Below are 47202 nucleotides of genomic sequence, written 5' to 3'. Positions count from 1 at the left end.
AACGTGATTAAGACCGTTGCCGCCGATATGCTGAGAAGGCATTTAGATAACAAACCGATGTTTGGTACTTATTCTTCGGTTAAGCGATTAAAAGACATGTTTATTCCAGCGGCTATCATTAAGTAGCTATGTAAGCTAACGATGTAAGCGAACTCGCTAAGTCTGTATTAAAAACGCTAGAAAAAACGAAATAAAAAGGCCCAACATCTAAATAGGTGTTGGGCCTTTTGTTTATCTAGCCTTCTAGATAACCAAACAAGCAGCGATGTTTACACGCAACTCATGTCTGTAAGAACTCGATTACAAACCGCTTGTCATATGTAGGCTGTAGAACAAACCACGGCCGATTAACTCTGAAGCCAAGAACAATACTAGTGCTAAGCCAAGGTTAACTGGGTTCACTTTTGCTTTGTTCAGCATAGGTAGAATCCAAATCAACAAGCTTGCCATTAGCAGTGCCACTTGAAGAATCACATAGCTACCTAAACCATCGACTAACTCAGACGCTTTTGCCGCTGAAGTTTGGATGTCTCCGATTAGGTTCAGTTTTCCTACTGTCACAAGCAAGCTGATAGCAACAGCGATAACAGCCAACATGGTGATGTTACGGTCAACCGTAAAGCGGCTGTCGTTTGCGAATACAATCACGAACTTAGATAACAGCAAGCCACCCACAACCATCGTCATGATGAAGCTCAGTGGTGTGTAGATGTTGTCCCACGTCGGTACTGTGTTGATCATGTATACGTTGATCATCGCGTACATGAAGATAACACCCAGTACCATCGCGCCAACCATCAGTGCTTTCTGGATAGCAACGCCACCTTTCTTGACTACCGACAGTAACCATTGCAGGCCACCGACAGCGAAGAATGCCGCACCGAAGAACACTTCGTTAGACAACCAAGCCGAACCTAGCTGATTAAAAGCGTTAAACGCGCGCAGTGGAGAGCCAAGGTGCGTTGTCGAGAACATGAAGCCAAGACCCATCAGTACCCATAGGATAAACATTGGAACCTTGTAGCTGTTCAGCTTCTCTTCGTCATGACCAAGTACCAGTGCACGTGCGCCAATCAGTAAGTAACCACCAACCGCAGTTTGCGCCAGCACCGTAAAGAAGATTAAAGACCACTCATGAAAAATCATCTTACACCTCCTTCGGGTTTGCTAGGTGACCGCTGGTATCGCCAGTCGGCTTCGCGTTTTTGTTCAGCTTAATCACGATGTTTGGTAGCGTTTCTGTTGAAGATGGCAGTGGAGCCACATCCGCACCAGAGCCGTACTTCTCACGAAGTGTATTGATTTCACCAAACTCCAATGCACGAAGTGGGCAAGACTCAACACAGATAGGCTGTTTGCCTTCAGAAACACGTTGGTAACAACCATCGCATTTCGTCATATGACCTTTCTTAGCATTGTATTGTGGTGCGCCGTAAGGACACGCATTGCTACAGTGCTGACAACCAATACATACGCTCTCATCAACCACAACCAAACCGTCTTCATCACGTTTGTGCATTGCGCCCGAAGGACACACTTTCACACACGCTGGGTTAGTACAGTGGTTACAAGCGATAGATAGGTAGTAAGAAAAGACATCTTTCTGAACCCAGGTATCACCATCTTGAGTGAAGCCACCACCGGCATATTCGTATACGCGACGGTAGTTCGTTTTGATGTCTAGATCGTTATAATCTTTACAAGCAAGCTGACAGGTTTTACAACCCGTGCATTTACTTGAATCAATGTAAAAGCCGTATTGTTTCATTCCAACCTACCTTATGCTTTCTTTAGCGCTTTGATTTGAACTAGGTTTGTATGCTGAGGGTTACCCTTAGCAAGTGGGCTCGGGCGCTGAGTCGTCAGCACGTTGATAGAGCCTGCATGGTCGATCTTCTGACCATCTGGTGCGTACCATGCACCTTCGCCTAGTGCGACAACTCGAGGAAGAATCCTAGGTGTCACTTTCGCTGGAATATGTACTTCGCCACGGTCGTTGAAAATACTCACCATGTCGCCGCTTTCAATACCACGTTCTTTTGCATCGATTGGGTTGATCCACAACTCTTGCGGTGCTGCTGCTTTGATTTCTGCAACGTTGCCGTAAGTCGAGTGAGTACGAGCCTTGTAGTGGAAACCGGTTAGCTGAAGTGGGTACTTCTCTGCTAGTGGGTCGTTATGACCTTCGAAAGAGTCCGCGTAAATCGGAAGTGGGTGAATCACTTCGTCTTCTTTCAGCTTCCAAGTCTTCGCGATATCAGCCAGTTGCTCTGAGTAGATCTCGATCTTGCCACTTGGTGTGGTCAGTGGGTTCGCTTCAGGATCTTTACGGAAATCTTCATAAGCGATGTAGTGGTGGTCGTAGCTACGTTTGTAGATACCCAGCTCTTTCATCTCTTCGAAGGTTGGCAGTGTTGGATCGTTCTTACGAGTTTCTGCGTAAAGGTGCTCAATCCATTGCTCTTGAGTACGGCCTTCGGTGAACTCTTTTTCTACGCCCATTCGTTTCGCAAGCTGAGTACACATCTCGTAGATAGATTTTGCTTCAAACTGAGGCTCAATCGCTTTCTGCGCGTAGATGAAGTAAGGCATGTTCGCCGCTTTACCGTCCATACACCAGTCGTCTTGCTCAGACGTTGTTAAGTCTGGCAGGATGATATCGGCGTACTTCGCTGAAGACGTCATATGGTTATCAACCACGACAATCATTTCACACGCACTTTCATCTTGAAGAATCGCGTGAGTCTTGTTGATGTCTGAGTGTTGGTTAATGATGCAGTTACCTGCGTAGTTCCAGATCATCTTGATTGGGTTCTTAAGGCGCTCTGCACCGCGAACACCATCAGTGATGTCGGTCATTTCATGGTGACGGTAAATCGCGTCTGTCCACATGAACATTGAAATAGACGTTTCAACTGGGTTTGGCACAGTAGGGAAGCGCACAAATGGAATGTTGATGTCGCTTTCACGAGCGCCTGTTGAACCGCCTGATACGCCCACAGAACCAGTGAGCAGTGACAGCATCGCGATTGCACGACACGCTAGTTCACCGTTCGCAGTGCGTTGTAAGCCCCAACCTTGGTGAATCGCACATGGTTTCGCTGTGCCCATTTCACGGCCAAGCTTAACGATGGTGTCAACTGGAATACCCGTGATCTTAGAAGCCCATTCTGGTGTCTTCTCTACGCCATCTTCACCTAAACCTAGGATGTAAGATTTGTAGTCGCTGTTTTTAGGCGCTGATGCAGGAAGGGTCTTCTCATCGTAACCGACACAGTATTTGTCTAGGAACGGTTGGTCGACAAGGTCTTCAGTGATCATCACGTGTGCAAGACCCGCTACCAATGCCGCATCTGTAGAAGGACGAATTGGGATCCATTGATCTTCACGGCCACCGGCAGTATCGGTGTAGCGAGGGTCGATGATGATCGTTCTTGCGTTTGATTTGTTTTTGCTTTCAACGTAGTGGTGGATCTGGCCGCCACCAGACATACGCGTCTCAGCAGGGTTGTTACCAAACTGAATGTTAAGTTTAGTGTTCTCTAAATCAGAGAAAGAGTTGTTGTTTGCCCAACCGCCGTAGGTGTAGCTCAAGCCTTTCGTGATTTGCGCTGTTGAGTAGTCACCGTAATGGTTTAAGTAACCACCACTTAGGTTCATTAGACGAGCAATCAGCGTTTGAGCTGGTGGCCAAGATTTAGTAACCGTGCCGCCCAGCGTACCTGTACCGTAGTTTAGGTAGATAGTGTCGTTACCGTAGTCTTTGATAAGGCGTTGCATGGTGCCAGCGACTTCATCATAAGCCTCTTCCCAGCTAATACGCTTAAACTTACCTTCACCACGTTTACCCACACGTTTCATTGGGTACTTTAGGCGATCTGGGTTATAAACACGGCGGCGCATCGAGCGACCACGCAGACACGCACGAACTTGGTGATGACCGTATTCGTCAGTGCCTGTGTTGTCTGTTTCTACGTATTTGATTTCACCGTTTTGTACATGCATACGCAGTGGGCAGCGAGAGCCACAGTTTACTGTACATGCACTCCATACGATTTTCTCATCCACATTTTCAGCAACTGCAGCCGCTACTGGTTTGGATTTGAAAGGTAATGCAATACCGCCCGCAAGTGCAGCTGCACTACCTACTGCAGAGGAAGCTTTCATGAAGCCTCTTCGAGTAAGATTCATTACCCCAGATTCTTTCTTATTCGTCATTCTAAGATGCCTTTTACTATTGATAGCTAGCACTTTATAGGTAGTTTGTTCTTTATGTATTTATTTCGAATTATTGATTGATTGGCATCAAATAAGTGTGGAATTTAAAGTTTATGAATTGAATGTATAAAATAGATCAAAGAATGAAATGAGTTAATTAATATAATTATCTTTAAACCTATAACGGTATAAATGATAATGATTATCGATACGCATAAATTGTTGGGTTCGCTATTTTATCAAGCGACAAGTAAAGAACAGTTAATCACCATTGTCGAAGCTTTGGTTGAGAGCGAAGTACTCTCTGAAGAATGCTTGCAGGCATTAAGAAGCGAAGACGAAGATGCGCTCGCAGCAGAGTTCAGCCGCCTGTTTGAAGGCGTTGGAGACATGCCAGCTCCGCCTTGGGGTTCTGTGTACCTAGATAAAGACCGCGTTGTGTTTGGTGCTTCTACGGTTGAGTATCGCCAGTTTTTAGAATTGAATCAGATTGAATTAGACACTGGGTTAAGAGAGCCGGAAGATCAATTTGGTTTAATGTTATTCGCTCATGCGTATTTGTTAGAAAATAATAATATTAATTCAGCTGGTGAATTACTTGAGGGTCACTTATTAACTTGGTCTTCTGTTTATTTAGAAAAACTAAATAAAGCATCAGAGTTATCTTTTTATAAAAAGCTATCGGTTGATGTAATCGATTGGTTTAAGTACTTAATATCTGAATATAATTTAAACGTTGCTACTAAAAAGTTATATATCGACTAATGTCTGAACAAATAAATTCAAATAGACGCGGTTTCTTAACTCGACTTTCTAAACCGGTTAAAGCAGCCGCGAATTATGAAGAGATATCACAGCGCTTGCATGCAAGACCGCCAAGAGCGGTCGATGAGGTGCTGTTTGAGCGTCTTTGCGACGGTTGTGGATTGTGTGAACAATCGTGTCCAAATAGCGTTATTGAGATGCTAGAGGGCAGTGCGCTGCTGAATTTGGATTACAACAGTTGTTCTATGTGTAACAAATGCACTGAAGTGTGTCCGACCGGCGCACTTCATCCAACGGTCACGCCTTATATCGACCTCAAGCCGAGCTTTGCGGATAGCTGCAATAATTACATGCAAATGGACTGTTCAGCATGCCAAACGGCGTGTTCAGCTGGTGCAATACACATCGAAGTAGGAGAGTTGCCTACAGTGGACAAAGATAAGTGTAACGGCTGTGGAGAGTGCCGAAGCGCTTGTTATATTGGCTCCGTGACTCTTAACCTGACTCAGCAATAAACGTTTGGCTTTGTATGACACAAGCCAACAGGAAGATTTGGTTGAGTGATAGACGAGTCGCTTTAGATACCTAAAGACATAAATAGAAAAGGGTCCGCATTCCTAAAGGAAGCGGACCCTTTTTTGATTCTTATTGACGATATTCGAACAAAGTGACCTAAAGCCAGCTGGCTTATGCGCGTTTTTGCTTGTTTCTATGAATAACGTTACTCAGCGATAGCTCAGTCTTTGCTTTACAGATACAAGGCAATATCTCATTACCTTGCGTGTAAGCCATAGCAAAACCAACGTACTCGACCTCACCAGAATCCAACGTGCAGCGGCAAGCGCCACAGTGACCATCTCGGCAGTTGTATTCTGGCTCTAACCCAGCTTGTTCCATTGTTTCCAATAGAGTGTTTGAAGGGTTAGATTCAATCGAAGTCAGTTTGTTGATTTTGATTGTTGGCATTACAGCTCAAATCCTTCAAAGTCGTCAGCTTTTACTTCGTTGTCGATTTGGCCAACTAGGTAAGAACTGATTTCTGCTTCTTGTGGAGCAACTTGAACGTTATCTGAAGACAACCAAGCGTTGATCCATGGAATTGGGTTCGACGTTGCTGCTGGGTAAGCCGTACCTAGGCCAACAGCCTGCATACGGATGTTGGTAATGTACTCAACGTATTGGCAAAGAATGTCTTTGTTCAGACCAATCATAGAGCCATCTTTGAATAGGTATTCTGCCCACTCTTTCTCTTGCTCAGCCGCTTCTTTGAATAGGTCGAAACACTCTTGCTTACACTCTTCAGCGATCTGCATGAATTCAAAATCATCTTGACCATTGCGTAGCAAGTTGATCATGTGCTGTGTACCAGTAAGGTGAAGGGCTTCATCACGAGCGATTAGCTTGATGATCTTCGCGTTACCTTCCATTAGCTCACGCTCAGCGAATGCAAATGAACATGCGAAACTTACGTAGAAACGAATCGCTTCTAGTGCGTTTACAGACATTAGACATAGGTAAAGTTTCTTCTTCAGGTCGTGAAGTGAAATCTTGACGTCTTCGCCGTTGATGCTGTGGTTGCCTTCACCGTAGCGGTGGTAGTCAGCCGTTAGCTTGATTAGGTCGTCGTAGTAGAAAGCGATGTCTTTAGCACGCTTCAGAATCTCTTCATTTTCAACGATGTCGTCGAATACTACGCCTGGATCATTCACGATGTTACGGATGATGTGCGTGTAAGAACGAGAGTGAATCGTTTCAGAGAAAGACCAAGTTTCAATCCAAGTTTCAACTTCTGGTAGAGATACCAATGGAAGTAGGGCAACGTTAGGGCTGCGGCCTTGGATTGAATCTAGAAGCGTTTGGTACTTCAAGTTAGAGATGAAGATGTGCTTTTCATGCTCAGGAAGCTTGTTGTAGTCGATACGGTCGCTAGACACGTCTACTTCTTCTGGACGCCAGAAGAAAGAAAGCTGCTTCTCGATAAGCTTTTCGAAGATTTCGAATTTTTGTTGGTCGTAACGTGCAACGTTTACCGACTGACCCAAGAACATTGGTTCTTTTAGTTGGTCATTTTTTTGCTGAGAAAAAGTACTGTAAGCCATAAATGCCTCAAATCCTTTAAAGACCCGTAATAAAACGGACCCTGTTAATGCTTTAAACCCAGAGAAGATAACTCTTCTCTGGGGTCTTAATGTTTATTGCGGTTTAGATCTTACAACCGCCGCCTTCACAATCTTCTTCCGGCACTTGAACTGCATCGCCTTGATCGTCTTTAGCACCATCACGAGTGTTATGGTAGTAAAGCGTCTTAACACCGTACTTGTACGCTGTTAGTAGGTCTTGAAGCAGCTTCTTCATTGGTACTTTACCGCTGTCGTAAACACTTGGGTCATAGTTAGTGTTTGCAGAGATAGCTTGGTCAACGAATTTTTGCATGATACCCACTAGGTGTAGGTAACCGTCGTTAGAACCAATGTTCCAAAGTAGCTCGTAGTTCTCTTTAAGATTTAGGAAATCTGGAACCACTTGCTTAAGGATGCCGTCTTTCGATGCTTTCACTGATACGTAACCACGTGGTGGCTCGATACCGTTAGTCGCGTTCGAGATTTGAGACGATGTCTCAGAAGGCATAAGCGCTGTTAGCGTAGAGTTACGCAGACCGTGCTCCATGATCTCTTCACGTAGAGAATCCCAATCGTAGTGCAGTGGCTCTTCACATACTAAGTCGATATCTTTTTTGTAAGTATCGATTGGCAGTAGGCCTTTCGCGTAGTTGGTCTCGTGGAAAGATGGGCAACAGCCTTGCTCTTTCGCTAGTTCAACAGATGCTTTTAGCAAGTGGTATTGAATTGCTTCAAAAGTACGGTGAGTCAGGCCATTCGCGCTGCCATCAGAGTACTTAACACCATTCTTCGCTAGGTAGTATGCGTAGTTGATTACACCTACACCTAAAGTACGACGGTTCATTGTCGACTTGTATGCAGCTGGAAGCGGGTAGTCTTGGTAATCAAGCAGTGCATCTAGAGCACGAACAACCAGCTCAGAAAGCTCTGCTAGGTCGTCCAGTTCATTGATTGCGCCAAGGTTGAATGCTGAAAGCGTACATAGTGCAATTTCGCCTTCGTCATCTTCTACGTTAGAAAGTGGCTTAGTAGGAAGCGCGATTTCTAGACATAGGTTCGATTGACGAACAGGTGCTACTTCAGAATCAAACGGGCTGTGTGTATTACAGTGGTCAACGTTCTGAATGTAGATACGACCAGTAGAAGCACGCTCTTGCATTAGCAGAGAGAAAAGCTCAACGGCTTTAACCGTTTCACGCTTCACTGAAGGATCGTTTTCGTACTTAACGTATAGCTCTTCAAAACGGTCTTGGTTTTCGAAGAACGCATCGTAAAGGCCAGGTACGTCTGAAGGTGAGAACAGGCTGATGTTGCCACCCTGAACTAGGCGAGAGTACATAAGCTTGTTCAGCTGTACGCCGTAATCCATGTGACGAACTCGGTTCTCTTCAACGCCGCGGTTGTTTTTCAGTACTAATAGAGACTGAACTTCACCGTGCCATAGTGGGTAGAATACCGTTGCTGCACCGCCACGAACACCACCTTGAGAACAACATTTTACTGCTGTTTGGAAGTATTTGTAGAAAGGGATACAGCCTGTGTGGAACGCTTCACCATTACGGATTTCAGAACCAAGCGCACGGATACGACCTGCGTTGATACCAATACCAGCACGTTGAGATACGTAACGAACAATTGAGCTTGCTGTCGCGTTGATTGAATCAAGGCTGTCACCACACTCGATCAGTACACAAGAACTGAATTGACGAGTAGGCGTACGTACACCAGACATGATCGGTGTAGGTAGAGAAATCTTAAACGTAGACGATGCGTCGTAAAAACGTTTGATGTAGTCAAGACGAGTCGATTTCGGGTATTTAGCGAATAGACACGCAGCAACTAAAATGTAAAGGAACTGAGCACTCTCGTAGATTTCTTTCGTTACACGGTTTTGCACGAAGTATTTACCTTCGAGCTGCTTAACCGCTGCGTAAGAGAAGTCTAAGTCACGTTTGTGGTCGATGTACTCGTCAAGCTCTTCGAATTCAGCTTTCGTGTAATCTTCCATAAGGTGGCTATCGTATTTACCCATATCAACCAGTTTTGCAACGTGGTCATACAGTGCAGGCGGCTCGTATTCGCCGTACGCTTTTTTACGTAGGTGGAATACAGACAGACGTGCTGCTAGATATTGGTAATCAGGAGTCTCTTCAGAGATTAAATCCGCTGCTGACTTGATGATAGTTTCATGAATGTCAGTAGTGGTGATGCCATCGTAAAACTGAATGTGAGCTTTCAATTCTACTTGTGATACAGAAACATTGTGCAAGCCTTCAGCTGCCCATGTAATCACGCGATGGATCTTCTCTAGATCGATCGTTTCTTTGCGCCCGTTACGCTTGGTAACAGTAAGTTGTTGGTTCATTCTGCTTAATTTCCCTAACAAAACTGAACAAGGCCGTGTTTTTGTGTATTTCTGTGTAATTTTTGTAAATTACGTTTCGGCTTTGTGATCTTGGTCTACCCATACATTGTAGTTCAAACACAACATATAGGGGTCATTTGTTTGTTGGGTTACAAGATAGTGCTACAACTGATATTTTTCAAGGTAAAGAAATGGGGTTGCTTGTGGATAAGTGGTGGATTGAAAAAAAACTGTAAGTGACCACTAACTGATGAGGTTATATGTGACTTGATTGTATAAAAGTCGGCTTTTAATGATGCTTTATTTTTGCACGCCCATAAAAAAAAATTCCTTGATCTTTGGCCAAAATGGGCGATTGATTTTAGGCGATTAAATTTAAATCGAGGTGGTCAAAATGGAAGCTAGCGCACGAAATTTAGACTGAAAAAAGTCGCAAAGTTATGGTAATTGCAACTCTTTTCATTCGTCTTTTTTACAAAAGGTTTTACGGTAGGGCTACCGATATTTTTTAGCCAAAGTTTTGCGTGTGGACGATGTAGTTTACGTCTACATTTGTGCCTAAACGATAAGTGTCCGTAAGAGGATTGTAGTGCAGCCCTGTAATCCCTAGTTCTTGCAGCGGAGTGTTATCGACCATCTTGATAAGTTCAGCAGGGCGAATGAACTTCTCGTGTTCATGAGTGCCTTCTGGAACGATCCTCAATAGCTTCTCTGCACCAACAATCGCAAACAAGTAAGATTTGAAATTACGGTTTAATGTAGAAAAGAACACGTGGCCGCCCGGTTTCACCAATTTCGAACAGGCAGTGATAACAGATTGTGGGTCAGGAACGTGTTCAAGCATTTCCATGCACGTTACCACATCGTACGTCTGTGGGTTCTGTTCTGCGTGGTCTTCGATAGTGCTCTGGATGTAATCGAGCTTGGTGCCCGTTTCTAATGCGTGAAGGCGCGCGACTTCTAGCGGTTCTTTACCCATGTCTAGGCCTGTCACTATCGCACCTTCAACCGCCATGCTTTCTGCAAGAATACCGCCGCCGCAGCCAACATCGAGGACTTTCTTACCAAATAGGCCTTCAGTCTTCTCTAATACGTAATTTAGTCGCAGTGGGTTGATTTGATGTAGTGGCTTAAATTCGCCTTCTAGATCCCACCAGCGTGACGCCATGTCTTCGAATTTCTTGATTTCTGCTGGGTCTACGTTCTGTGATTTAGTCATAATCGGCATTTCCAAGTTAAATAATGCATCCATGAAATTGCAGGCATTATAACTTGCCTTTTCGCACTGACCAGAAGATCTACAATTTTGCTAGTTTATTGGATGTAAAGTGACCATGTTTCAGCAAGATATGATGCGGAGGTGCAATTTCTCATCAATTGATTGGCTACAAGGGTCACAAGATGGTAAAAGGAGAGGGAAAGTGATGCCTCCGTAGGTAAATTTGTGTTATATTTTTCGGTCTTATACGTATTCAAAAATACGATCTGACTATAGAGGGAAAATGGCTCTATGAGCGATCTAGCGAAAGAGATCACGCCCGTAAATATTGAAGATGAGCTTAGAGGTTCATACCTAGACTACGCGATGTCCGTCATCGTTGGTCGTGCCCTTCCAGATGTGCGTGATGGCCTAAAACCTGTACACCGCCGCGTTTTGTTCGCGATGAATGTACTAGGTAATGATTGGAACAAACCATATAAAAAGTCTGCTCGTGTAGTAGGTGATGTAATCGGTAAATACCACCCACATGGTGATAGTGCTGTATACGATACTATTGTTCGTATGGCGCAACCGTTCTCACTGCGTTACATGCTAGTTGATGGCCAAGGTAACTTTGGTTCTATCGATGGCGACTCCGCGGCTGCAATGCGTTATACCGAAGTTCGTATGGCGAAAATTGCTCACGAGCTCCTGGCTGACCTTGATAAGGAAACTGTGGATTACGTACCGAACTACGATGGTACAGAACAAATTCCAGCAGTACTTCCTACAAAAATTCCTAACCTATTGGTAAACGGTGCTTCTGGTATCGCAGTAGGTATGGCTACCAACATCCCACCACATAACCTTGGTGAAGTTGTTGATGGCTGTTTAGCATTTATCAATAATGAAGATATCACTATTGATGAGCTAATGGACTATATCCCTGGTCCTGACTTCCCAACAGCAGCACTTATCAGTGGTCGTAAAGGCATCGTAGATGCTTACAAGACTGGCCGCGGTAAGGTTTACATGCGTTCAAAAGCGGATATCGAAGTAGAGAAGAATGGTAAAGAAACCATTATCGTTACTGAGATCCCTTACCAAGTAAACAAAGCTCGTTTGATCGAGAAGATTGCTGAACTGGTTAAAGATAAGAAAGTAGAAGGCATCAGTGCACTGCGTGACGAGTCTGATAAAGACGGTATGCGTATTGTTATTGAATGTAAGCGTGATGCAGTAGGCGAAGTGGTTCTTAACAACCTATACGCTCAAACTCAACTGCAAACGACTTTCGGTATCAACATGGTTGCGTTGAATAACGGTCAACCACAGTTGTTCAACATCAAAGACATGCTTAAGTGCTTCGTAGACCACCGTCGCGAAGTTGTGACTCGTCGTACTATCTTCGAATTGAAGAAAGCACGCGACCGTGCACACATCCTTGAAGCATTGTCTCTAGCACTTGCTAACATTGATGAAATCATTGAACTGATCAAGAGCGCGCCAACACCAGCAGAAGCTAAAGTTGGTTTAGTGTCTCGTGGTTGGGATCTTGGTAACGTTGCTTCAATGCTTGAGCGTGCAGGTACTGACGCAGCTCGTCCTGATTGGTTAGAAGACCAATACGGCATCCGCGATGGTCAATACTTCCTAACGGAAACACAAGCACAAGCAATTCTAGAACTTCGTCTTCACCGCCTAACAGGCCTTGAGCACGAGAAGATTCTAGACGAGTACAAAGCCCTTCTAGAAGAAATCGCTGAGCTAATGCACATTCTTGCAAGCACTGAGCGTTTGATGGAAGTTATCCGTGAAGAACTTGAAGCAGTACGTGAAATCTATGGCGACGAGCGTCGTACAGAAATCACAGCGGCAGTTCATGACATCGACATGGAAGAGCTGATTGCTCAAGAAGACGTTGTAGTAACGCTTTCTAACGCAGGTTACGTTAAGTACCAAATCCTAAGCGACTACGAAGCTCAGCGTCGTGGTGGTAAAGGTAAGAGTGCAACTAAGATGAAAGATGAGGATTACATTGAGCGTCTGCTTGTTGCTAATACTCACGATAACATCCTATGTTTCTCTACTCGTGGTAAGACATACCGTCTGAAAGTTTACCAACTGCCATTAGCAAGTCGTACTGCTCGTGGTAAGCCTATCGTGAACATTCTTCCTCTAGAAGAAGGTGAACGTATTACGGCTATCCTGCCAGTTTCTGAGTTCTCTAACGAGAAATTCATCTTCATGGCAACGGGTGACGGTACAGTTAAGAAGACATCACTGGATCAATTCGCAAACGTACGTGCTAACGGCCTAATTGCAGTTAACCTACGTGACGATGATTCACTGATTGGCGTTGACATCACTAACGGTGATAGCGACATCATGCTGTTCTCTAAATCGGGCAAAGTTGTTCGCTTTAACGAGGACAAAGTACGTGCAATGGGCCGTACTGCCTCTGGTGTTCGTGGTATGAAGCTTCCAGAAGACGATCAAGTAGTATCGTTGATTGTTCCTTCTAACGAAGGCGATATCCTAACTGTGACTCAAAACGGTTACGGTAAGCGTACTGAACTAGCTGAATACCCAACGAAAGGCCGTGCAACGCAAGGTGTGGTTTCTATCAAAGTCTCTGAACGTAATGGCCCAGTTGTTGGCGCTGTTCAAGTTGAAGAAGGCGACGAAATGATGATGATCACCGACGCAGGTACGCTAGTACGTACTCGCGTTGCGGAAGTGAGCCAAGTTGGTCGTAACACTCAAGGTGTAACACTGATTCGTACTTCTGACGACGAGAACGTTGTAGGTCTACAACGTATCGACGAAGTAGAAGAAGCTGAGGTTGTTGAAGGCGAAGCTGAAGTAGCAAACGCTGAAGCAGCAGTCGTTTCTGAATCAAGTGAAGAGCAAGCATCAGACGCTTCTGATAGCGAGCAAGACACTGAGTAATCTTTCACTTCTATAAATAGAAGTTGAGACAAAAAGCCGAGCCATTGTGCTCGGTTTTTTATTACCTAGAATTTGGCTGTGACTTGTTTAAAAGCCAATAGCTAAACCTCGATCAATATTGTTTTAGTGAGAAAAAGGTACAGTAAAGCGTCAATGAAAGGAGAATGGAATGGATATCTGGTTACTGATTGCTTTGCTGCTAATGAGCCTATTTCTAGTGGCAATCGTGATCGCATCAAACAGAAAAACCAGTCATCTTAAAGGCAACCTCCTTATTTCATGTGTGGCGATATTAGCCAGCATTCTGGTTTGGTCTCAGATGAAACAAGAAGCCCCTCAACTTACTTCAAGTGACGACAGCAGCTATACAGCAACAGATTTCCAAAATGAACTTCAGCAGAGCCTGGAGCAAGACCCTAATCAATCAGACCTTTGGTTTAAGCTTGGTGGTGTTTATATGCAGAAAGGGGAGTTTGATGCGGCGTTTACCTGTTACGACTACGCGATTCGCTTAGACCCTCAAGCGCCTTCAGGCTTGTATGCCGCTAAAGCTACCGCACTTTATTATCTCAGTTCACAAGCGATGAGTGATGACGTCAACAAACTGCTAGAGCAATCTATGGATCTTGATCCGAACGATCGAACGGCCTTGATGTTAATCGCGACCGATCACTTCATCAGTATGCGCTATCAACAAGCGATCGATGCTTGGACTCAAATTCTCGACTCTAATCAGAAGGGGATTGATCGTGTTTCTATTATCCACTCGATCAACCAAGCCAAACAGATGATCCGTTAAGCTTGGCCCAATCGCTAGTCGTTAATCGTTAATCGTTAGCCTTTGGCTATTTACTTTCCTGCATTTCAATCAGGCCACCTGCGTTGTGGATTTGAGTAAACCCTTGAGCTTGTAAGAATTGATAGGCTTGTCCTGAGCGGTTACCACTGCGGCAATACAAAACGATAGGTTGAGCTTTGTCTATGCTGGCAAAGTGCGTAGCGACTTCAGAAAGAGGGTAGTTAATCGCATTGTCCAGATGACCTTGCTTGAACTCTCCTGGTGTCCTGACATCAACGACCAGCGCACCTTCCTCAATCATTTCCCACCCTGTTTCTGCTCGTTCTGAGGCGTGAAGTCCTGAACTTGTTAATGCGATGCATAATGCCGAAAGCGAAAGTAAGTGCTTCATTCTTTGTTCCTTGAATTAGCTAAAAGGTAATGTGAAATTGGGACGGTTGAGTGCGCCCAAATCTAAAAAACCAGCCACACCTTTACAGTGTGACTGGTTTTATCTTATTGGTCTATTTGAAGGAACTAGTATTCGTAGTTAGCTTCACGCTTTTCAGCTTGCTCTTCCCACTTAGGAACCACGGTGTCTAAGAAGTGTTGCTTCTCAGCATTCATCTTATCCATGTCCATTCCTAGCGCTTTCTGAGCGGCTTCTTTGGTTGAGATATCTGGAATCTCGATTGGATCGGTAATGCCTTTCTTCGCAAGTAGACGAACAATCTTAGTTCGCGCGTCTGCTGCGCGGTCAACCGCCGTTCCAAGAACCTCTAGGGCTACTTCAGGCGCGTGCATGTGAACACCATGAGATGCGATAGCGTAGTCCCAACGCCATTGCGCATGACGAATATCTTGTAAGATAGGTGCCATCTCTTGTTCTGTTGCGCCTGCTTCCCATGCTGCGCCTGCTTCAAAGTGAGCGGCTACGATTTGTTTCTCAGCGGTCAGCTTCATGTTTAGTACTTGAGCTTTGCGGCTTGAAACGATGTTACGCATGGTCTCTTTAGATTGAGTATGGCAGTTAGCACAAGTGTCTTCGAAGCGGTCAAACGGGTTACCTACTTTATGGTCGGTGTAAACGGTACCGTCTTCTTTCGTCACTTTAGGCATGTGGCAGTCAACACAAGCGACGTTGTTCTTACCGTGAATACCTTCACGCCAAGTTTCGTAACCTGGGTGCTGAGCCTTTAGCATTGGTGCTTTAGAGACTTTATGTGTCCAATCTTTAAAACCAATCTGATCGTAGTACTCTTCCATCTGTTCAACACGCGTCCCTTTATCCCAAGGGAATTTCACACCTTTTGTTGGACCCGTGAAGTAGTATTCCACGTGACACTGAGCACACACAGAGGCTTGCTGATCAAAGCGACCTTGCTCTTCGAAGTTCTTCCCAATCGCATCGAACGCACGTTCAACATAAGGACGAGTGATCTTTAGTGCAGGTTCGCCATTTTTAAAGCCTTCACTTTGAGTATCGTGACAGTCGGCACAACCAATTGGATTGACTATCTCGCTGCCAAGACGAGCCCATTTACCTTCAAAGTAGCCGTCTTCACCACGCTCTTCAATAACGCGTGCTACGTCTGGGCTTTTACAGCTCCAGCACGCCATTGGCATTGGGCCTGAATTTTCGTCGGTTGGTCCGCCAGTACGCAGGGTTTGTCTTACATCATCAACCGCATAAAAGTGGCCGCGGGCTTTGTTGTAGTCTTTCGCGAAACCGTAGCCCGCCCATAGAATAACCATGTTTGGATCTTCTTTTAGTGCGTCTTCAATGGCTTCGCTCTCTGACGTTTGTCTCCATGAATGGTATTGATCTGGGTGGTTTTGCTCGAACTGGTCGTTACGAGGATCACCAATTTCTTTTTGTTCAGACGCAGCAAAACTGGTCGCGCTTACTAGTGATGCGCTAACCATTAATAATGCTGTGACGGAATTACGTATCCAATGCTTTTTCACAGTGATATCTCCAATATACTGATTTTTATACCAAGCGTTGTGAGTTTGCTATTCAAATTAAGAACTGGAGAATTGCTGTTTATATTAATTCATAAATAAACACATTTTGTTACGTGTCGGATGTTTGCTTGTTTTAGATCAATTAATGACAGTGACTTCAATCACGTTGAAGTTTATATAGCCCTAAAGGGGTATGTGGACGTCAAGTTAGACTGGTCTTATTGAGAATTATTATCATATATAACAAATAATTACCCGACATGCCCTCACTATAAATAGGGTGATTGTGTTCACATATTACCCTTTGTATATTTCGCTTTACCTAATTAGGGGTATATTCTAAATATAGAAAGCGTTGTGGCTTATCCAAAATAAGAATTGATATCATTTAAGCGGTAATAATATCGTTTAAGGGTACTTTTGTTTAACCGGAATATTATTTAGTTGAGAGTTAAATAATGCCGGTATAAGGAAAGGATAAAATGGGCAATATTAAATTGGCCATAGTCATAATGCTTAAATCCCTTCTAGCATTCTGCCTCTATGGTTATTCCATTCATGCTGTTGCAGAGCCTGCTGTTACGCCAGTAGGAGAGTCAACAAGACATGAAGTCGAATTAATACGTGACAAAGATTACAAGTGTGTCCAATGCCATAAAGATTCTAAAGAAACGGTATTTGGTTCACATGGTGAGAGTGCGCACGCTTTGCTTGGCCGTGAAGTGAATTGCACAGATTGTCATAGTTCTATTGGCCCCGATCACCGTGATGGTGCACCTGAGGTGGTGAAGTATCGCGCGGCTCAATCACAACCCGGAACCGAAAAGGTTTTCCTCGATCCTAGCTTAATCCTAGATGCCAACAGCCAATGTATAGATTGTCATAAGCCTGATGATCTGCGCGAAGCGAGTTGGACTCATGACGTACACGCACAAAACTTAACGTGTTCAAACTGTCACGATGTGCATGCGAGTGAAGCGAAGGTGCTTGGCTTAGATAAAAAGCAAACCATCAAGCTGTGTGTGGATTGCCATTCAGACTTCAACCAGAAGAAAGAAGGGGAGTAATCTATGAGCTGCTCAAGAAGAAACTTTTTAGCTGGCGCGGGTGCCGTTATTTTCACAACTGGTGTTGCAGGTACTGCAGCGGTTACAAGCCGCAAAACGCTGGCTAATGTTCAGGAAGATGGCACCAAGCGTTACGGAATGGTTCATGACGAAACCGCTTGTATTGGCTGTACTGCTTGTACTGAGGCGTGTCGTGAAGTAAACAAAGTGCCTGAAGGCGTATCGCGCTTAGAAATCATAAAGAGCGAACCTCAAGGTGAATATCCAAATGTTGATTACCGTTTCACTCGTAACTCTTGTCAACATTGTGATAATGCACCTTGTGTGATGGTTTGCCCAACAGGCGCCGCCTATAAAGATGAGAAGACAGGAATTGTTGATGTACATAAAGAGAAGTGTGTCGGCTGTGGTTATTGCCTGCTAGCTTGTCCATATCAAGTGCGCTTCTTCCATCCTAAGAATAAGTCGGCCGACAAATGTAACTTCTGCCGCGATACCAATCTTGCGCAAGGTAAATTACCTGCTTGTGTTGAATCTTGCCCTACCAATGCGCTGATATTTGGCGACTTAAATGACCCTAAGAGCGAGATAAACCAGGTACTTAAATCTGAAGTGGTTTACAGAGATAAGGCTTATCTAGGTACTCAGCCAAAACTCTATAAAGTGCCACACCAAAAAGGGGAGATTTGATTATGAGTGCATGGGATACAGCGTTTCAATCAGGTACCGTGGTTTGGGACTGGATCATTGCTATCTATCTGTTTTTGGCGGGTATGTCAGCGGGTGCAGTGATGATCTCGATTTACCTTAAGAGAAAGGTGATTGAGGACGATCCAGCGAATAATGGTGTATTAAAGGCAACGGCTTTTCTAGCACCATTCGGGATCATCTCAGGTTTATTGATCTTGGTTTTCCACCTGACGAAACCACTATCATTTTGGAAGATCATGATCTTTTATAATCCGACGTCAGTGATGTCGATGGGTGTGATCTTATTCCAAGTGTATATGGTGATCCTATTTGTTTGGATCGGCATTATATTCCGAAATCAGATTGCCGTATTCTTGAGTGATCAAGCATGGTTAAAAGGGCGACTCGATTTTGTCAGTAACTGGATTGGCAAATTAGAATCTTTTGAGAATGTTTTTGAAATATTCTTAGCTGTGCTTGCGCTATTACTTGCGGCTTACACTGGCTTCTTACTCTCTGCGCTAAATACCTTCCCAATGCTGAATAACCCAGTGTTGCCGATATTGTTCTTATTCTCGAGTTTATCCTCGGGAGCGGCGGCATGTATTTTATTTGGTGTGTTGGTCTTTAAGGAATCACCTCATAGCCCGAGTATTTCATGGATCCATGGGTTCGAACGTCCGGTCGTGATGTTTGAGTTGTTTGTTCTGATTACTTTCTTTACTGGGCTTATCTTCGCTGGTGGTCAAAGTGAGCAAGCCGTATGGAACGCCATCGGCAGTGGTTTCTGGGCGAGTTGGTTCTGGTATGGAGTTATCGGTGTTGGCATGGTTTTACCGTTGTTGCTGAATGCCGTTACACCAACCTCGATCCGCCATAGCTCGGTGTATATTTTCTCGGTGACTTCACTAAGCCTAATGGGCGTATTAATGCTGCGAACTTTTGTCCTTTATGCAGGGCAGTTAACGATAGCTTAATTTCGCTCAAGTTTATTAGTGAGCAGATGTTGGATACTAAATATCTGCTTATTAATGAACATGTTCTTAATAAACATGAGATGGGTGTTCAGATCGGCTCTGCTCAAGCGGAGCCTTATTGAGGTGATATGGTCGGTTCTTTGGGGCTGTTTAGTTTGGTGTTGGTTGCTGTACTCAGCAGCATTATTGGTGTGCATTCGTTTTACCAAATGCTAAATAAACGGACGCAAAATCTAGGTTTAATCCGCAGTTTCTCTCTTTCAAGCGCGCTGTTTTCTCTCACTTCTGTCGCGTTGCTTGGCTATGCCTTTATCAGTGATGACTTCTCTATCTTATATGTAGCTGAGCATTCAAATACTCAATTACCCTCATTTTTTAAGCTTGCGGCCGTATGGGCAGGACATGAAGGTTCCTTGTTGTTTTGGGTACTGACGATCAGCGTCTGGTCTGGCGTGATCGCCTTACAAAAACACTATTCGAATGAATACCAAAGCCGAGTGCTGTGGGTGATGAACCTACTGCTCGCGATATTTGCTTGGTTCACGTTATTCGCATCAAATCCGTTTGAAATGAATTCGATCTTGCCGCTAGAAGGGCGTGACCTTAACCCAATGTTGCAAGATGTCGGTCTGATTTTTCACCCGCCATTGCTTTACCTTGGCTATGTCGGCTTTTCTGTGGTGCTGGCATTTGCTGTGGCCGCTTTGCTGGTGGATCCGATTGAGTTCGATTGGGTCGCTCATTGTCGCAGTTGTTGTTTGGTCGCTTGGATCTTTTTAACCGCAGGGATCATTCTTGGTTCTTGGTGGGCATACTACGAGTTAGGGTGGGGTGGTTGGTGGTTCTGGGACCCGGTAGAAAATGCCAGCCTATTACCTTGGCTAACATCAACCGCTCTATTGCACAGTTTGGGTGTTGCTAAAGGCAAGCAACAGTTGCTGAAGTGGTCACTTAGCCTTGCTTTCATTACGTTTTGTTTAAGTATCCTCGGTACTTTTATTGTTCGATCTGGCGTCCTCACTTCCGTTCATGCTTTTGCTGTTGACCCAACCAAAGGTATCGCGCTGTTGCTGATACTGGTTTTGGTGTTAGTGAGTTCGTTTTCTCTTCTTATTGTTCGTGGTGAATCTTTCGAGTCGAATCCAATCACTAGCTTTGCGAGTAAAAGTTTTTTGAGTTTAGTGGCGGTACTTATATTTGTACTGGGTACGGCGGTGGTGGTGTTTGGTACCTTCTACCCAATGGTTTTTGAATTACTTGGCCTTGGAAATATCTCTGTGGGCGCACCTTACTTTAATCTTCTTATTGCGCCATTGGCTCTGCTTGCGATGGGAGTGATAGGGTTAGCGCCATTGCTCAGTATCAAACCTCAAGCGTCGAAAGGTGTGATTGGAATTATTGCCTTATTGTCTCTCTGTCTTGGCTTTGTAACTTATGTTTTGCAAGTTGAAGCGATCCAAGTGATGGTGCTAATGACATGGTCACTTGCGTTTTGGGTAGCCCTGACTCATGTTTACGGCTTAGCGGTAACGCGCAACTCTAAGTTTCAACGCAAAGTATGGGTGATGACGTTGGCGCATGTGGGTGTCGCAGTATTAGCGATAGGTGCCGCGATGAATAGCTACCACTCGTTTGAGCGCAGCTATAAGTTAAGCCCGGGTGTAGAAGTCGAATTCATGGATTGGACGCTTTCTCATCGTGATACGGAGTTGTATGTCGCTTCAAACTTTACTGCAGAAAAAGCGATACTCAGCCTAGAGTCTGGCGAGCAGTGCTTTCCTATTTCGCCAGAAAGAAGACACTACCAAGTTCGTGTTATGAACATGAGTGAGCCTGCAATGAAGTGGTTCTGGCATGGCGATGTTTATATCACCATGGGCGAGAAAGTCGATTCCACCGCTTACGCATTTCGTGTTCAGTATAAGGCGTATGCGCGCTGGACCTGGTTTGGTGGGCTGTTCTCCATTATCGGCGCTTTGCTCTCATTGACTCATCGTAAAAAGAAAACCGTTAAGGCGTCACAGTATGCATACCAGCGTTCGTAACAAGCTAATTACTCTAATTGCCTTAGCATTGATTGTGGTGCTGGGATTTGTCTTTGCACTTGATAATAAGCAGCAGTCGACCATTGTGTCTGAACAACAAAGGGCATTTCCAGAATTTACATCGACTGCGTTAGTGAATAGTGAAGGCGTCAATGGTCAGCAGAAAATTACGCTTACTGATGTCACGCAGCACCCTTATCAACTGGTTAATGTATGGGCATCTTGGTGCGGGATATGTAAAACCGAACATTCATTTTTGCTTCAACTTCACGATAAAGGCATTCCCATCGTTGGGCTTAATTATCGAGATAACTCTGGGGCTGCGATTAACGTGTTATCGAACGATGGCAACCCGTACTTAACCGTGATCAGTGACCCTCAAGGCAAGTTAGCGTTAGAGTTGGGCGTAATCGGCACACCTGAAACGTATTTGGTTGATGCCAATGGCCAGATCATTAAAAAGCTATTGGGCGTGATTAATGAAATGGTATGGAAAGATGAGCTTGCGATGTATTTTGATGGTGTGAATGGATGATGAAGTCTCTAATACAAACCTTGTTTATGCTGTCAGCTCTTTTAGTGATTAGCCTTTCAACCATGGCTGAAGATCTGTTTACTGCCAGTAATACAGAGACGAGTATTCAAGTTGAACTGTTTGAGTTTGAAAACCCAGAACAACAGCAACGTGCTATTAGCTTGGCGAAAACGTTACGCTGCCCACAATGTCAAAATCAAAATCTGATTGAATCCAACTCACCAATAGCAAAAGACTTACGCCTTGTTGTGTTCAATATGGTGAAAGCAGGGAAGAGTAATAATGAGATTACTCGATATATGACGGAAAGATTTGGTGAATTTGTACTTTATAAGCCGGCGATGAAGGTTTCAAATCTATTACTTTGGTTGCTACCGAGCCTATTATTTCTCTTATTTATATATTTATCAGTAAAAAGTGTTAGGAAGAGCTCATAAAAATTGTGTATTACTGTTTACCAATTGACCTGTATTTTGTAACATTGACCGATTATAAAGGCTAAGCACTGCTATATAAGGATGTATCTGTGGATAACGTAATCTCAAATTTAAAGAAAGAGTTCCATACTCATGTCCGATCTGATAAATGGGCAGAAAAATACAGTGCAAAGTCGAGCATTTCTACGCTTACTCAAGAAGAGCTAACCGAATTAGAGAATGCTTGGGTGCAACTTGTCATCTGGAAGCAAACTCAAGTAAGTTGAGCGTTCTGTAAAAAAGTGTAGTTTTAGCCGCAACTGTTTAATTTATAACCCCATGTTGGTCATCCCAATGTGGGGTTTTTTCTTACTTGAAAAATAATTGTTATATTATAACAATTTGTACAAGGTCGACCTTGAAAAAAATTGTTAACAGCCTCATAGTGTCTATCATTAGATAGTTAGCTACAAAATATTGCCTAGACATATAATGTAGCGTCGTTAAATACATCGAATTTTCAAGTGAGTATAGCTATGGCGGAAGTGCGTGCCAGAATAGATTTCAAAGTAGGGGTAACAAGCAGTATAGATGCTGAACTTCTGTCTTTTCATGGATTGAAAACAGATAAAGAGCATGTTGCTGTGATATTTAAATCAGCAGACAAGACACAAGACATACCTCTTGTTCGTATGCACTCTGAGTGCCTGACTGGTGATGTTTTCCATTCTTCTCGCTGTGACTGTGGCGAGCAGTTAGACGAAACCATTAGAATTATGGGTGAGACGGGTGGGGTGATCCTTTATCTTCGCCAAGAAGGTCGTGGTATTGGCTTGTACAACAAAATCGATGCGTACCGTCTGCAAAGCGAAGGCATGAACACCTATGAAGCCAACAACCACCTAGGTTTTGGCGATGACCTACGCGATTTTACTGAAGCTGCTGAAATGCTACGCGCCTTAGGTACTACAAAAATCCGCTTAGTCACCAACAACCCTAAGAAGATCAATGAGCTAAAATCTTTTGGTATTGAGATTGAAGAAGTGGTGAATACCTCTGCTCATATCAAATCGGGTAATGAAAGCTACCTGAAGGCAAAAGTCTCACACGGTAAGCATAATCTGGATATCTGATTAGCCTCTTTGTTACGCTTAACATAAAAATGTTTAAAGACCTCACATATGTGAGGTTTTTTTGTATTTATCTTGCAATAAAATTGTAAGTTTGTATTATTTCAATCCGTAGTGCAAATGATAATGGTTTGCACTATTACTACGAATAATAATTTAAAGCTCAACAAGGATGCTTCATGACCATTAAATCTTTAGTGACAAAAGCCGTAACTTCGTCACTCATTTTTGCCTCTGCTTCTTCTTTCGCAGCAGTAACTCAAGATCAAGTTGTAGAACATTACGCAGATATTGCGCATGCAGTGTTTGCAGATTCAGTAATTACAGCAAAAGCGTTGAACTCTTCTATTGATACCTTCTTAGCTTCTCCTACTGCTGGCAACTTCGAACAAGTAAAACAAGCTTGGCTTGAGTCTCGCGTACCATACCAACAGTCAGAAGTTTTCCGCTTCGGCAACGCTGTTGTTGATGATTGGGAAGGCCAACTGAACGCATGGCCACTTGATGAAGGCCTGATTGATTATGTTTCGACTGATTACCAATATGAACTTGGTAACGAAGGCGCTAGCGCAAACATCGTGGCTAACAAGACTTTCCAAATTGGTCAGACTACCGTTGATGCAACCAACATCACCCCTGAGCTAATCGCAGACTTGAACGAGATCGGTGGTTCTGAAGCGAACGTAGCGTCTGGCTACCACGCAATTGAATTCCTACTTTGGGGCCAAGATTTAAACGGTACAAACAGCGGTGCAGGTGAGCGTGCTTACACTGATTTCGTTGTTGGCGCTGAGTGTACTAACGGCAACTGTGACCGTCGTGGCGCATACCTAAAAGCATCTGCTGAGCTACTTATCCAAGACCTAGAGTGGATGGAAAAGCAGTGGGCTGAAGGCGAGAAAGGTAACTACCGTCAAGAACTGCTTTCTGAATCTAGCGAAAACGGCCTACGTAAAATGTTATTCGGCATGGGTTCACTGTCTCTTGGTGAGCTTGCTGGTGAGCGTATGAAGGTGGCTTTAGAAGCTAACTCTACTGAAGATGAGCACGACTGTTTCTCTGATAACACGCACAACTCTCACTACTACAACGAGCAAGGTATCTACAACGTTTATACGGGTCTATACAAGCGTGAAGACGGTACTCTGCTTTCAGGTCCTAGCCTGTTTGACCTAGTAGAGCAAAAAGATGAGCAAGCTGCGAAAGAGATTCAAAAGCAGTTTGACCTAGCACGTGCACAAGTAGGCCAACTGGTAACGTCTGCTGAGAAAAACAACCAGCACTTTGACCAGCTAATTGCTGCTGACAACGCTGCAGGTAACGCACTAGTAAATAAAACAATTGTTGCTCTAGTATCTCAAACAGCTGCAATTGAGCGTGCTGCTGGTGTGATTGGTATTGATAGCCTAAACCCAGACACGGCTGATCACGAGTTCTAAGAACCTGAGTCAAACACCAATGTAAGGGCTCTGATTGAGCCCTTAATTGTTTGCTAAGAAAAAAGCCACTTCCTTATAAAAACTAAAATCAAAAATTCAGCAAGGCACTGTATGAAGTCGTATCTATCAGCCTCACTCTTAACTGCACTGTTTTTCGTATCTCCATTACACGCTCATGAAACCTACTCTGGCGGCAAAACGACCGTGAAGAAAGAAGGAGCGAACGCTTTTTCCCTTCCCGCAGCCAATCTACCAATGAGTAAGCGCTTGGATTTCAGCGTAGGTAATAGCTTCTTTAGAAACCCTTGGGTTCCTGCACCGTCATCAACCGATGCTCGTGATGGGTTAGGACCACTATTTAATACTAACGGCTGTCAAAACTGCCACATCAAAGATGGTCGTGGTCACGCGCCAGAAGAAGGAGATGAGAACGCAGTATCCATGTTGGTTCGTTTAAGCATTCCGGCTGAAACGCCTGAGCAGCGACAAGCCTTCATTCGAGATGGTGGAATTCCAGAGCCGACGTACGGCGGTCAGCTACAAGATTTTGCGCTTCAAGGTGTAAAACCAGAGGGCAAAGTGAACATTAGCTACACGGATGTTCCTGTTGAATTCAAAGACGGCACCGTCGTTACTCTGCGTAAACCCACTTTAAATATTACTGAACTTGCTTTCGGCGAGATGCATCCTAAGACCGAGTTTTCAGCTCGAGTGGCGCCGCCAATGATTGGTCTTGGTCTGCTTGAAAGTATCCCACAAGAAACGATTATAGGATTTGCAGAGCAGCAATTTGCTGACAAGCAAGGTGTGTCGGGTAAAGCTAACTATGTTCTTGATGTTCAAACCAATGAAATGGCGCTAGGTCGTTTTGGTTGGAAAGCCGGGCAGCCAAACTTAATGCAGCAAAACGCGGCGGCATTTAACGGTGACTTAGGCCTGACAAGCCGCTTATTTCCGAATGAAAACTGCACATCAGCGCAATCAACCTGTGATGATTTTCCAAATGGTGGCGAGCCAGAAGTCAGTGACAATATCTTAGATTTTGTTGAGTTCTATTCGCAGCATCTCGCAGTACCTATTCGTCGTAATGTCGATAGCCCAGCTGTCGTACAAGGTAAAAAGCTGTTTAAAGACGCTGGTTGTCAAAGTTGTCACCAAGCTGAATTCCGCACGGCTGAGCGTGAAGGCTTGCCTGCATTGTCTAATCAGTTTATTAGCCCATATACCGACATGTTGCTACACGACATGGGTGAAGGTTTAGCAGATCACCGTCCTGAGTATCTTGCCAATGGCCAAGAATGGCGTACAACACCTTTATGGGGATTAGGCTATACCAAAGAAGTGAATGGTCACACCTTCTTACTTCATGATGGTCGTGCGAGAAATGTTATGGAAGCTGTGCTTTGGCATGGTGGTGAAGCAGAAATGGCGAAACAAAACGTTTTAGCTCTTAGTAGCAGCGAGCGTGAAGCGCTATTGGCGTTCTTAAACTCGTTATAGGCTGAGTTGAATTCAGTTTAGTTAACGGCTAGTGACTTAAGAAAGCCGCTATCAAACCACTTAGCACCGCTGAACTTGTAGGAATACGAGGCCAGCGGTCGTTTCATATTTATTGAACTCATATAATTAAAAGAAAAACTAGGAAGTAAGGTAACAGCATGGCACATAAATTTTTGTTAATGCCCTTGTCGGTATTAATCATGGCAGGCTGCCAGTCATCGGGTGAGCAAACGGCTTCATCTGAGGTTAACGGTGTCTCTTATCAAGCAGACACGACTGCTCATATCAGCCGTAGCGTGTATCAACAAGAGTTTGATTCAGCCGTGCTATTCGCTAAGCAAGCCGGTGAGCTGGAAGTCTTGATGCAGGGTTACTGTGAAACCAACAATATTGAGCTGGATGCGTTGGAAAATCAGTGGCAGCTCACCATGAACAGCTGGATGGCACTGCAAGGACAAGAAAGAGGCCCAACAGCGGCATTGGAACAGAGCTGGAATGTTCAGTTTTGGCCAGACAAAAAGAACACCACAGGTCTAAAAATGCGTCAACTGACTCAGCAAGATAAAGCTTGGTCACAAGATGAAATCGCACAGCAGAGTGTGACTGTTCAAGGGCTTGGCGCCTTGGAGTGGTCTCTGTACGACGAGCAATCTCCATTGCTTCAAGACAAAGCTTCAGGTTGTCTATCTTCACAAGCTATCGCACAAAACCTGGCGATGAAATCGGCCTCTATTGCTGAAGCTTGGCAGGTTAACCCGTGGTTAGCACTGGACGAGATGCGTTGGGAATCGGAGTACATCGCTTTGTTGACCAACCAACTTGATTACAGCATGAAAAAGCTGAGTCGCCCGATGGCGAAAATTGGTCATCCGCGTCCTTACTTCTCAGAATCATGGCGTGCACAAACCTCGATGACTCAACTAAAAGCCAATGTAGCAGCACTTCAGAATTTGTACCTTGCCGGTGGCAATGGCCTAGACGGCTTGTTGAGAGAGAAGGGCTTAAACGACCTAGCTGATCGCGTTGCTGACCAGTTCACATTGACGCTAGATACTTGGCCTACAGACTCAAGCTTGTTTGAGTTATTGCAGAGCAAAGAGGGCTACCGAGAGGTGCTGACTCAATACAACAAACTAGAACGTTTGAAGTACCTGATTCATGAAGAAGTAGCGATAGAGCTTGGCGTGGTAATAGGATTTAATGCTACCGATGGTGACTGATAATACGAGAAGATCGTTACTCAAGGCTGCACTGGGTTGTGCAGCTGTTCCATTGCTTCCGTTTGGGTGTGCGACTCGAAAGGATGGGGTGAGTGCGTCGAACGATCCCCAACTGATTGGCTGTGCGCTTAATGGTCGTGGTCAATATTCTGCAGTTGTGGCTGACGAATTTGGCATGCCACTGAGCCAACTTCCCATCCCCAATCGTGGCCATGGCGCCGCGATTTGCCCAACCTCATCGCATGCGGTGGTTTTTGCTCGTCGTCCTGGTGACTATTTTATGGTGTTTGACTATAAAAACGGTCAGCAGATCAAAATGGTCGTCAAAGGTAACAACCGCCACTTCTATGGTCATGGGGTTTACTCATTAGATGGCAAGTTACTGTATGCCACCGAAGGGAAAACGGACACCAGCCAAGGCGTGATTGGCGTTTACGATGTCGCGCAAGGCTATCGTAAGGTCGAAGAGTTCAGCGGTTTTGGTATTGGGCCTCATGAAGTGATCATCATGCCGGATGGTAATCTCGCGATCGGCGTTGGTGGCGTTCATACTGATGGTAGAACACCGAAAAACCTCGATTCGATGCAGCCGAGCTTGAGTTATGTTTCTCCTGAAGGTGTGTTACTTGATCAGGTTGAATTGTTGGATAAGAAGCTGAGCATTCGACACTTAGCCCATGATGGTGCTGAATCCGTGCTTTGTGGCCAGCAATATCGTGGTGAACCAGATGAGTATCCTTCGCTATTGGCGATGCATACTAAAGGCGGAAAGTTTGAATCACTGAACGCAGAGCCTGAGCAATGGGCAAGGTTCAATCACTATATCGCCAGTATTGCGGCGTCAGATGATTGGATTATTGCGACTTCGCCAAGAGGCAACTGCTACGGTATTTGGTCTAAAGAAACCAAAGAGTTAGTAGAACTCTCTGCATTATCTGATGCTTCTGGCGCTGTGCTGCTTGATGGTGAGTTTCGATTAAGCTCTGGGGCGGGAAGTGTGGTAAGCCAGAGCAAGCCTTATGAGAAATCAACTCAACAATCATCGGTCCAGTGGGATAACCATTGGAGTTCAATCTGATTTATAAAGCCTCTTAAAAATAACATGCTTACTCCGATTTCTTTGCCATACTTATGAGATGGTTGGTGATGGAGTTAAGCATGTTCGCAAAATACTTCTGTGGATTATTAGTTCTAGTTTCTGTGCACGCATGGAGCTATACGAGTTCTGACGAGAGCCGATTTATTCCGGCTGATTCGGAGCTCTCTTTTATGCTGATTTATCCAGAGCTCACACAGAGTATCTATCAAGACACTTCTCTGCCTATCCTTTGGGATTCTCCTGAGCTGGTTAAAGCGTTTGAGTTCCAATTGTCGCTTCTTGAACAAGCGCAAATGGCACCACTCTTCGAGCGACAACTCAAGCAAATCCGTCACTATCAATCCCATGCTCAATGGCAAGAGTTGGACATATTACTTACCGATACTTTTATCTACTACCTGAGCTACGTTGAAAATGCGCCGCTTGCCGGTAAAGATTGGTACTTCTCGGGCAAGTTGCATTCCAAATTACCTGCGCCTTCTCCGCATATTCTGATGAGCTTAAAAAGCAGCGTTGCCAATGATTACTTATTGGAGATGGTGTTGTCTTACGCGCCGCCTGTTGGGGATTTTGACCAATTCAAAGCAACCTATTCGGTGTTAGAAACCGCCTCTGAACTCAATATTGAACGATATAGACAGAAAGGTTTGAAGCGCTTGGGTGACGAGCTTTCAGACAAAACGGTTCTTGTTGAGCGCATTGCCTTGGTTGGTGTTGATACCTCGATGATCGCGGTCGATTTTCCCGAGTTCGATCGAGATCTGCAAACGGCGATTAAATCTTTTCAGCGCATGCACGGCCTTACAGACGATGGGATCGTCGGGCCAGATACGATCAAATGGATCAACATGAGCTTTGATGATCGATTGACTTCATTGGCTCTGAATGCGGAACGCGTGCGTTTGTGGCCACGAGACAGAGACTCACTCATCGTCGTTAACGTACCTAGCTTTGATATGAAGTATTGGGAAGATGGCGAAGAGGTCTTTGAGTCCAAAGTCGTGGTGGGCAGAAAGTCGCGAAAAACACCGCTTTTAGAGATAAACCTCGATTCGGTCATCCTAAACCCGACTTGGAATGTGCCATGGAAAATCATGGTCAAAGACATCTTGCCTAAAGTAAAAGCCGACGAGAGTTATCTTGAAACACACAATTTTCAAGTGATCGATGGTTGGCGTTCGATGGAAACTGTCGATACTACCGAGATAGATTGGCAAACGATTAACTTTAACTCTTTTCCTTATCGAATGCGCCAGCAAGCAGGCTCTAGTAACGCATTGGGTTTGTATAAGTTCAATACGCCCAACAAGCGAGCCATCTATCTCCATGACACCCCAAGTAAAAGCTTGTTTAACGATGACTTCCGCGCCTATAGCTCTGGTTGTATTCGTGTTGAGCATGCCGAGGAACTCGCGGAGTTGTTATTTGCGACTAAGGTAAAGAAAGTGCCGAATCAGGATGATGAACTTGCGCCCAATACTAAGGTTCGTCTCAAGAAGCGAATTCCAGTGCATATCATTTATCAAACCGTGTTGTTTGAAGAAGGAGGCATACAATACCGCGGTGATATCTACCAATATGATAAAGAGGGCGGTTGATTGAAATATGGTCAAGAAAGGTGATCTTGACTGAAAAATGACAACCAAGCTTCTATTGATAAAATTATAATGAGTATCAATAACTAACCGTGCAAAGGTTACAAATACTAACGTTTTGCACGGTTTTTGTACGTTGACGCAGCAAATTCCATTATGTATCGTGCATTTTTTCGTTCGATCTAATTGGTTTTTTTGCTGTATGTCTCAAAGTTTATTTTCACGCCGTCAGTTTCTGACTTACGCTGGTGGTACCGCTGTTGTCGCCTCAATTACTCCTTCTATCGCTTTTGCTTCATACCCTGATCAACCAAGAACGATTAGCATGAACAATCTTCACACTGGTGAACGATTAGAGACCTGTTATTTCGATGGCACTAACTATGTTGGTGACGAGATGGCACGCCTCAGCAAATTATGTCGCGATTTCCGCCGTAATGAAATTCACCCAATGGATAAGAACCTGTTTGATCAGATCACTCAGATTCAAAATGTCTTAGGTATTCAAAAAGAAGTTCAAATTATCTCTGGTTACCGTTCTCCTGCGACCAATGAAGCATTGCGCTCTAAGTCGAGTGGCGTAGCTAAGAAGAGCTACCACATGTTGGGTAAAGCGATTGATTTCCGTATTGATGGCGTCAACCTAAAAGAATTAAGAGACGTAGCTAAAAGCCTGAATGCGGGTGGTGTCGGTTATTATGCACGTAGCAACTTTATCCATATCGATACTGGCCCAGTTCGCAGCTGGTAGCGCTAGGCTTAGATTGCGAGCGAAACGGTAGGGACTTGTCAAAGTAGACATCCAATGTCATAGTTTGCCCAAATTTCAGTTTGTTCTAATAATTCGGTTTATTGCTGCTCAGTTTGTTGCTGTTTAGTTTGTTATTGTTGGGTTTGTTGCCAATAACATAGCGATATTCGAGTTGTTCACCAGATTCGCTCTTTAAGGTTTGTATATGTCTCTTAAGTATCAAGTTGTACCTGTTACCTCTTTTTCTCAGAACTGCTCGATTGTGTGGTGTGATGAAACCATGGAAGGCATCGTTGTCGATCCGGGCGGTGATGTTCAACAACTCGCGGCTATCATTGAAGAACTCGGTGTTAAGGTTGTGAACTTGGTACTGACGCACGGTCACTTAGATCATGTTGGCGGTACGGTACCACTTGCTGAGATCTTGAAGGTTGAAATTGTGGGCCCGCATAAGGCAGACAACTTCTGGCTACAAGGTCTAGAGAATCAAAGTCAGATGTTTGGTTTCCCACTGTGTAAAGCTTTTGAACCAAACACTTGGTTAGAAGAGGGCGACAAAGTCACTTTTGGTAATCAAGTGATTGATGTGATTCACACGCCGGGCCACACGCCAGGTCACGTTGTACTGTTCAGTGAGCAAGCTCGTTTAGCGTTTGTGGGTGATGTGTTGTTTAACGGCGCAATTGGCCGTACTGACTTCCCACAAGGTGACTTCAATACGCTTATCGCTTCAATCAAGACTAAGCTTTGGCCACTAGGCAGTGACGTAACATTCGTTCCGGGCCATGGTCCTGAATCGACATTCGGTCGCGAGCGTGCATCAAACCCGTTCGTCGCAGATGAAATGCCTCTGTACTAATTAAATCTTTGATTTTCCAACCGATTATTTGTGTCGATTGATTGAAAATGAAGCTTAGCTTTTGTCCTGAAAGCTAAGCTTTTTTATTGTGTGTGAACTTACTGGTAAACCTTAATCAGAAAGACGTTCAGCGGCAGCCAAGTAGCGTCGAGCCAGCCCCACAAACTCTTCTCCACTCATATTCAAATCATGGGTTGATATGAAAATGTCATAACCGTGGAAGCCCCTTTGATATTTCATTCTGTTGGCAAGCATCGCCTGCAATCCAGAATAGTTTTTAATCACCGCGTTTGGACTGTTTGTCTCATTCGGTGAATCAAGGTTGTCCTGTGATTGGTTATCGTTGAAATTTACGTTGTCGGTATTCTGCGACTCTTTGTATTGGCTTAGTTCGACACAGCCACTTTCAGTACAACGCGCATGGTAATGCGATGAGTCGAGAACCATATCCTCAAAGTTGGACTCTTTGCCTGCTTGTTTGGCTCCTAAGTACAAAAGTGCTCGTTGGCTGAGCAATAATTCACAAGTTATTTTAGGGCAAATCGAATCGAGGTAGGGCGAGTAATCTTTTACTTTAATTCCGACCCAGGGCAGAGGTTGATGCCAACCATCTTGTTCATAAGTGCAAAGACCAATTTTTTGGATGTTACTCCATTTTAAAACCCAACCCCCTTTGTAAAAGTGCTGCTGAAAATGAGTCGGGGTAAGTGTGAACATCACTCGGCTGCGCAGCATCAAATAGTAGCCAGTTCCCAGAAGCGCAATACTGCAAAAAGCACCCACGATCAGTAACTTTGGATTGTCACTGTAGAGCGAAACGATCAAGCAAATGAAGCCTAAAATAATGGCGAGGATACGGTACGAGCGAGTGAATGAAGGCAAAGAGAAATTACTAAGGTGACGAGTGTCCATAGGTAACACCAAGTTTTCATATTTTTGTCTGGATGGATAACCAGTGTATATGACCCTGAATTGATAAGTCGATGTTTAAATAATAGACGCTAGTAGACAATATCGGTATTTTTCGTCGACTTTCGACGCTTCACTCTACAAATAGCTCCTGTTTTTTGGTATAAATCGCGCTTCAAATTTTCACCACTGCGAAAAGAGCAGTGAACTGGAGAAATATTCAATGAGACTTGCTCATAAGCGTAAGGTGCAGGCTAAACTGCAGAAACGCACTAAAGCGGCTGTAGTTAAAGCAGTGGCAACGCCGAAAAAAGCGAAGCCTGTCGCAGAGAAAGTTGTAGCAGAAAAAACTGTAGCAGCAAAACCAGCGGTAGAGAAAGCAGTAGCAGCAACTAAAGAAGTTGCAGTAGCACTGACTCCTAAGCAACAACAAGTTCTAGACATCGTTGTTAGCAATGCTGAAGGCATTAACCCTAAAGGTATCGGCCTAGAAGCTGGTCAAGAAGACGCGAAAGCAGCTTCATGGGCAACAGGCGCATTGAAAAAACTTCTTGAAGAAAACCTAGTAGCGAAAGAGCAGCTAGCAGGTAACAAGGTTATCTACAAAGCTATCTAATCCTGTGGGATTACATTCGCTTCGTTAAGTTTTTAAGCCTCGATTTTCGAGGCTTTTTTGTATCTGGCACATTATGCCAAGTCCGAGCCCAAATCCAAGCCTAAACCTAGGCTCTATAATCTCAATTCCAATTCGATATACGGCTTAACTGATTAGTGTTGTCTCGTGTCAGAGCTTCGAATCAGCAAGCACTAAATTAGGGCGTTAGCTAGGTAGATCAAGAGAGCAAAGCCTTGATTTTTTTCCCTAAAATACAGCAATGAATAGAGCTTCATCACGAAATGGCAATCAATTGTTAAGAGTATTTAATTATTAATACTTAGGTATTTATCAATACGCATTGCCTTGGTGAATATCCAAACTCCTTTGAAATCGACACTATTCAATCATCTCCTACGTAGTTCTACTTAATCCTTTGGTCTAATACGTAACTTTGTTAACGCCATGCGTGCGTGCTCTCCCTGATATCTTGTTGCCTCATCACGGTGCACTCTTATGTTGAATCATAAAAAATGCTCATAGAAAGAGTGTTAACCCAACAAAGGACGTGAACATGAGTCTCATTTCTAACTCCCTCACACGAGTTTTTAAAAACGTTGCAGTAACTGCTGCGGCTTGTTTAGCTTTGGTCGCTACTGGTGCTACAGCCGCTGATAAGGTTTACCGTTTAAAACTTGCGGAAACTTGGGGACCAAACTTCCCAGTTTTCGGTGATGCAACCAAAAACATGGCGGCGATGGCTGAGAAGATGTCGAATGGTCGACTGCAAATCAGAATCGATTCAGCAAACAAACACAAAGCACCTCTTGGCGTTTTTGACATGGTTAAGTCTGGTCAATACGACATGGGTCACTCAGGCTCTTACTACTGGAAAGGTAAAGTTCCAAACACTCTTTACTTCACTTCTATGCCTTTCGGTATGACGCCCGCAGAACAATACGCGTGGTTCTATCACGGTGGTGGTATGGAGTTAATGGAGCAGGTTTACTCTCCACATAACTTGATGTCTTTCCCTGGTGGTAACACGGATATCCAGATGGGGGGGTGGTTTCAAAAAGAGATCAACAGCGTTGAAGATCTACAAGGTCTGAAAATGCGAATCCCGGGCTTTGCAGGCGAGATTCTTGCTGAGCTAGGTGCTAAACCGACGAACATTGCCCCAGGTGAACTTTACACGTCTCTAGAGCGTCGCACGATTGATGCACTAGAGTGGGTAGGTCCATCGCTGGATTTACGAATGGGCTTCCACAAAATCGCGCCTTACTACTACACAGGTTGGCACGAGCCGGGTTCAGAGCTTCAATTCCTAGTGAACAAGCGTACATGGAACAAGCTGCCTGAAGACCTACAAGAAATCTTACGTGTTGCAATGCGTACTGCGGCTTACGACATGTACACACAAGCAACGCACGAAAGTGGTAAGAACTGGGTTTCAATGAAGACAGAATACCCAGATGTACAAGTGAAAGATTTCCCACCAGAGGTTATGTCTGCTCTGAAAGAAGCGAACGATCGCCTACTGGCTGCACATGCTGAGAAAGATGAGCTAGCAAAAGAGATTCAAGCTTCACAAGCAAGCTACCTAGAGCAAGTACGTTCATGGACGGATATTTCACATAGAGCTTATCTAAATAGCCAAGCGAAATAATCGACAGTTGTTGAACTGAATCTAAATGAACCCGAAGCTTTTCTTATTGAGTATTTAAGAGTGAATAAGCCGAGGGTTCATTTAAAACATAATAACTAAGCAGGATAAATCCTGTATTACGCTCAAGAACCTTTTCTACGTCCTACAGCTCGTTACCTCAGCTGCGCGATGTCTTTTCAAATTCCATGGAGTCGGGAATGCGAAGTCTAATTTATATTGAACGCCTGTTTAATCGTATCGGTGACGCACTGGGATGGCTTTCCAGTATGTTGTTTATTTTACTTATCGCCAACGTCGTGTATGACGTTGTCATGAGATATGCCTTCAACGATGTCTCTATCGCCTTCCAAGAGATGGAGTGGCACCTCTTCTCAGCCGTTTTCCTATTAGGTGTTCCTTATGCCATCAAGGCTGGTGGTCATGTGCGAGTGGATGTGTTCTACGAGCAACTGAGCTTTAAAGCACAAGCGATTATTGACCTGCTTGGCACGCTTATCTTTCTACTTCCGTTTTGCCTGCTGGTGGCTTGGTTTGGTATCGATGTTGCCAAAGAGAGTTATGAACTGGGTGAAACCTCAGGCGATCCCGGTGGCCTGCCGTATCGCTGGATCATCAAAGCTATGATCCCGCTGTCATTCTTTTTGATGGCACTCAGTGGCGTAGGTTTGATCCTGCATTCACTGAATAAGATTTTTAATCCGCATCTTATCCATGCAAACAATATTCATACAAAAAACAAGTAGAGGCTGAACATGATTGGAATAGTAATGTTTTTCGTAGCCTTGTTTGCGCTTTTACTTGGCTTCCCAGTGGCGTTTACCTTTGGTGGTATCGCGTTAATCTTTGGTGTTTGGGCTGAGGGCATTGAAATGTTTGCCTTCATGCCATATCGAATTCAATCCATTATGGAAAACACGGTTCTGATGGCCGTTCCATTGTTTGTTTTTATGGGGCTCGTTCTACAAAAGACCAAGCTTGCTGAGCAGTTGCTTGAGTCTATGGGGCGACTGTTTGGCGGCGTTCGTGGTGGTATCGCGATTTCAACCGTATTAGTAGGTTCACTACTTGCGGCTTCTACTGGCGTGGTTGGTGCTTCTGTTGTTGCTATGGGACTTATCTCCCTACCTGTAATGCTCAAGTACAATTACGACAAAGGCTTAGCCTGCGGCACTATTTGTGCGTCTGGTACGCTAGGGCAGATCATTCCACCCTCCATCGTATTGATTCTATTGGGTGATGTTCTAGGTGTTCCTGTAGGCGACTTGTTCCAAGCGGCGATTTGGCCAGGCGTGATGCTGGTCGGCGCGTACATCGTTTATATCTTGATATACGCAAAGCTACACCCTGAAGCGGCTCAACCTATTGAACGTGATGACTCCATCAGCCGTAAGCAGGAAGTGTTTAATGCACTGAAAGCGATTCTTCCGCCTCTAGCGTTAATCATTGTTGTACTGGGCTCTATCTTCGCAGGTGTTGCTACGCCAACAGAGTCAGCCGCATTAGGTGGCGCGGGTGCGATGATACTTGCACTGCTTTACGGTCAATTTAGTTGGTTGATGGTGTACGAGGCGTCGAAAGAGACGGTGAAAGTAACGGCGATGGTATTTGCTATCTTGTTGGGTGCAACGGCATTCTCAATGGCGTTTACCTACACTGGTGGCGACTATCTGGTTGAAGAGTGGATGCTACAACTGCCAGGTGAAAAATGGGGCTTCCTGATCATTACCATGCTGGTGATTCTGATTCTGGGTTTCTTCATCGACTTCGTAGAGATCTGTTTCATCATCGTGCCGATCATTGCGCCAGTTGCTGAACTGATGGGCATCAACATGACATGGTTCGCTATCCTTATTGCGATGAACCTACAAACTTCCTTCTTAACGCCGCCATTTGGTTTTAGTTTGTTCTATTTAAAAGGCGTAGCACCGAAAGGCGTGACGACTAAGGACATCTACCGAGGTGTGATGCCGTTCATTCTGATTCAAATCCTCGTACTTGGATCACTTCTCGCTTTCCCATCTTTCTATGGAATGTGAGTGAAGCCAAGAATGTGAATGATATGTTTCGACGGCTATCTATAAATTGCTAAAGTAAAACGGCTTATTGATGTTCAGTAAGCCGTTTTTTGTGAGGGAAAGGAATGCCTCTAAAAGCCAAGCTGATTTTGCTGACGTTGCTCCCGTTGCTGCTGGTAACGGCGAGTATTAGTTGGATCTCGCTGCACCAGACTAAGACGTTAGGCGCTAAAGAAGTCGAGATCTTTAGAGACAGCCTAATCAAGTCGCGTGAAAACGCCCTCAAAGACACGGTTGATCTCGCGTTCGACGCCATAGAACACGTCTATAACGATCCAAATATCCAAGAAGCCCAAGCCAAAAAAAAAGTTCGAACCATATTGTCTAAACTTAGATATGGCTCTGATGGGTACTTCTTCGCATACGATCGCCTCGGGACCAACTTGGTTCATCCAATTCAGCCAGAATTGATAGGCCAAAACCTACTCCAACTGCAAGATGAAGATGGCGATTTTCTGATAGAGGCTCTGTTAAGAGAAGCGCAAACCGGAGGCGGGTTTCACCAGTATTTGTGGCAAAAACCGTCGACGGGTGAGGTGGTGTCTAAGCTGAGCTACGCCGCTTGGTTAGAGCGTTGGGACTGGATGATTGGCACCGGCTTGTATATTGAAGACGTACACCAAGAAGTGGCTTCGATGCAGGCTGCGATAAATAAGAATATTGAAACCACGTTCTTTTCGATTGTGGTGATTTTGAGCGTAACGGTCGCGGTCATCATCGTGCTGACCTTGGCTATTAACATGCATGAACATCGGATTGCTGATAACAACTTAAAGGAGCTGGCGCATAAGACGGTGATGTTCCAAGAAGACGAGAAGAAGCATCTAGCGCGTGAGTTGCATGATGGTATTAACCAATTATTAGTGTCGAGTCGTTGCCATTTGGAACTGCTCGGTAATAAGCTACAAAATGAAGACCTTAAAGCACATTTGAATAAGTCGCAGCATTCACTGATGCGAGCGATCGAAGAAGTGAGGCACATCTCGCATCAACTTCGTCCAAGTTCATTGGATGACATAGGCTTAGAAGCGGCATTGTCTTCATTACTGTTAGATTTTCAGGCGCACTCGGGCATAGAAGTCGAGACCATGTTTGCTACTCAACCTGGTAAGTTAAAATCAGAGGCGGCGACGACCCTATATCGAGTCGTGCAAGAGTCGCTGAATAATATAGAAAAACATGCACAAGCGACCAAAGTAACGGTTATCGCTCAGCAAATTGGTAATGTGTTGCAACTACTGATTCAAGATAACGGTGTCGGTTTCAACACCTATAAAGCGATGGAAAAACGAGGGATCGGGCTGCGTAACATGAGAGAGCGAGTGGAGTTCATCGGTGGTGACTTTGAATTGATGAGTGAGATTGGCCTCGGAACGGAAATTACAGTGTTACTGACACTAGAGGGATTAATGAATGAGTGAAGTTATTCGAGTTGTGATTGCTGATGATCACCAAGTGGTACTGGATGGCTTTATGGCGAGATTGGAACTCGAGCCAGATATTAGCGTGATAGGTACGGCCAGCAATGGACTAGAAGCGGTAGAGGTCGTTAAGTCTCTGCGCCCTGATGTGGTGTTGATGGATATCAGCATGCCTATCATGAATGGCATTGATGCCACCCATCTGATTAAAGAAGAAGACCCAGAAGCCAAGGTCCTGATGCTGACCATGCATAACAACCGTGAATACATCATGAAGGTGATGCAGTCGGGTGCTGTCGGTTACATGTTGAAAGAGATTTCGGCTGAAAAAATGGTACAGGCAATCAAAACGGTCAATCAAGGATCGACCTATTTCTGTGAAAAAGTCACGCAGAATTTGTTTACTCAGCCGATTACTCCCACGCCATCTGTCAAGAATCCATTGAGCAGACGTGAAGAGGCTGTGCTGAAATTAGTCGCAAAAGGGGAGAGCAGTAAAGAGGTCGCAAAGGCGCTGAATATCAGCTATCGAACGGTAGAAACCCATAGGCAAAATATTAAGCATAAGCTCGATATTCACTCTACGGCAGAGCTTGCTAAATATGCGGTCAGCTCCGGGCTTGTGGACTGATCTTACGCTAAATAACGTTAAATGTGTAATTTACGCCTCCTTTATGGAGGTTTTTTTAGTATTTTTGCGACAGGTTGATATTCTTCTTTTCGAAATTTAAGCGCCGAATGCAATGTTGCAAACTGTGCGCTGCAAATTAGAGAGGAAGCATGGAGCCTGTAAAAGATAGGTATAGTATTGAAAATACCGATTATACAGTAGGACAAGATAACGTTCAGAAATGGGGTTTTGATGTTCACAACCCAGTATTTGGAATCAGTGCAGGGGCGATCATTATCTTCCTGTTGGCACTTCTAGTCGCAGACCCTGAAACCGCAAAAGCGGCGCTTGATGGAATCAAATGGAAAGTCATTGGTAACTTCGATGGTTTCTTCATGTGGGCAGCAAACATCTTCGTAATTTTCTGTTTTGCCCTCATTGTCTCCCCGTATGGCAAGATACGTATTGGTGGCAATGATGCCAAAGCAGAGCACTCAAACCTATCTTGGATGTCGATGTTATTCGCCGCAGGAATGGGTATTGGCTTAATGTTCTGGGGTGTTGCTGAGCCAGTAGCTTACTTCACTGGCTGGTATGAAACACCACTAGGTGTTGAAGCTTACTCTCCTGAAGCGGCGAAGTTGGCTCTTGGTGCAACCATCTACAACTGGGGTCTGCACGGTTGGGCGATTTACGCGGTTGTTGCTCTAGCGCTTGCCTTCTTCACCTTCAATAAAGGTTTACCTCTATCAATCCGCTCTATTTTCTACCCTATCTTGGGTGATAGAACTTGGGGTTGGTTTGGTCATATTGTTGATATCGTCGCTGTGCTTGCAACGCTATTTGGCCTTGCAACTTCATTGGGCTTAGGTGCTCAACAAGCGACCAGTGGTATTAACCATGTATTTGGTACCGATGGCGGTATTGGCATGCAGCTGATTGTTATCGCTGTGGTTACTTTCTTAGCGACAATGTCCGTGGTTCGTGGCATCAACGGTGGTGTAAAGCTTCTGAGTAATGTGAACATGCTGGTTGCTTTGGGCTTACTTATCTTCGTTACCATCGCTGGTGGCATGGCGGGTATTAAAGCAATCCCAACCGCGCTAATGGGCTACATTGAAAACTTCATTCCCTTAAGCAATCCTCACGGTCGTGATGACGAAACGTGGATGCAAGGTTGGACGGTATTCTACTGGGCATGGTGGATGTCTTGGTCACCATTCGTAGGCATGTTCATCGCTCGTATCTCTAAAGGTCGAACGATTCGTGAATTCATCGTTGCTGTATTGTTCATCCCAACGACAGTAATCATCATCTGGATGGCTATTTTCGGTGGCATCGCGATTGATCAAGTGGCGAACAAGGTGGGCGAGATTGGTGTGAATGGTCTGCAAGATATTACACTTTCTCTTTTCCATACTTACGATGCTCTGCCAATGAGCTCTGTGCTTTCAGTGGTATCGATTGGTTTGATTATGGTGTTCTTTATCACCTCTTCTGATTCAGGCTCATTGGTTATCGATAGCATTACCTCTGGCGGTAAAGTGGATGCACCGGTTCCACAACGTGTATTTTGGGCGTTGATGGGCGGCGCGATTGCAGCGGTTCTACTATGGGTTGGTGGTACGGAATCTATTCAAGCACTGCAAGCTGGAACGGTATCGATGGCGCTACCATTTGCCTTCATATTATTGCTTATGTGCCTAAGCTTATTGCTAGGTTTACGAACTGAAAATCAATTGGTTAAGCACCAAAATGCTTTGAGTTAAAAGTATTTTTGATAAAAAGGTCGACAGGGTCGACCTTTTTTTCGTCATAAACTTGAGTAATTACGTGAATATTGTTTGAAATTCCATCGAACCGATTCTAGTTTACTGAAAACAACAAGTTAACCTGCTAAACTTCAGACATCCAAGTATTTGAATTATTGTGACAACAGCTTGTACTACTTGGATCGTAGGTTCGAGTTTGTAATTAAGTCGCAGGTAAGTAAGGAATACGAGGTCAATAGACCCTAATAGAATTCCGTAGAGAGGGATAATGACTAAAGGTATAGATAAATACAGTATCGACAGTACGGATTACACTGTCGGTCAAGATAACGTCCAAAAATGGGGTTTTGATGTTCATAACCCAGTATTTGGTATTAGTGCGGGACTTATCGCTTTGTTCCTGATCGGTGTTCTTATTACAGATACCGCTTCAGCAAAGGCTGCGCTAGATGGCGTTAAAGGCCAGATTATCAATTCGTTTGATTGGCTTTTCATCTGGTCGGGTAATATTTTCGTAATTTTCTGCTTAGGTTTGATTGTTTCTCCGTACGGCAAAATCCGCCTTGGTGGTGTTGATGCGACGGCAGATTACTCATTCTTCTCTTGGCTATCGATGCTGTTTGCCGCAGGTATGGGTATCGGCTTGATGTTCTGGAGTGTGGCAGAGCCAGCGGCTTACTTCACGGGTTGGTTTGAAACTCCGTTAGGTGTTGAACCAAACACACCAGAAGCTGCAAAACTGGCATTGGGCGCAACCATGTATCACTGGGGTCTACACCCTTGGGCGATTTATGGCGTAGTAGCACTGTCACTTGCGTTTTTCTCTTACAACAAGGGATTGCCTCTTTCTATCCGTTCTATCTTTTACCCAATTTTAGGTGATAGAGCTTGGGGCTGGGCAGGTCACATTGTTGATATTCTTGCTGTACTTGCAACGCTATTTGGTCTGGCGACATCGTTAGGTCTTGGTGCACAACAAGCGGCAAGTGGTATTCAGCATGTATTCGGCATTGAAGCGGGCTTAGGTCTGCAAGTTATTGTGATTACAGCGGTGACTTTATTGGCGGTAGTATCAGTACTTCGTGGTATTGATGGTGGCGTTAAAGTTATCAGTAACATCAACATGTTGGTGGCTTTCCTACTGCTTATCTTAGTGGCTCTAATCGGCTACGCGGTGACTTTAGGTTCTATCCCAACGACATTGATGGCATACATTGAAAACATCATTCCGTTGAGTAACCCTCACGGTCGTGAAGATGAAACGTGGATGCACGGTTGGACTGTATTCTACTGGGCTTGGTGGATCTCATGGTCTCCATTCGTAGGTATGTTTATCGCACGTGTTTCTAAAGGTCGTACCGTTCGTGAGTTCATCACAGCAGTACTGATTGTACCGACTACAGTGACTATCATTTGGATGTCAGTATTCGGTGGCATGGCGATTGACCAAATCGTGAATAACGTTGGTATTCTTGGTCAAGACGGCCTAACAGATGTATCACTAGCAATGTTCCAAATGTTTGATGCACTGCCGTTCGGGACTCTGCTTTCAATCATTGCGGTTGTATTGGTTCTAGTCTTCTTCATTACATCGTCTGACTCAGGCTCTCTAGTAATCGACAGCATCACCGCGGGTGGTAAAGTTGATACGCCTGTGCCTCAACGTGTGTTCTGGGCGTTCCTAGAAGGTGCGATTGCTGTGGCTCTATTGTGGGTTGGTGGTACTGAAGCAGTACAAGCTCTACAAGCGGGTGCAATCTCTACAGCATTGCCATTCACCATCATTCTATTACTGATGTGTGTGAGCTTGCTAATGGGTATGCGTACAGAAAAACGCTAGGCTTTGTAAGCTGAAATCTACTGCAATTTATACGCAGTAGAGTGGTAAATAATATGAAGGCAGAAGAGGAAACTCTTCTGCCTTTTTTGTTTCTTCTTTACCGTGTTTTCTTGTCTCTTTTTAACATGTGAAGTGCGATAAAAATGTTAATAACCGTAGAGACAACACCGCCTTAAATTTGGCGACAAGCCAAGGAATTGACATTAGGTAAGCTTATGGTTTGCTTAAAATTATATTCCGATATTAAATTATAAAATTGCTCGAATTTAATACTGATATTGGGTAGTATGCGCGAGATTTCCCACCACTCGTGAAACTTTGACATGAAACTAACACTAAAGCAGAAGTTGATAGGCGCTAGCCTATCTGCTGTTGTCGTTATGGCTACAGCGTTGACTTGGTTGTCAGCAAACCAATTATTTGAACAGACTCGTAATGGCGTATACCTACGAGCTGAAAGCGTATCTGAAGCAGCATCTGAAGGTATTAAAAACTGGATTGATATCCGTACTGATATCGCATCAGCATTTAATGACTTTTCACGAGAGGATGATGTTGTTCCTTTCCTTAGACAAGCTCGTGTAGCGGGTGGCTTTGACGATATCTTTTTAGGTACTCCAGAAGGTGGAATGTACCGTTCACATCCTGAACGTAATCGTGCAGATTACGATCCTCGTCAACGTCCTTGGTACCAAGAAGCAAACGCTGCAGGTAAGCAAATCATTACTACGGCTTACCAAGATGCAATCACCAAAGCACTTCTAGTAACGATCGCAGAACCTGTTCGCCACAATGGCCAACTTGTTGGTGTTGTTGGTGCAGACGTACTGATCGACCAGTTGGTTAACGATGTAATCAGCCTTGATGTTGGTGACAACGCTTACGCAATGCTAATTGATGCCTCTGACGGCACATTCCTAGCACACCCAGATTCAGCACTAAGCTTGAAGCCGGTAAGCCAGCTTTCAAACGATATCTCTATGCCTATCATCGAAAACGCAGTGCGTACGGGTAGCATCGAGATCATCAAAGAGCGCGGCGCAGACAAGCTGCTTTACTTCACGAAGGTGCCTAACACTAACTGGATCTTCGCGGTTCAGATGGACAAAGCAACAGAAGAAGCGAACCACTCAACGCTACTTACTCAGCTGATCATCACTGCTGTCGTTATTACGCTCATCGTAATCGTACTCGTGTCTTGGTTAGTAAGCTTCCTATTCCGCGACCTAAACCGCGTTTCAGCAGCACTTGAAGAAATTGCTTCAGGTGAGGGCGATCTTACTCAACGCCTTGAGCCTAAGAGCGACGACGAAATTGGTCAGCTTGCAGCAAACTTCAACCGCTTTGTGGGTAACATGCACACCATGGTGATCAAGCTAAGCGAAGTATCTGCTGCGCTAGGCAACCAAGCACGTCAAACGGCTTCTCAAGCTGAAGAACGTAGTGCTCGTATCCAAATGCAACAAGACGAGATCAACATGGTAGCAACAGCCGTTAACGAAATGGCTGCAGCAACACAAGAGATCGCAGGTAACGCAGACCACACTGCACAGAACTCATCTGAAGCGGTTGGCGCGTGTGAGCACGGTACTGGTCAAGTAACACAGACTCAAAGCTCTATCCAAAACCTTGCTCAAGAAGTTCAAATCGCAACTAACGTGATTCTCGAGCTTGAAGAGCACGGCAACAGCATCAACGCTATCTTGTCTAACATTCAAGGTATTGCAGAACAAACGAACCTACTTGCACTTAACGCCGCTATTGAAGCAGCACGTGCCGGTGAGCAAGGTCGTGGTTTCGCAGTAGTAGCGGATGAAGTTCGAGTTCTGAGCCAACGTACACACGGTTCAACGCAAGAAATTCAACAAACGATTGAGTTGCTGCAAGGTACAACAGGCAAAGCGGTTAACATCATGAACGATAGCCGTACTCTTGCTGAAACCAGTGTTGATGACGCGAACTCAGCGGCTGCAAGCCTAACGCAAATCCATGCTGCTGTTGAACGCATCAGCGACATGGCAACACAGATTGCTTCTGCTGCAGAAGAGCAAGCGTCAGTAACGTCTGAGATTACTCGTAACACTGAAGGAATCCGTGACGTATCTAACGAGCTAGCAGACGAAGCGCACCAAGCTGCAGAACAAGCTGCTCAGCTGTCTGAACTGTCTCACGAGCTAGAAAGCGAAATCAGCCGCTTCAAGCTGTAATCGAAGCCAATATAACAAAGCCCCGACCTAGGTTGGGGCTTTGATGTATCTGTACAATCTAGACTAACGAGTTATTTAAACTCAAACTTGCCCTTCATGATTGCCCAGTGGCCCGGGAATGAACATAGGAAAGAGTAGTCGCCACCGGCTGTCATTTTCTCTGTGCTGAAAGTGATTGAGGTTGACTCGCCACCACCGATAACACGAGTGAAGGCGTAAACGCGGCTGTCGTCAGGTTTTAAGTAGTTATTGTCGATACCTGCCGACATACCATCGATGCCTACTGCTTGTAGCGACGCAGTGTCTGTTATAACGACGTTGTGACCCATTGATTGGGCTGGCATAGAACCAGTATGGTTTAGCGTCAGCTTCACTTCTTTACAGCTCGCTGGAACGCTTAATGTGTCAGTTGAAAATTTCATTTGATCACTAGCATCAATCGATACTTCACATTCCGAGCTCGCTTGAGCGGTAAAGCTAGCACCTACAAGCGCTATCGTTGTTGCGATTAATCGTAAAGACATACACTGTTCTCCATTATTTTAGGGGGAGGTTATTCCATGAGGTTGATTGATACGTATTATCCTAGAAAGATGATCATAGTAATGTGCTACGACTTGAATTGTGTGCAACTCGTTGCTTTGTAAATGGTAAGTTTTTGTAGGAAAGGGCAAAACTAATCAGCGCATGAACAACCGTTTAGGGGGGGAATGGTTGCTCGAGACTAGAATCGCAGACAACAAAAAGCCCGAGCATAAACTCGGGCCTTGAATAGTTTTCTTTATAGCTTAAGGGGAAGCTAGATTGCCTGACGAAGTTGGAAATAACGTCCTGCTTCGTTTAACAGTTTCTCATGAGAGCCGTTTTCAACAATCTCGCCTTGTTCAATCAGAACGATAGAATCCATCGATTCTAAACCAATCAAACGGTGCGTAATGAAGATAACCGTCTTGCCTTCAAAGTGCTTCTCGAACAGTGCCATGATGCTGTGTTCTGTTTGCTTATCTAAGCCTTCTGTTGGCTCATCAAGAAGCAGGATAGGGGCATCATGAAGAATCGCGCGTGCGATACCAATACGGCGCTTCTCACCCCCAGACAGTTGACGACCACCGTCACCTAACCAGCTATCAAGTGCATTATTCTCAAGCAGCTTTTCTAGGCCAACATCTCTTAGGATATTTGCTAAGTGATCATCGGTCGCTTCTGGTCTTGCAATCAACAAGTTGTCACGCAAAGTACCATTTAGAATGTCGACACGTTGGCTTACTACACTGATTGATTCACGAAGCTGCGATTCGTTCCACTGCGTCAGTTCAATACCCGCGATTGATATGTAGCCCTTTTTAGGATCCCAGTAGCGAGTCAGAAGCTGAATCAGAGTCGATTTACCAGAACCCGTTTGACCAACAATCGCAACCTTGTGCGTGGCAGGGATCGTTAGGTCAACAGCGTTCAGAACACTGCGCTCAGAATCAGGGTAGTTGAACGTCACGTTTGAGAACGTAATATCAAGCGGCTTGTTGATGTCTAGCTTCTCTTCAGTGAACTGAACTTCAGGCTCCGACAAAATAACTTCGTTCAAGCGACGTGCTGAAGACAGAGTTTGACCTAAATGCTGGAACGCACCTGCAATTGGCATTAATAGCTCGAAGCTTGCCATGGTTGCGAATGCCATTAGCGCGATGAACGGGTCTGGTGCATTACCACCTACACCGTCAGCCGCAAGCCAAAGCATAAGAACCAACGTTAAACCGTTGAACAGCATTAGCGCAGCTGACGCCATACCGGTTAGGTTAGCGTTCACAAACTGATTCGCCATCAGCTTGTGTTGTGTCTCTAGAATCGCATTACGGTAACGCTCTTCTGCACCGAACAGAGTCAGTTCGCTGTAGCCTTCAATCCAATCTAGCGTAGTAACACGAAGGTCTGCTTTGTTCTGTGTTAGTTCACCACCGTTACGTTTACCCAACTTGTAGAACAAGACAGGCCAAACCAACAGCATGATCAGAAGGATAGAACCCAAGATTAAACCAAGCGAACTATCGAACCACATCAAGAACAGAGTCAGGAAGAAGATACCAAACACACCAACCGTTACAGGGCTGACTAAGCGCAAGTAAACGTGGTCCATAGCGTCGACATCAGCAACCAAGCGGTTAAGTAGGTCAGCGTCACGAAGGTTTGAAATACGACCTGGGATCAGCGGAGCCAGCTTCTTGAAGAAGAAGATACGCAGATCAGTCAGTAGTTTGAATGTCGCATTGTGGCTCACAACACGTTCGCCCCAACGACCCGCAGTACGGCTCATTGCCAAACCACGTACACCGCCACCCGGCAGCATGTAGTTGAAGGTTTCACGTGCAATCGTAAGGCCAGCAACCGCAGAAGCTGAAATGAACCAACCCGATAGCGTT

At 44.7% G+C, this 47202-nt stretch carries 40 protein-coding genes; 28 read left to right on the top strand and 12 right to left on the bottom strand.

The annotated features are described in order from the left end of the window. Nucleotides 1-300 precede the first annotated feature (300 nt). The 3 genes from AB4512_RS00380 to AB4512_RS00370 are packed head-to-tail and all read right to left on the bottom strand — an operon-like array spanning nucleotide 301 to nucleotide 4218. Nucleotides 301-1146 (bottom strand): dimethyl sulfoxide reductase anchor subunit family protein, encoded by an 846-nt coding sequence (locus AB4512_RS00380; protein WP_372174120.1) that lies wholly within the window; start codon nucleotides 1144-1146, stop codon nucleotides 301-303. Nucleotide 1147: 1 nt separating this feature from the next. After that, nucleotides 1148-1768 carry a DMSO/selenate family reductase complex B subunit gene (locus AB4512_RS00375; protein ID WP_004733360.1) on the bottom strand — a complete coding sequence of 207 codons (621 nt, stop codon included), beginning with the start codon at nucleotides 1766-1768 and terminating at the stop codon, nucleotides 1148-1150. An 11-nt stretch (nucleotides 1769-1779) separates the two neighbouring features. Beyond that, a complete protein-coding gene (locus tag AB4512_RS00370) occupies nucleotides 1780-4218 on the bottom strand; it encodes a DmsA/YnfE/YnfF family dimethyl sulfoxide reductase (protein WP_017060996.1) in 2439 nt (812 codons plus the stop codon). Nucleotides 4219-4416: 198 nt separating this feature from the next. On the opposite strand from AB4512_RS00370, the gene AB4512_RS00365 reads away from it, so the two are divergent. Both AB4512_RS00365 and napF read left to right on the top strand, forming a co-directional pair. Continuing rightward, complete coding sequence (locus tag AB4512_RS00365; protein WP_017060995.1) at nucleotides 4417-4983, top strand: molecular chaperone; 567 nt, start codon at nucleotides 4417-4419, stop codon at nucleotides 4981-4983. Then, the gene (gene napF, locus AB4512_RS00360) at nucleotides 4983-5498 is read left to right on the top strand and encodes a ferredoxin-type protein NapF (RefSeq protein ID WP_017060994.1); all 516 of its coding nucleotides are present in this window, start codon (nucleotides 4983-4985) and stop codon (nucleotides 5496-5498) included. Before AB4512_RS00365 ends, napF begins: the two co-directional genes overlap by 1 nt. A 172-nt stretch (nucleotides 5499-5670) precedes the next feature. Here napF and yfaE read toward each other — a convergent pair whose 3' ends face one another. The 4 genes from yfaE to ubiG form a co-directional block, all read right to left on the bottom strand. Next, nucleotides 5671-5949 carry a class I ribonucleotide reductase maintenance protein YfaE gene (gene yfaE / locus AB4512_RS00355; RefSeq protein ID WP_010438115.1) on the bottom strand — a complete coding sequence of 93 codons (279 nt, stop codon included), beginning with the start codon at nucleotides 5947-5949 and terminating at the stop codon, nucleotides 5671-5673. Next, nucleotides 5949-7082, bottom strand: coding sequence for a class Ia ribonucleoside-diphosphate reductase subunit beta (gene nrdB, locus AB4512_RS00350; protein ID WP_017063554.1), 1134 nt, complete (start codon nucleotides 7080-7082; stop codon nucleotides 5949-5951). The genes yfaE and nrdB overlap by 1 nt, the downstream gene beginning before the upstream one ends. A gap of 103 nt (nucleotides 7083-7185) precedes the next feature. Beyond that, entirely contained in the window at nucleotides 7186-9468 is a 2283-nt protein-coding gene (nrdA, locus tag AB4512_RS00345) for a class 1a ribonucleoside-diphosphate reductase subunit alpha (RefSeq protein ID WP_372174119.1), read from the bottom strand. Nucleotides 9469-9976: 508 nt separating this feature from the next. Then, nucleotides 9977-10720: a bifunctional 2-polyprenyl-6-hydroxyphenol methylase/3-demethylubiquinol 3-O-methyltransferase UbiG gene (gene ubiG / locus AB4512_RS00340; RefSeq protein ID WP_017060991.1), complete on the bottom strand. Its 744-nt coding sequence runs from the start codon at nucleotides 10718-10720 to the stop codon at nucleotides 9977-9979. A 258-nt stretch (nucleotides 10721-10978) separates the two neighbouring features. On the opposite strand from ubiG, the gene gyrA reads away from it, so the two are divergent. Both gyrA and AB4512_RS00330 read left to right on the top strand, forming a co-directional pair. Continuing rightward, nucleotides 10979-13621: a DNA topoisomerase (ATP-hydrolyzing) subunit A gene (gene gyrA, locus AB4512_RS00335; RefSeq protein ID WP_017072500.1), complete on the top strand. Its 2643-nt coding sequence runs from the start codon at nucleotides 10979-10981 to the stop codon at nucleotides 13619-13621. 169 nt (nucleotides 13622-13790) lie between these two features. Then, the gene (locus AB4512_RS00330) at nucleotides 13791-14420 is read left to right on the top strand and encodes a tetratricopeptide repeat protein (protein ID WP_372174117.1); all 630 of its coding nucleotides are present in this window, start codon (nucleotides 13791-13793) and stop codon (nucleotides 14418-14420) included. 46 nt (nucleotides 14421-14466) lie between these two features. Here AB4512_RS00330 and AB4512_RS00325 read toward each other — a convergent pair whose 3' ends face one another. Together AB4512_RS00325 and nrfA are read right to left on the bottom strand one after the other, a co-directional pair. Next, nucleotides 14467-14811 carry a rhodanese-like domain-containing protein gene (locus AB4512_RS00325; RefSeq protein WP_372174116.1) on the bottom strand — a complete coding sequence of 115 codons (345 nt, stop codon included), beginning with the start codon at nucleotides 14809-14811 and terminating at the stop codon, nucleotides 14467-14469. Nucleotides 14812-14936: 125 nt separating this feature from the next. Continuing rightward, the gene (nrfA, locus tag AB4512_RS00320) at nucleotides 14937-16367 is read right to left on the bottom strand and encodes an ammonia-forming nitrite reductase cytochrome c552 subunit (protein ID WP_029235145.1); all 1431 of its coding nucleotides are present in this window, start codon (nucleotides 16365-16367) and stop codon (nucleotides 14937-14939) included. A gap of 482 nt (nucleotides 16368-16849) precedes the next feature. Between nrfA and nrfB the strand changes: the two genes are divergently transcribed. From nrfB to AB4512_RS00245, 15 genes are all read left to right on the top strand, one after another. Beyond that, nucleotides 16850-17434 carry a cytochrome c nitrite reductase pentaheme subunit gene (nrfB, locus tag AB4512_RS00315; RefSeq protein ID WP_008222036.1) on the top strand — a complete coding sequence of 195 codons (585 nt, stop codon included), beginning with the start codon at nucleotides 16850-16852 and terminating at the stop codon, nucleotides 17432-17434. 3 nt (nucleotides 17435-17437) lie between these two features. Beyond that, complete coding sequence (gene nrfC / locus AB4512_RS00310) at nucleotides 17438-18124, top strand: cytochrome c nitrite reductase Fe-S protein (RefSeq protein WP_017060985.1); 687 nt, start codon at nucleotides 17438-17440, stop codon at nucleotides 18122-18124. Nucleotides 18125-18126: 2 nt separating this feature from the next. Further along, nucleotides 18127-19101, top strand: a complete 975-nt coding sequence (nrfD, locus tag AB4512_RS00305; RefSeq protein ID WP_372174114.1) for a cytochrome c nitrite reductase subunit NrfD — start codon at nucleotides 18127-18129, stop codon at nucleotides 19099-19101. A 128-nt stretch (nucleotides 19102-19229) separates the two neighbouring features. Next, the gene (locus AB4512_RS00300; protein WP_372174112.1) at nucleotides 19230-21146 is read left to right on the top strand and encodes a heme lyase CcmF/NrfE family subunit; all 1917 of its coding nucleotides are present in this window, start codon (nucleotides 19230-19232) and stop codon (nucleotides 21144-21146) included. Beyond that, the gene (locus AB4512_RS00295; protein ID WP_372130286.1) at nucleotides 21127-21681 is read left to right on the top strand and encodes a DsbE family thiol:disulfide interchange protein; all 555 of its coding nucleotides are present in this window, start codon (nucleotides 21127-21129) and stop codon (nucleotides 21679-21681) included. The genes AB4512_RS00300 and AB4512_RS00295 overlap by 20 nt, the downstream gene beginning before the upstream one ends. After that, on the top strand, nucleotides 21678-22118 hold the full coding sequence (gene nrfF / locus AB4512_RS00290) for a heme lyase NrfEFG subunit NrfF (RefSeq protein ID WP_017063564.1): 441 nt from the start codon (nucleotides 21678-21680) through the stop codon (nucleotides 22116-22118). The genes AB4512_RS00295 and nrfF overlap by 4 nt, the downstream gene beginning before the upstream one ends. 89 nt (nucleotides 22119-22207) lie before the next feature. Then, complete coding sequence (locus AB4512_RS00285; RefSeq protein ID WP_017063565.1) at nucleotides 22208-22384, top strand: hypothetical protein; 177 nt, start codon at nucleotides 22208-22210, stop codon at nucleotides 22382-22384. A gap of 249 nt (nucleotides 22385-22633) precedes the next feature. Next, complete coding sequence (gene ribA / locus AB4512_RS00280; RefSeq protein WP_009848836.1) at nucleotides 22634-23230, top strand: GTP cyclohydrolase II; 597 nt, start codon at nucleotides 22634-22636, stop codon at nucleotides 23228-23230. 176 nt (nucleotides 23231-23406) lie between these two features. Beyond that, nucleotides 23407-24666: an imelysin family protein gene (locus AB4512_RS00275; RefSeq protein WP_372174110.1), complete on the top strand. Its 1260-nt coding sequence runs from the start codon at nucleotides 23407-23409 to the stop codon at nucleotides 24664-24666. A 111-nt stretch (nucleotides 24667-24777) separates the two neighbouring features. Next, nucleotides 24778-26166: a di-heme oxidoredictase family protein gene (locus tag AB4512_RS00270; RefSeq protein WP_372174108.1), complete on the top strand. Its 1389-nt coding sequence runs from the start codon at nucleotides 24778-24780 to the stop codon at nucleotides 26164-26166. A 158-nt stretch (nucleotides 26167-26324) separates the two neighbouring features. Beyond that, the gene (locus AB4512_RS00265) at nucleotides 26325-27386 is read left to right on the top strand and encodes an imelysin family protein (RefSeq protein WP_372174107.1); all 1062 of its coding nucleotides are present in this window, start codon (nucleotides 26325-26327) and stop codon (nucleotides 27384-27386) included. Continuing rightward, complete coding sequence (locus tag AB4512_RS00260; protein WP_372174105.1) at nucleotides 27376-28464, top strand: DUF1513 domain-containing protein; 1089 nt, start codon at nucleotides 27376-27378, stop codon at nucleotides 28462-28464. Before AB4512_RS00265 ends, AB4512_RS00260 begins: the two co-directional genes overlap by 11 nt. An 80-nt stretch (nucleotides 28465-28544) precedes the next feature. Next, the gene (locus tag AB4512_RS00255) at nucleotides 28545-30083 is read left to right on the top strand and encodes a murein L,D-transpeptidase (RefSeq protein ID WP_372174103.1); all 1539 of its coding nucleotides are present in this window, start codon (nucleotides 28545-28547) and stop codon (nucleotides 30081-30083) included. Nucleotides 30084-30282: 199 nt separating this feature from the next. Beyond that, on the top strand, nucleotides 30283-30831 hold the full coding sequence (locus AB4512_RS00250; RefSeq protein WP_004733385.1) for a YcbK family protein: 549 nt from the start codon (nucleotides 30283-30285) through the stop codon (nucleotides 30829-30831). Between the two features lie 205 nt (nucleotides 30832-31036). Beyond that, nucleotides 31037-31690, top strand: a complete 654-nt coding sequence (locus AB4512_RS00245) for an MBL fold metallo-hydrolase (RefSeq protein ID WP_017060954.1) — start codon at nucleotides 31037-31039, stop codon at nucleotides 31688-31690. A gap of 111 nt (nucleotides 31691-31801) precedes the next feature. Here the strand turns inward: AB4512_RS00245 and AB4512_RS00240 are convergent, their stop codons facing one another. Then, nucleotides 31802-32602, bottom strand: coding sequence for a DUF2982 domain-containing protein (locus AB4512_RS00240; protein ID WP_017060955.1), 801 nt, complete (start codon nucleotides 32600-32602; stop codon nucleotides 31802-31804). Between the two features lie 220 nt (nucleotides 32603-32822). Here AB4512_RS00240 and AB4512_RS00235 point away from each other — a divergent pair, with 220 nt between their 5' ends. From AB4512_RS00235 to AB4512_RS00195, 9 genes are all read left to right on the top strand, one after another. Then, complete coding sequence (locus AB4512_RS00235; RefSeq protein ID WP_017060956.1) at nucleotides 32823-33215, top strand: hypothetical protein; 393 nt, start codon at nucleotides 32823-32825, stop codon at nucleotides 33213-33215. Nucleotides 33216-33768: 553 nt separating this feature from the next. Then, the gene (locus AB4512_RS00230; RefSeq protein WP_017060957.1) at nucleotides 33769-34863 is read left to right on the top strand and encodes a TRAP transporter substrate-binding protein; all 1095 of its coding nucleotides are present in this window, start codon (nucleotides 33769-33771) and stop codon (nucleotides 34861-34863) included. Between the two features lie 197 nt (nucleotides 34864-35060). Next, nucleotides 35061-35606: a TRAP transporter small permease subunit gene (locus AB4512_RS00225; RefSeq protein WP_017060958.1), complete on the top strand. Its 546-nt coding sequence runs from the start codon at nucleotides 35061-35063 to the stop codon at nucleotides 35604-35606. 9 nt (nucleotides 35607-35615) lie between these two features. Further along, nucleotides 35616-36899, top strand: coding sequence for a TRAP transporter large permease subunit (locus AB4512_RS00220; RefSeq protein ID WP_372174102.1), 1284 nt, complete (start codon nucleotides 35616-35618; stop codon nucleotides 36897-36899). A 104-nt stretch (nucleotides 36900-37003) separates the two neighbouring features. After that, nucleotides 37004-38359, top strand: coding sequence for a cache domain-containing protein (locus tag AB4512_RS00215; protein WP_017063573.1), 1356 nt, complete (start codon nucleotides 37004-37006; stop codon nucleotides 38357-38359). Next, nucleotides 38352-38990: a response regulator transcription factor gene (locus AB4512_RS00210; protein WP_017060961.1), complete on the top strand. Its 639-nt coding sequence runs from the start codon at nucleotides 38352-38354 to the stop codon at nucleotides 38988-38990. The genes AB4512_RS00215 and AB4512_RS00210 overlap by 8 nt, the downstream gene beginning before the upstream one ends. A gap of 149 nt (nucleotides 38991-39139) precedes the next feature. Continuing rightward, nucleotides 39140-40738: a BCCT family transporter gene (locus AB4512_RS00205; RefSeq protein ID WP_017066829.1), complete on the top strand. Its 1599-nt coding sequence runs from the start codon at nucleotides 39140-39142 to the stop codon at nucleotides 40736-40738. Nucleotides 40739-41009: 271 nt separating this feature from the next. Beyond that, a complete protein-coding gene (locus AB4512_RS00200) occupies nucleotides 41010-42581 on the top strand; it encodes a BCCT family transporter (protein WP_017060963.1) in 1572 nt (523 codons plus the stop codon). Nucleotides 42582-42904: 323 nt separating this feature from the next. Then, nucleotides 42905-44788 (top strand): methyl-accepting chemotaxis protein, encoded by a 1884-nt coding sequence (locus AB4512_RS00195; RefSeq protein ID WP_017070254.1) that lies wholly within the window; start codon nucleotides 42905-42907, stop codon nucleotides 44786-44788. 71 nt (nucleotides 44789-44859) lie between these two features. On the opposite strand, the gene azu is transcribed toward AB4512_RS00195, so the two are convergent. After that, nucleotides 44860-45312: an azurin gene (gene azu / locus AB4512_RS00190; RefSeq protein ID WP_372174100.1), complete on the bottom strand. Its 453-nt coding sequence runs from the start codon at nucleotides 45310-45312 to the stop codon at nucleotides 44860-44862. A gap of 275 nt (nucleotides 45313-45587) precedes the next feature. Then, nucleotides 45588-47202 (bottom strand): heme ABC transporter ATP-binding protein/permease CydC (cydC, locus tag AB4512_RS00185; RefSeq protein ID WP_372174098.1); only part of this gene is annotated, 1615 nt, incomplete at its 5' end.

The organism is Vibrio sp. 10N.222.52.B7 (assembly GCF_041474275.1).
Classification (GTDB): domain Bacteria; phylum Pseudomonadota; class Gammaproteobacteria; order Enterobacterales; family Vibrionaceae; genus Vibrio; species Vibrio crassostreae_C.
Note: the sequence above shows the minus strand (reverse complement) of the source record. Positions and strands in the feature narration are given on the sequence as shown.

What these genes read in the sequence shown, in the direction of transcription:
- AB4512_RS00380 (WP_372174120.1), bottom strand. Translation starts at nt 1,146, where the DNA reads ATGATTTTTCATGAGTGGTCTTTAATCTTCTTTACGGTGCTGGCGCAA.
- AB4512_RS00375 (WP_004733360.1), bottom strand. Translation starts at nt 1,768, where the DNA reads ATGAAACAATACGGCTTTTACATTGATTCAAGTAAATGCACGGGTTGT.
- AB4512_RS00370 (WP_017060996.1), bottom strand. Translation starts at nt 4,218, where the DNA reads ATGACGAATAAGAAAGAATCTGGGGTAATGAATCTTACTCGAAGAGGC.
- AB4512_RS00365 (WP_017060995.1), top strand. Translation starts at nt 4,417, where the DNA reads ATGATTATCGATACGCATAAATTGTTGGGTTCGCTATTTTATCAAGCG.
- napF (WP_017060994.1), top strand. Translation starts at nt 4,983, where the DNA reads ATGTCTGAACAAATAAATTCAAATAGACGCGGTTTCTTAACTCGACTT.
- yfaE (WP_010438115.1), bottom strand. Translation starts at nt 5,949, where the DNA reads ATGCCAACAATCAAAATCAACAAACTGACTTCGATTGAATCTAACCCT.
- nrdB (WP_017063554.1), bottom strand. Translation starts at nt 7,082, where the DNA reads ATGGCTTACAGTACTTTTTCTCAGCAAAAAAATGACCAACTAAAAGAA.
- nrdA (WP_372174119.1), bottom strand. Translation starts at nt 9,468, where the DNA reads ATGAACCAACAACTTACTGTTACCAAGCGTAACGGGCGCAAAGAAACG.
- ubiG (WP_017060991.1), bottom strand. Translation starts at nt 10,720, where the DNA reads ATGGATGCATTATTTAACTTGGAAATGCCGATTATGACTAAATCACAG.
- gyrA (WP_017072500.1), top strand. Translation starts at nt 10,979, where the DNA reads ATGAGCGATCTAGCGAAAGAGATCACGCCCGTAAATATTGAAGATGAG.
- AB4512_RS00330 (WP_372174117.1), top strand. Translation starts at nt 13,791, where the DNA reads ATGGATATCTGGTTACTGATTGCTTTGCTGCTAATGAGCCTATTTCTA.
- AB4512_RS00325 (WP_372174116.1), bottom strand. Translation starts at nt 14,811, where the DNA reads ATGAAGCACTTACTTTCGCTTTCGGCATTATGCATCGCATTAACAAGT.
- nrfB (WP_008222036.1), top strand. Translation starts at nt 16,850, where the DNA reads ATGGGCAATATTAAATTGGCCATAGTCATAATGCTTAAATCCCTTCTA.
- nrfC (WP_017060985.1), top strand. Translation starts at nt 17,438, where the DNA reads ATGAGCTGCTCAAGAAGAAACTTTTTAGCTGGCGCGGGTGCCGTTATT.
- nrfD (WP_372174114.1), top strand. Translation starts at nt 18,127, where the DNA reads ATGAGTGCATGGGATACAGCGTTTCAATCAGGTACCGTGGTTTGGGAC.
- AB4512_RS00300 (WP_372174112.1), top strand. Translation starts at nt 19,230, where the DNA reads ATGGTCGGTTCTTTGGGGCTGTTTAGTTTGGTGTTGGTTGCTGTACTC.
- AB4512_RS00295 (WP_372130286.1), top strand. Translation starts at nt 21,127, where the DNA reads ATGCATACCAGCGTTCGTAACAAGCTAATTACTCTAATTGCCTTAGCA.
- nrfF (WP_017063564.1), top strand. Translation starts at nt 21,678, where the DNA reads ATGATGAAGTCTCTAATACAAACCTTGTTTATGCTGTCAGCTCTTTTA.
- ribA (WP_009848836.1), top strand. Translation starts at nt 22,634, where the DNA reads ATGGCGGAAGTGCGTGCCAGAATAGATTTCAAAGTAGGGGTAACAAGC.
- AB4512_RS00275 (WP_372174110.1), top strand. Translation starts at nt 23,407, where the DNA reads ATGACCATTAAATCTTTAGTGACAAAAGCCGTAACTTCGTCACTCATT.
- AB4512_RS00270 (WP_372174108.1), top strand. Translation starts at nt 24,778, where the DNA reads ATGAAGTCGTATCTATCAGCCTCACTCTTAACTGCACTGTTTTTCGTA.
- AB4512_RS00265 (WP_372174107.1), top strand. Translation starts at nt 26,325, where the DNA reads ATGGCACATAAATTTTTGTTAATGCCCTTGTCGGTATTAATCATGGCA.
- AB4512_RS00260 (WP_372174105.1), top strand. Translation starts at nt 27,376, where the DNA reads ATGGTGACTGATAATACGAGAAGATCGTTACTCAAGGCTGCACTGGGT.
- AB4512_RS00255 (WP_372174103.1), top strand. Translation starts at nt 28,545, where the DNA reads ATGTTCGCAAAATACTTCTGTGGATTATTAGTTCTAGTTTCTGTGCAC.
- AB4512_RS00250 (WP_004733385.1), top strand. Translation starts at nt 30,283, where the DNA reads ATGTCTCAAAGTTTATTTTCACGCCGTCAGTTTCTGACTTACGCTGGT.
- AB4512_RS00245 (WP_017060954.1), top strand. Translation starts at nt 31,037, where the DNA reads ATGTCTCTTAAGTATCAAGTTGTACCTGTTACCTCTTTTTCTCAGAAC.
- AB4512_RS00240 (WP_017060955.1), bottom strand. Translation starts at nt 32,602, where the DNA reads ATGGACACTCGTCACCTTAGTAATTTCTCTTTGCCTTCATTCACTCGC.
- AB4512_RS00235 (WP_017060956.1), top strand. Translation starts at nt 32,823, where the DNA reads ATGAGACTTGCTCATAAGCGTAAGGTGCAGGCTAAACTGCAGAAACGC.
- AB4512_RS00230 (WP_017060957.1), top strand. Translation starts at nt 33,769, where the DNA reads ATGAGTCTCATTTCTAACTCCCTCACACGAGTTTTTAAAAACGTTGCA.
- AB4512_RS00225 (WP_017060958.1), top strand. Translation starts at nt 35,061, where the DNA reads ATGCGAAGTCTAATTTATATTGAACGCCTGTTTAATCGTATCGGTGAC.
- AB4512_RS00220 (WP_372174102.1), top strand. Translation starts at nt 35,616, where the DNA reads ATGATTGGAATAGTAATGTTTTTCGTAGCCTTGTTTGCGCTTTTACTT.
- AB4512_RS00215 (WP_017063573.1), top strand. Translation starts at nt 37,004, where the DNA reads ATGCCTCTAAAAGCCAAGCTGATTTTGCTGACGTTGCTCCCGTTGCTG.
- AB4512_RS00210 (WP_017060961.1), top strand. Translation starts at nt 38,352, where the DNA reads ATGAGTGAAGTTATTCGAGTTGTGATTGCTGATGATCACCAAGTGGTA.
- AB4512_RS00205 (WP_017066829.1), top strand. Translation starts at nt 39,140, where the DNA reads ATGGAGCCTGTAAAAGATAGGTATAGTATTGAAAATACCGATTATACA.
- AB4512_RS00200 (WP_017060963.1), top strand. Translation starts at nt 41,010, where the DNA reads ATGACTAAAGGTATAGATAAATACAGTATCGACAGTACGGATTACACT.
- AB4512_RS00195 (WP_017070254.1), top strand. Translation starts at nt 42,905, where the DNA reads ATGAAACTAACACTAAAGCAGAAGTTGATAGGCGCTAGCCTATCTGCT.
- azu (WP_372174100.1), bottom strand. Translation starts at nt 45,312, where the DNA reads ATGTCTTTACGATTAATCGCAACAACGATAGCGCTTGTAGGTGCTAGC.